This window comes from Candidatus Igneacidithiobacillus taiwanensis (assembly GCF_031962545.1).
GTDB classification, from domain to species: domain Bacteria; phylum Pseudomonadota; class Gammaproteobacteria; order Acidithiobacillales; family Acidithiobacillaceae; genus Igneacidithiobacillus; species Igneacidithiobacillus taiwanensis.
In genome coordinates this window covers 1-48,073 of sequence record NZ_JAVRKK010000009.1, presented here as the reverse complement: position 1 = coordinate 48,073, position 48,073 = coordinate 1, and the positions used below count along the sequence as shown (strand labels likewise).

Annotated in this window: 57 protein-coding genes; 18 read left to right on the top strand and 39 right to left on the bottom strand. The window is 60.6% G+C overall.

What is annotated here, in order from left to right; translation table 11 throughout:
• Window positions 1-356: 356 nt before the first annotated feature.
• Entirely contained in the window at window positions 357-821 is a 465-nt protein-coding gene (locus RTI30_RS02790; protein ID WP_312261421.1) for a group 1 truncated hemoglobin, read from the bottom strand.
• 20 nt (window positions 822-841) lie between these two features.
• The gene (locus RTI30_RS02785; protein ID WP_312261420.1) at window positions 842-1,942 is read right to left on the bottom strand and encodes a DUF3034 family protein; all 1,101 of its coding nucleotides are present in this window, start codon (window positions 1,940-1,942) and stop codon (window positions 842-844) included.
• A gap of 395 nt (window positions 1,943-2,337) precedes the next feature.
• Between RTI30_RS02785 and RTI30_RS02780 the strand changes: the two genes are divergently transcribed.
• The 4 genes from RTI30_RS02780 to RTI30_RS02765 all read left to right on the top strand — a co-directional run bounded on the left by RTI30_RS02780 (window position 2,338) and on the right by RTI30_RS02765 (window position 4,999).
• The gene (locus tag RTI30_RS02780; RefSeq protein WP_312274881.1) at window positions 2,338-2,724 is read left to right on the top strand and encodes a DsrE/DsrF/DrsH-like family protein; all 387 of its coding nucleotides are present in this window, start codon (window positions 2,338-2,340) and stop codon (window positions 2,722-2,724) included.
• Window positions 2,725-2,790: 66 nt separating this feature from the next.
• The gene (locus RTI30_RS02775) at window positions 2,791-3,021 is read left to right on the top strand and encodes a sulfurtransferase TusA family protein (protein ID WP_312261418.1); all 231 of its coding nucleotides are present in this window, start codon (window positions 2,791-2,793) and stop codon (window positions 3,019-3,021) included.
• 23 nt (window positions 3,022-3,044) lie between these two features.
• Window positions 3,045-4,184: an FAD/NAD(P)-binding oxidoreductase gene (locus RTI30_RS02770; protein WP_312261417.1), complete on the top strand. Its 1,140-nt coding sequence runs from the start codon at window positions 3,045-3,047 to the stop codon at window positions 4,182-4,184.
• Window positions 4,185-4,195: 11 nt separating this feature from the next.
• A complete protein-coding gene (locus RTI30_RS02765; protein ID WP_312261415.1) occupies window positions 4,196-4,999 on the top strand; it encodes a hypothetical protein in 804 nt (267 codons plus the stop codon).
• 54 nt (window positions 5,000-5,053) lie between these two features.
• On the opposite strand, the gene RTI30_RS02760 is transcribed toward RTI30_RS02765, so the two are convergent.
• Entirely contained in the window at window positions 5,054-6,022 is a 969-nt protein-coding gene (locus RTI30_RS02760) for an N-6 DNA methylase (RefSeq protein WP_312261414.1), read from the bottom strand.
• 164 nt (window positions 6,023-6,186) lie between these two features.
• Here RTI30_RS02760 and RTI30_RS02755 point away from each other — a divergent pair, with 164 nt between their 5' ends.
• Window positions 6,187-6,432 carry a type II toxin-antitoxin system ParD family antitoxin gene (locus RTI30_RS02755; protein WP_312261413.1) on the top strand — a complete coding sequence of 82 codons (246 nt, stop codon included), beginning with the start codon at window positions 6,187-6,189 and terminating at the stop codon, window positions 6,430-6,432.
• Window positions 6,425-6,715 (top strand): type II toxin-antitoxin system RelE/ParE family toxin, encoded by a 291-nt coding sequence (locus RTI30_RS02750; RefSeq protein ID WP_312261411.1) that lies wholly within the window; start codon window positions 6,425-6,427, stop codon window positions 6,713-6,715. The genes RTI30_RS02755 and RTI30_RS02750 overlap by 8 nt, the downstream gene beginning before the upstream one ends.
• Window positions 6,716-6,731: 16 nt before the next feature.
• Here RTI30_RS02750 and RTI30_RS02745 read toward each other — a convergent pair whose 3' ends face one another.
• The 3 genes from RTI30_RS02745 to RTI30_RS02735 form a co-directional block, all read right to left on the bottom strand.
• Window positions 6,732-6,905: a hypothetical protein gene (locus RTI30_RS02745; protein WP_312261409.1), complete on the bottom strand. Its 174-nt coding sequence runs from the start codon at window positions 6,903-6,905 to the stop codon at window positions 6,732-6,734.
• Between the two features lie 76 nt (window positions 6,906-6,981).
• Entirely contained in the window at window positions 6,982-7,716 is a 735-nt protein-coding gene (gene nfsA, locus RTI30_RS02740; RefSeq protein WP_312274612.1) for an oxygen-insensitive NADPH nitroreductase, read from the bottom strand.
• 26 nt (window positions 7,717-7,742) lie between these two features.
• Window positions 7,743-7,955 carry a type II toxin-antitoxin system HicB family antitoxin gene (locus tag RTI30_RS02735; protein ID WP_312261406.1) on the bottom strand — a complete coding sequence of 71 codons (213 nt, stop codon included), beginning with the start codon at window positions 7,953-7,955 and terminating at the stop codon, window positions 7,743-7,745.
• Between the two features lie 453 nt (window positions 7,956-8,408).
• Here RTI30_RS02735 and RTI30_RS02730 point away from each other — a divergent pair, with 453 nt between their 5' ends.
• Window positions 8,409-8,945, top strand: a complete 537-nt coding sequence (locus tag RTI30_RS02730) for a hypothetical protein (protein ID WP_312261405.1) — start codon at window positions 8,409-8,411, stop codon at window positions 8,943-8,945.
• A gap of 445 nt (window positions 8,946-9,390) precedes the next feature.
• On the opposite strand, the gene RTI30_RS02725 is transcribed toward RTI30_RS02730, so the two are convergent.
• The 10 genes from RTI30_RS02725 to rluD all read right to left on the bottom strand — a co-directional run bounded on the left by RTI30_RS02725 (window position 9,391) and on the right by rluD (window position 15,874).
• A complete protein-coding gene (locus RTI30_RS02725) occupies window positions 9,391-9,780 on the bottom strand; it encodes a type II toxin-antitoxin system VapC family toxin (protein WP_312261404.1) in 390 nt (129 codons plus the stop codon).
• Complete coding sequence (locus RTI30_RS02720) at window positions 9,780-10,016, bottom strand: hypothetical protein (RefSeq protein ID WP_312261403.1); 237 nt, start codon at window positions 10,014-10,016, stop codon at window positions 9,780-9,782. The genes RTI30_RS02725 and RTI30_RS02720 overlap by 1 nt, the downstream gene beginning before the upstream one ends.
• A gap of 170 nt (window positions 10,017-10,186) precedes the next feature.
• The gene (gene def, locus RTI30_RS02715) at window positions 10,187-10,699 is read right to left on the bottom strand and encodes a peptide deformylase (RefSeq protein ID WP_312261402.1); all 513 of its coding nucleotides are present in this window, start codon (window positions 10,697-10,699) and stop codon (window positions 10,187-10,189) included.
• Window positions 10,699-11,220 (bottom strand): ACT domain-containing protein, encoded by a 522-nt coding sequence (locus RTI30_RS02710; RefSeq protein ID WP_312261401.1) that lies wholly within the window; start codon window positions 11,218-11,220, stop codon window positions 10,699-10,701. Before RTI30_RS02710 ends, def begins: the two co-directional genes overlap by 1 nt.
• On the bottom strand, window positions 11,217-11,837 hold the full coding sequence (gene mtnB, locus RTI30_RS02705; RefSeq protein WP_312261400.1) for a methylthioribulose 1-phosphate dehydratase: 621 nt from the start codon (window positions 11,835-11,837) through the stop codon (window positions 11,217-11,219). Before mtnB ends, RTI30_RS02710 begins: the two co-directional genes overlap by 4 nt.
• Window positions 11,834-12,466: a haloacid dehalogenase-like hydrolase gene (locus RTI30_RS02700; protein WP_312261399.1), complete on the bottom strand. Its 633-nt coding sequence runs from the start codon at window positions 12,464-12,466 to the stop codon at window positions 11,834-11,836. The genes mtnB and RTI30_RS02700 overlap by 4 nt, the downstream gene beginning before the upstream one ends.
• Window positions 12,459-13,637 carry a RuBisCO large subunit C-terminal-like domain-containing protein gene (locus tag RTI30_RS02695; protein ID WP_312261398.1) on the bottom strand — a complete coding sequence of 393 codons (1,179 nt, stop codon included), beginning with the start codon at window positions 13,635-13,637 and terminating at the stop codon, window positions 12,459-12,461. Before RTI30_RS02695 ends, RTI30_RS02700 begins: the two co-directional genes overlap by 8 nt.
• Window positions 13,634-14,179, bottom strand: a complete 546-nt coding sequence (locus RTI30_RS02690; protein WP_312261397.1) for a cupin domain-containing protein — start codon at window positions 14,177-14,179, stop codon at window positions 13,634-13,636. Before RTI30_RS02690 ends, RTI30_RS02695 begins: the two co-directional genes overlap by 4 nt.
• Window positions 14,179-14,907, bottom strand: a complete 729-nt coding sequence (pgeF, locus tag RTI30_RS02685; RefSeq protein ID WP_312261396.1) for a peptidoglycan editing factor PgeF — start codon at window positions 14,905-14,907, stop codon at window positions 14,179-14,181. The genes RTI30_RS02690 and pgeF overlap by 1 nt, the downstream gene beginning before the upstream one ends.
• Before the next feature lie 13 nt (window positions 14,908-14,920).
• Window positions 14,921-15,874 (bottom strand): 23S rRNA pseudouridine(1911/1915/1917) synthase RluD, encoded by a 954-nt coding sequence (gene rluD, locus RTI30_RS02680; RefSeq protein WP_312261395.1) that lies wholly within the window; start codon window positions 15,872-15,874, stop codon window positions 14,921-14,923.
• Between the two features lie 28 nt (window positions 15,875-15,902).
• On the opposite strand from rluD, the gene RTI30_RS02675 reads away from it, so the two are divergent.
• A complete protein-coding gene (locus RTI30_RS02675; RefSeq protein ID WP_312261394.1) occupies window positions 15,903-16,640 on the top strand; it encodes an outer membrane protein assembly factor BamD in 738 nt (245 codons plus the stop codon).
• 6 nt (window positions 16,641-16,646) lie between these two features.
• Here RTI30_RS02675 and RTI30_RS02670 read toward each other — a convergent pair whose 3' ends face one another.
• The 7 genes from RTI30_RS02670 to gltX all read right to left on the bottom strand — a co-directional run bounded on the left by RTI30_RS02670 (window position 16,647) and on the right by gltX (window position 25,383).
• Window positions 16,647-16,985 (bottom strand): P-II family nitrogen regulator, encoded by a 339-nt coding sequence (locus tag RTI30_RS02670; RefSeq protein WP_312261392.1) that lies wholly within the window; start codon window positions 16,983-16,985, stop codon window positions 16,647-16,649.
• Window positions 16,982-18,619 (bottom strand): NAD+ synthase, encoded by a 1,638-nt coding sequence (locus tag RTI30_RS02665; protein ID WP_312261390.1) that lies wholly within the window; start codon window positions 18,617-18,619, stop codon window positions 16,982-16,984. The genes RTI30_RS02670 and RTI30_RS02665 overlap by 4 nt, the downstream gene beginning before the upstream one ends.
• 3 nt (window positions 18,620-18,622) lie before the next feature.
• A complete protein-coding gene (gene sucD / locus RTI30_RS02660; RefSeq protein WP_312261388.1) occupies window positions 18,623-19,498 on the bottom strand; it encodes a succinate--CoA ligase subunit alpha in 876 nt (291 codons plus the stop codon).
• Window positions 19,499-19,535: 37 nt separating this feature from the next.
• The gene (sucC, locus tag RTI30_RS02655) at window positions 19,536-20,699 is read right to left on the bottom strand and encodes an ADP-forming succinate--CoA ligase subunit beta (protein ID WP_312261386.1); all 1,164 of its coding nucleotides are present in this window, start codon (window positions 20,697-20,699) and stop codon (window positions 19,536-19,538) included.
• Window positions 20,700-20,703: 4 nt separating this feature from the next.
• Entirely contained in the window at window positions 20,704-21,972 is a 1,269-nt protein-coding gene (gene icd / locus RTI30_RS02650; protein ID WP_312261384.1) for an NADP-dependent isocitrate dehydrogenase, read from the bottom strand.
• The gene (locus RTI30_RS02645) at window positions 21,969-23,906 is read right to left on the bottom strand and encodes an aconitate hydratase (protein WP_312261382.1); all 1,938 of its coding nucleotides are present in this window, start codon (window positions 23,904-23,906) and stop codon (window positions 21,969-21,971) included. Before RTI30_RS02645 ends, icd begins: the two co-directional genes overlap by 4 nt.
• Before the next feature lie 76 nt (window positions 23,907-23,982).
• Window positions 23,983-25,383 carry a glutamate--tRNA ligase gene (gene gltX, locus RTI30_RS02640; protein ID WP_312261380.1) on the bottom strand — a complete coding sequence of 467 codons (1,401 nt, stop codon included), beginning with the start codon at window positions 25,381-25,383 and terminating at the stop codon, window positions 23,983-23,985.
• A 260-nt stretch (window positions 25,384-25,643) separates the two neighbouring features.
• On the opposite strand from gltX, the gene RTI30_RS02635 reads away from it, so the two are divergent.
• Together RTI30_RS02635 and RTI30_RS02630 are read left to right on the top strand one after the other, a co-directional pair.
• Window positions 25,644-27,536, top strand: a complete 1,893-nt coding sequence (locus tag RTI30_RS02635) for a LysM peptidoglycan-binding domain-containing protein (protein WP_312283321.1) — start codon at window positions 25,644-25,646, stop codon at window positions 27,534-27,536.
• A 27-nt stretch (window positions 27,537-27,563) separates the two neighbouring features.
• Window positions 27,564-28,337, top strand: a complete 774-nt coding sequence (locus tag RTI30_RS02630) for an enoyl-ACP reductase (RefSeq protein ID WP_312261376.1) — start codon at window positions 27,564-27,566, stop codon at window positions 28,335-28,337.
• Here RTI30_RS02630 and tal read toward each other — a convergent pair.
• From tal to RTI30_RS02550, 16 genes are all read right to left on the bottom strand, one after another.
• Complete coding sequence (gene tal, locus RTI30_RS02625) at window positions 28,334-29,422, bottom strand: transaldolase (RefSeq protein ID WP_312261374.1); 1,089 nt, start codon at window positions 29,420-29,422, stop codon at window positions 28,334-28,336. The genes RTI30_RS02630 and tal overlap by 4 nt on opposite strands.
• A 63-nt stretch (window positions 29,423-29,485) precedes the next feature.
• Entirely contained in the window at window positions 29,486-29,869 is a 384-nt protein-coding gene (locus RTI30_RS02620; RefSeq protein ID WP_312261372.1) for a PTS fructose transporter subunit IIA, read from the bottom strand.
• The gene (gene rapZ, locus RTI30_RS02615) at window positions 29,866-30,762 is read right to left on the bottom strand and encodes an RNase adapter RapZ (protein WP_312261370.1); all 897 of its coding nucleotides are present in this window, start codon (window positions 30,760-30,762) and stop codon (window positions 29,866-29,868) included. Before rapZ ends, RTI30_RS02620 begins: the two co-directional genes overlap by 4 nt.
• A complete protein-coding gene (gene hprK, locus RTI30_RS02610; protein ID WP_312261368.1) occupies window positions 30,759-31,679 on the bottom strand; it encodes an HPr(Ser) kinase/phosphatase in 921 nt (306 codons plus the stop codon). The genes rapZ and hprK overlap by 4 nt, the downstream gene beginning before the upstream one ends.
• Before the next feature lie 40 nt (window positions 31,680-31,719).
• Entirely contained in the window at window positions 31,720-32,172 is a 453-nt protein-coding gene (locus tag RTI30_RS02605) for a PTS sugar transporter subunit IIA (RefSeq protein WP_312261367.1), read from the bottom strand.
• Window positions 32,169-32,507, bottom strand: a complete 339-nt coding sequence (gene hpf, locus RTI30_RS02600) for a ribosome hibernation-promoting factor, HPF/YfiA family (RefSeq protein ID WP_312261365.1) — start codon at window positions 32,505-32,507, stop codon at window positions 32,169-32,171. The genes RTI30_RS02605 and hpf overlap by 4 nt, the downstream gene beginning before the upstream one ends.
• 105 nt (window positions 32,508-32,612) lie before the next feature.
• Window positions 32,613-34,034, bottom strand: a complete 1,422-nt coding sequence (locus RTI30_RS02595; RefSeq protein WP_312261363.1) for an RNA polymerase factor sigma-54 — start codon at window positions 34,032-34,034, stop codon at window positions 32,613-32,615.
• Window positions 34,035-34,037: 3 nt separating this feature from the next.
• Window positions 34,038-34,763, bottom strand: a complete 726-nt coding sequence (gene lptB / locus RTI30_RS02590; protein ID WP_312261361.1) for an LPS export ABC transporter ATP-binding protein — start codon at window positions 34,761-34,763, stop codon at window positions 34,038-34,040.
• Window positions 34,760-35,263 (bottom strand): lipopolysaccharide transport periplasmic protein LptA, encoded by a 504-nt coding sequence (lptA, locus tag RTI30_RS02585; protein ID WP_312261360.1) that lies wholly within the window; start codon window positions 35,261-35,263, stop codon window positions 34,760-34,762. Before lptA ends, lptB begins: the two co-directional genes overlap by 4 nt.
• Window positions 35,253-35,798 carry an LPS export ABC transporter periplasmic protein LptC gene (lptC, locus tag RTI30_RS02580; protein WP_312261358.1) on the bottom strand — a complete coding sequence of 182 codons (546 nt, stop codon included), beginning with the start codon at window positions 35,796-35,798 and terminating at the stop codon, window positions 35,253-35,255. The genes lptA and lptC overlap by 11 nt, the downstream gene beginning before the upstream one ends.
• Window positions 35,795-36,325 (bottom strand): HAD hydrolase family protein, encoded by a 531-nt coding sequence (locus RTI30_RS02575; protein ID WP_312261357.1) that lies wholly within the window; start codon window positions 36,323-36,325, stop codon window positions 35,795-35,797. The genes lptC and RTI30_RS02575 overlap by 4 nt, the downstream gene beginning before the upstream one ends.
• Window positions 36,322-37,302 (bottom strand): KpsF/GutQ family sugar-phosphate isomerase, encoded by a 981-nt coding sequence (locus tag RTI30_RS02570; protein ID WP_312261355.1) that lies wholly within the window; start codon window positions 37,300-37,302, stop codon window positions 36,322-36,324. Before RTI30_RS02570 ends, RTI30_RS02575 begins: the two co-directional genes overlap by 4 nt.
• Window positions 37,295-37,558, bottom strand: coding sequence for a hypothetical protein (locus RTI30_RS02565; RefSeq protein WP_312261352.1), 264 nt, complete (start codon window positions 37,556-37,558; stop codon window positions 37,295-37,297). Before RTI30_RS02565 ends, RTI30_RS02570 begins: the two co-directional genes overlap by 8 nt.
• A gap of 28 nt (window positions 37,559-37,586) precedes the next feature.
• A complete protein-coding gene (locus RTI30_RS02560; protein ID WP_312261351.1) occupies window positions 37,587-38,024 on the bottom strand; it encodes a hypothetical protein in 438 nt (145 codons plus the stop codon).
• Window positions 38,014-38,685, bottom strand: a complete 672-nt coding sequence (locus tag RTI30_RS02555) for a nucleotidyltransferase family protein (protein ID WP_312261349.1) — start codon at window positions 38,683-38,685, stop codon at window positions 38,014-38,016. Before RTI30_RS02555 ends, RTI30_RS02560 begins: the two co-directional genes overlap by 11 nt.
• On the bottom strand, window positions 38,670-39,665 hold the full coding sequence (locus RTI30_RS02550; protein ID WP_312261348.1) for a phosphotransferase: 996 nt from the start codon (window positions 39,663-39,665) through the stop codon (window positions 38,670-38,672). Before RTI30_RS02550 ends, RTI30_RS02555 begins: the two co-directional genes overlap by 16 nt.
• A gap of 50 nt (window positions 39,666-39,715) precedes the next feature.
• On the opposite strand from RTI30_RS02550, the gene RTI30_RS02545 reads away from it, so the two are divergent.
• Genes RTI30_RS02545 through hisD form a run of 8 tightly spaced genes read left to right on the top strand, consistent with a single transcriptional unit; the run spans window position 39,716 to window position 47,960 of the window.
• A complete protein-coding gene (locus RTI30_RS02545; protein ID WP_312274609.1) occupies window positions 39,716-41,860 on the top strand; it encodes an LPS assembly protein LptD in 2,145 nt (714 codons plus the stop codon).
• On the top strand, window positions 41,860-43,272 hold the full coding sequence (locus tag RTI30_RS02540) for a peptidylprolyl isomerase (RefSeq protein ID WP_312261345.1): 1,413 nt from the start codon (window positions 41,860-41,862) through the stop codon (window positions 43,270-43,272). Before RTI30_RS02545 ends, RTI30_RS02540 begins: the two co-directional genes overlap by 1 nt.
• Window positions 43,265-44,107, top strand: a complete 843-nt coding sequence (locus RTI30_RS02535; RefSeq protein WP_312261343.1) for an ABC transporter permease — start codon at window positions 43,265-43,267, stop codon at window positions 44,105-44,107. The genes RTI30_RS02540 and RTI30_RS02535 overlap by 8 nt, the downstream gene beginning before the upstream one ends.
• Before the next feature lie 41 nt (window positions 44,108-44,148).
• Window positions 44,149-44,385 (top strand): BolA/IbaG family iron-sulfur metabolism protein, encoded by a 237-nt coding sequence (locus RTI30_RS02530; protein ID WP_312261341.1) that lies wholly within the window; start codon window positions 44,149-44,151, stop codon window positions 44,383-44,385.
• 31 nt (window positions 44,386-44,416) lie between these two features.
• Window positions 44,417-44,737, top strand: coding sequence for a Grx4 family monothiol glutaredoxin (grxD, locus tag RTI30_RS02525; protein ID WP_312261340.1), 321 nt, complete (start codon window positions 44,417-44,419; stop codon window positions 44,735-44,737).
• Window positions 44,738-44,746: 9 nt separating this feature from the next.
• A complete protein-coding gene (murA, locus tag RTI30_RS02520; RefSeq protein WP_312261338.1) occupies window positions 44,747-46,021 on the top strand; it encodes a UDP-N-acetylglucosamine 1-carboxyvinyltransferase in 1,275 nt (424 codons plus the stop codon).
• Window positions 46,018-46,665 carry an ATP phosphoribosyltransferase gene (gene hisG / locus RTI30_RS02515; protein ID WP_312261336.1) on the top strand — a complete coding sequence of 216 codons (648 nt, stop codon included), beginning with the start codon at window positions 46,018-46,020 and terminating at the stop codon, window positions 46,663-46,665. The genes murA and hisG overlap by 4 nt, the downstream gene beginning before the upstream one ends.
• The gene (gene hisD / locus RTI30_RS02510) at window positions 46,662-47,960 is read left to right on the top strand and encodes a histidinol dehydrogenase (protein WP_312261334.1); all 1,299 of its coding nucleotides are present in this window, start codon (window positions 46,662-46,664) and stop codon (window positions 47,958-47,960) included. The genes hisG and hisD overlap by 4 nt, the downstream gene beginning before the upstream one ends.
• Window positions 47,961-48,073 lie beyond the last annotated feature (113 nt).

Sequence of the window (48,073 nt, the reverse complement as noted above, 5' to 3'; positions counted from 1 at the left end):
CCAAAATTCCTGATGAGGGAGAAAAACGGACAAATTTCATTTATGGAACGATAACCATTTTCCCTATTATGCCGATTCTGGCACAAAGACCAAACCGTAACCACTACGCTATTGCTCCACGGTCATGATTACGCTGACACGAACAATCTGGATGCAGAGAAAGTAGAAGAAAGGACACCGAATGCAATAACTATTACATTATTATATTATTTTTTTCTGATATTTTTGAGAAAAACATGGCAGGCGTGTTGGAGAGAAAAATGGCTGCACCCTCAGCAAAAGCGACCTGCCGAGGCAGGTCGAAGACTCATGATTGCGGTCATGAGGAGGAGGTACAGCCAAAAAGCTTTTATCTTTTACCCCAATGGGCCATTGGCGGTAACAATTTCCGGCTCCATGGGCGCCAGCAAGGAAAGCAAGTAGTTTTGTGCGCCGATGGGAATGCGATGGGCATCCATGGCGTCGATCATGTCCTGAGCCAGATAATTGAAGGCTGCCGTGGTGATCTGCAAACCGCGGTGGGCATCGGTCATGCTCGGGCCAGTGTACTTGCAAGGGCCACCCACCGCCATGCAGACCTGCTGCACGAGGTTATACTTCAGCGCCTTGATATTGGTGTGAGCAAAGTAGTAGTTGATGTGGGGGTCGTTGGCAACATTGCCCACAAAGGTATTGATAAGGGCCGTGATGCCGGCCTTGCCACCAAATTGGTCGTAATAGTCGCTGGCATTGGCCGTACCCCAAGTGCAGAGCGTGAGGGCGCAAACACTCGCACCTAGAATGGCACCCTTGCGCAAAGCTGCCAATAGTTTGCTGCTCATAAGATCCTCCTAAAATATTTTCAGAAGCTGGTGGTCAGGGAAAGATAGAGACCGCTCTGGCTCTTTTCGGTGGCGATGGTCCCTAGGTCGACATAGGCGGCAGTCAAAGACAACTGCTTGTAGGGGAACCAAGCCACATAGACATCTTTCCAGGCGCTAGTTTTCGAGACGGCATCTCCCACAGCACCTAAATGCAAGGGCACGCCCCCGGAAGGCGTCACCACGGTGCCCGATGCGGCAATGAGTTGGTTTTGCGGCATGGCACGGTATTCACCGCCGAGCACTACATGGCGATTGAGGAAGACCCCCACCGAGGCCGCCGGCAAAACCTTGTAGCCCATGCCATTCACACCACCAAAGCCGAGCAAGCCCTGCTGGTTGGCATTGGTTACTTGAATATTCACGTCGGCCAAAGTGGTTAGACCAAAGATACCGTGCAGCCAGACCTTGGTGGCCGACAAGTAATACGACATGGCATTACGGGTGACATGTAGGGTGTCGGCAAAATCCTTAGGCATTTCGTTGTGATGGAAATCTACCCCAACCGATACCTGCGGCTCCCACCAGTTCTGATCGTAGATAATGTCGCCAAATAATCGAACTTTGAGGCCCACAATGTCCTGACTGAGATCGTAGTTACTACCCAAAAAAGCAGGGCCACCACCGAAGGCTCCATCGGCGGCTAAAGCAGCACTTGTCGTGGTACCATAGCCGAAAGGATTTTTTGGCTGTATGGCGGCGTTCAAAATCCGGTTATCCAGCACCTGCCCGGTATTCCCCAGGCTGAAACTTTGGCGTGCAAAAGAAAGCTCAATACGATTGAAGATACCGACCGAGGCGCCATAGGCGTCCATGTTGTAGTTATTGAGCAGCACATGCGAGTAAAACGCGGTACCACCAATCTGCTGGTTGGTACCATACCCAGAGATTACCGCCCAGGGGTTGATGCCGCCACCAGCAGCCCCATCTACAGCCGTCACTGCACCCGTACCCAACAAGCGACCCATACCAAACAAAGAGGCCTGACCAATGGCAGCAGAGGCGACCAAAGGACTGGCGGCCAGCGCCATACCGAAGGCGCAGGCGACCCAGCGTTTACGACAACGTAGCGTGTTTTTCATTGTGTAATACTCCTCCGAGTTGCAGACAATAAACCGCGCTAACTGAGAAGCAGGATACGTGCCAACATAAAAAATTTAGAGGCAAGCGTTTTACTATTTGATTTACATAAATAAATGATGATTTTTGACGAAAACATAGCCATGACATACGCCTAATGTCATGACAATCACTAATGACAAATGTCAGTCCTCGAACGAGCATTCGTTGGCATGACAGCGTCATGACAATGTCATGTCGCTGTCTGCCTAAGAGATATTTCCTAGAGGGTTTTTTCGTTCGGAAAAATTCTTCATCAAACTGATCACTAGAGTAAATAATTTTTTCCGAATATTACGTATCGATAATGGAACAAGAAATGCTTCATTCAGCCAGACTAACTACGGCGAGGGTATGTATGGCAGGCATGTTCATCATTTGTCTCAACGGCGACCGCGAACATCTACAGTTTGCGGCCATGGCGGCTTCGGTGGCGGCGGTATCGGGCAGCGATGTGCAGGTATTTCTATCCATGAACGCTTTCCCCCACTTCATCAAGGGGCACAGCAAACAAGCGCCGGCCAGCGGCGTGCTCGGCAAAAAGATGGAAGAGCACAAGGTGCCGGAGTTTTTCCAGATTTTTGAGCAGGCGGTGGAATTGGGGGACGCCAAGATCTGGGCCTGCTCCATGGCCATGGATGTGATGGGGGTCAAAGAGGACGATCTCGAGCCCATCGTTGCTGGCGCCATGGGACTGACCAAGTTTTTTAGCGATGCCGAAGGTTGTCAGGTCCTGACCTTCTGAGGCAGCAACAAGGATGGGCGGTTTTCCCAGCCCAGCGGTGACGAGAGAAGCTAAAAGGAGTGTGTGATGGCAGAACGTGTGGTCGATGCTCGCGGCAGCTTTTGCCCGGGCCCGTTGATGGAACTCATCTCCAACATGAAGAGCATGCAGGTGGGTGACACGCTGGAGTTGCTCTCCACCGACGCCGGCTCCGCCAAGGATGTGCCGGAGTGGGTACACAAGGTGGGTCATGAGATGGTCGACACCAATCAAGACAGTGAAGGCACCTTCCACATTCGGGTGCGGAAGGCCAAGTAAGCACAGGTACGAGGAGTAATACCATGAGAATTCTAGTCGTTGGTGGTGGTATGGGGGGTACGATCTTTGCCAATCATCTGGCGCGGCGTATCCATCACGAAATGAAGACCGGCAAGGCGCGCATTACCATGCTGTCGGCAACCCACGAGCACGTTTATCAGCCCGGTTGGCTGTACGTGGCCATGGGCCGGGCAACGCCCGACGAATTGGTGCGCGAGCAGCAGAGCCTCCTCGAGCCGGGCATCGATTTTCATGTCGATCCGGTCGAGGAGTTCCATCTCGCGCACAACCACGTCAAGTGCAAGAGCGGCAAGGTGCACGAGTATGACCTCATCGTCATCTCCACGGGTTCCCGTCCCCTGCCCGAGAACATTCCCGGTCTCAAGGAGAACTCCGTCAACTGCTACTCGGCCGAGAATGCGGTGGAGTTTTACAAGCAGCTTTCGGACTTCAAGGGCGGTCGCATCGTGGTTACCGTGGGTCTACCCCACAAGTGCCCGATGATCCCCCTAGAAGTCACTTTTGCTATGTACGACTTCATCAAGGATCGCGGCCTGCTCGACAAAACCGAGTTCTACTACACCTACCCCATCGGCCGGGTACATAGCCTGGAGAATGTGGCCAAGTGGGCGGCGCCGGAGTTCGACGCCAAGGGCATCAAGTACGAGACCCTCTTCAATATGAAGGAAGTGGACGGCAAGAATGCCAAGGTGCTGAGCGAAGAAGGCGGCGAGGTGGCTTACGATCTGTTGGTGGCTGTGCCTCCGCATAAGGGGCAAGAAGTCATCGAAAAGAACGGTCTGGGGGAAAATGGCTGGATCCCCACCAATCGCCACTCCCTGCACATGGAAGGCGAGCATGGCAAGAATGTCATCGTCTTGGGCGATACCACCAATCTGCCGATTTCCAAGGCCGGTTCCACCGCTCACTTCGAGGCCGAGACGGCAGCGGAAAATGTGGCAGCGGTGGTGAAGATGGGCCGTCCGGTAAAGAGCTACGACGGCAAGGTCTTCTGCTTTATTGAGGCCGGTAAGGATCGGGCGACCTACGCCATGTTCAACTACCAGAACCCGCCGCAGCCCAAGGCCCCCACGGGTGCGGTGCATGCCTTCAAGATGGCGTACAACAAGCTCTATTGGGCGACCGCGCGCGGCTTGCTCTGAGGAGGTGACCCATGGCAGCTGTATTGGATACCCATCAGGAGGAGGAACTGCAACAGGCGCAGACCGCCCTGCTGCACCTCGTCCGCAATGGGGACTTGGAGCGCATCGTCCACCTCGCCCGCCTACTGGGTGCCGCGGGGGATTCGATGAGCGATGAAATGGTAGGACGGCTGGCAGAAATCGGTACCAGCGGGTTGGACCTCTTGGATCGAGTGGAGCGAGCCGACCTCACCCGCGCCATCCCGGCCATTTCTGCCCTGGTCCACAATGGCGATCTCGATCGCATCGTCCACCTTGCCCGCATGTTGGGCGCCGCGGGCGACTCCATGAGCGATGAAATGGTCGGCCGGCTGGCAGAAATCGCCACCGGTGGGCTGGATCTCCTGGACCGCGTCAACCGGGCTGAGCTCGCTAACGCCCTGCCCGCCATCTCGGCCCTGGTGCACAACGGCGACTTGGATCGCATCGTCCACATTGCCCGCATGTTGGGTGCTGCAGGCGACTCCATGAGCGACGAGATGGTCACCCGTCTCGCCACCCTGGCCACCGATGCCATGTGTCTGCTCGACCGGGCAGTACGCACCGGGGTCATGGACCGCGTACTGAGTGTGGTGGAAAAGATGGATGAGCAACACATCCTTACCGATTTTCTCCACTGCCTGGCGGGCGCTACCGAGGAGGCGGCAAAGGAACCCGCTCCCAAAGGTGGCATTTTCGGCCTGCTCGACATTATGAAGAAACCGGAAACCCAAGAAACCATCCAGTTCCTGATGTTGGTCGGCAAGCACTTCCGCTCCTGCCGGCTGAAACACTAAGAGTTCACTCGCCCCGCTTGAGGCCCCTCGGGGCCTTTTTTGTTGCCAGTAACTCTAGGTAGAACGCCCCAGCCCTGCCGCTACATCCCGAAACGCCGCGAGTGCCGCCTCCAGGTGGTCGATGATTTCCTGCTGCAGCACGTCCGGCGGCGGCAAGTCGGCGAGATTGTCCAGGCTGTCGTCCTTGAGCCAGAAAATATCGAGGCTGGCCTTGTCGCGGGCGATCAGCTCTTCATAGGGGTAGTAGCGAAAGCGCTCGGTTTCCTGGCGTTGGTGGCGGTTTTCCGGGTGGTAGCAGCCGATGAAATCCTGCAGGTCGTCGAGCTTCAGCGGCCGGGTCTTGAGGGTGAAGTGTTTGTTGGTGCGCAGGTCGTAGAACCACACGCCCTGGGTGTGCACGCGCCCATCCTTTGGCGCGTTGTCGAAAAACACCACGTTGGCTTTCACACCCTGCGCGTAAAAGATGCCGGTGGGCAGGCGCAAAATGGTGTGCACGTCACAGTTTTCCAGCAGCTTGCGGCGGATTTTCTCGCCCGCGCCGCCCTCGAACAGCACGTTGTCGGGCAGCACCACGGCGGCCTTGCTGTCCACCTTCAGCATACTGACGATGTGCTGCAAAAAGTTGAGTTGCTTGTTCGAGGTGGTCTCCCAGAAGTCCTGGCGCTGGTAGGTCAGCGTCTCGCGGTCTTCCTCGCCCTCTTCGTTGGTGATGGTCATGCTGCTCTTCTTGCCGAAGGGCGGATTGGCCAGCACATAGTCCACCTTGTGCCGGGGCTCCGCGATCAGCGCATCCGAGCGTTCCACCGAGGGCTCGCCACTGAGCTCGCCGATGTTGTGCAAAAACAGGTTCATCAGGCATAGGCGCCGGGTGTTGGGGACGATCTCATTGCCGGAGAAGGTCTGGTCACGCAGAAACTTCTTTTGCGCCGCGTTCAGTTGCGCGCCGGGGCGGGTCAGCCAGTGGTAGGCGCCCAGAAAGAATCCACCGGTACCGCAAGCCGGGTCGGCAATCGTCTTCAACACTACGTCTTTTCCTGCCGCCAAGTGCACCACTGAATCGCGGTGGGCGCAACACCGGCCCGGCTCGATGGATTGCCAATCGAGCGGCGCCCTCTCCAGCACCAGAGACATTTTGACGCAAATACGCACCAATATTATGATGAAAGCCTCGTTCTTAGGAGCATGCCATGCCCACCGTGCGCAAAACCATTACGCTCACCGATCAGCAAGACAGTTGGATCAAAGCCCAGATTCAAGCGGGGCACTACACCAATGACAGCGAATACATCCGCGACCTCATTCGCCGAGAGCAGGAACGCATGGCCCAGCTAGAAGCTCTGCGCGCGGCGCTCATCGAGGGCGAGAACAGCGGCACACCGCAACCTTTTGATCTATCGGCGTTCAAGGCGCGGATGATGGCCGGCCATGGCTGAATTCCGGCTTACCCCGGCGGCTTTACAGGATTTGGAAGACATCTGGCGCTACTCAGTGCAGCAATGGGGTATCGCACAGGCGGAGCGATATGTAGACGCTTTGCATGCCCGCCTCAGCGATCTTGCCGCTGCCCCCTTCTCGGCGCCGAGTTGCGACAGCATTCGGCCGGGCTATCGGCAGCTTCGGGCCGAACACCATGTTGCTTATTACATGATTCAAAGTGAAACGGTAGTGGTAATCCGCATCCTGCACGAACGGATGGACGTGCACCGCCATCTCTGACGGCTGCGAGCACTACTCACCCCACCAACTCCCGATTCACTTCGTCCATCAACCCATCGAGTTCATTCCCAAACACCTCTGCCACACCCAGGCTCGCAGCGAGGTTGAGCGCGCGCATGTCTTGCACCACCCAGCCCGCCTGCTCGAGCTTTTGGTCGATTTGCTGACGGACTTTGGTCTCTGGGCTCATCTGCGGCTATCCGAGGCTTTAGCGCAGAATAGCAGAGAAAACAGCAAGCTGGCAGTTTAGCCGCAACCGACGCGACTCAGCGCTTGAGAAAACCGCGTTCCCGCAAAAAGCCTGCCATATGCGGCCGCGCTTCGCGTCCGGCCAGGGCTGCCACTTCCTGGCTCCAACTGCTGTCTTTGCGATGCTCCGAGCGCGAGGCGTAGTAGTCGTGCATGGCGGCATCGTATTGCGCGATGTATTCGGCATCATGACTGTCGTCGTAGCGGTTTTCCTGCAGCACCGCCGCCAAAGGCAGGCGCGGCTTCACTTCGACTTCCTGATCGGGATAGCCAAGGCAGAGGCCAAAGATGGGGTAGACCTGCTCCGGCAGGGCCAGAAGGGCGCTGATTTCCGCAGGATGATTGCGCACTGCGCCAATGTAGCAGGCACCCAATCCCTGGGATTCTGCGGCGACCACACAATTTTGCGCGCAGAGGGTGGCATCGGTGGTGGCGATAAGAAAGTGCTCCGTCATACCCGGCACAAAGGGCGGTCCCAAGCGATCGCAAACCCCCTGGGCACGGCGCAAATCGGCACAAAAGACCAAAAATTCCGGCGCCAGGCGCACATATTCCTGCTGGCCGGCGAGCTCCGCCAGTTGCGCCCGCAAGGACAGGTCGGTGATGCGTAGGATGCGATAGGCCTGCAGATTACTAGAACTTGCCGCCTGCTGTCCGCAACGAACGATCTCTGCCAAAAGCCCTTCGGGTAGAGGCTCGGGTCGAAAGCGTCGAATGGAGCGGTGGGATTGCAGCAACTGGAGAACGGTCATGGCATCTGTCGAAGATAGAGCGGGCTTCATGCGTACACCCGGCGCCCGCGCGGTGCTGGTATGGGACGGCCCATCTCCTTCGCTGTCTCGATCCACTCAGCAATCACTTGCTCCGCATTGGCTACCGCCTCCTGATAGGTGGCGCCATCGGCCATGCATCCCGGAAGTTCAGGGACCTCCACAAGAAATGCATCGTCTGCATCGCTCCAATAAATTATCAGTTCATACCTACTCATCATGATCAACTCCTAGGCGATATTTGCTGAGTATGCCGCGCACTTACTTGACTTGATAGGGCTTAGCCATGCGCCCCGTGGGTTGAAGATTTATGATCTCTATCATGCCATCTCTGGAGAGAATATGGTGGTCTCCCCTTACCCGAAGCGTGAACCCGAGGCGATCGAGCAGCGATAATAGGTCATCAAAGGCGATGTTAGCGTCACTCCGTCCGCCAAGAATGGCCATCTGGATTTTATTGTGCTTACACAGAAAGTTCACCGTGCTTGGATACTGCTACAAAATCGAGCAGCCACGTAGGCCTGAATACTAGCCTGGGGTGGTCTCGCGGGCAATCGTCGCGCTGCTTGGGCGACGCTCGATTGTTCCATACCGTTCGGAGCGGCGAATCATTGACATCATACCAATCGGTCGGTATGTTTTGATGCTCACGCACCGTCACCTAGGAGAATGTCATGGCCCTGCTGCAACTCACCCCTCCCCAAACTGCCCAAGGCGAACTGGCGGAATTGTACGAGCAAATCACCCAAGCCTTTGGCGGCGTGCCAGAGGGGCTACAGCTCTTTGGCGTCAGCCCCGCATTGCTGCGCAGCCAGTGGCAAAACCTACAATATTTTGGTCAGCATCCGCGTATCTCTGCCAATTTCTTTTCTCTGCTGCGCTATATTCTCTCAGAAGAAGGCCACTGTTCCTTCTGCATCGGTTTCAACGAGGCCCTGCTGCTGAATGCCGGTTTTAGCAAGGAAGTCATCAGCGCCGCGCGCACCAATCCTGCCCAGGGCCCGCTGTCGGCACCGGAAAACGCCCTGCTCGACTATGCCCTCAAGGCTATCCACAATCCGCACAGCGTTGGCGAAGCAGACATTACGGCGTTGCGGGCTCAGGGTTGGTCGGACCAGGATCTTTTCGATGCCGTTGCCCATGGCGCCCAGCATCAGGCCATCGATATCCTCTTCGAGACTTTCCGGGTAGCGCCCTTTCAGGCGGGCTAGGGCGCGCTTTACAGATTTTACCACTTTCACCCGAGCACACGGCAGGCAGGGCCATTGGGAGCCTCGATACCATCGCCTGTCGGCGCGTCGGCGTGTGGCCGATGCTTACGCATCTGTCAGAAAAGGATTGAGAACCGCGCGGGGGGCTTGTTCCAGAATATGACATTGGTGCGCAAGCAGCTCGTGCACGATAATTGCTGGATAAGCCCTACCGCAGCGCAATCGGAGCACGCCTTGCCTGTCTGCGGGATATGTGTCCAGTAGCGACGAGCTTTCTCGTCAGGGCAGTATCATGCTCCAATGTCAAGAGAGGGGCGGAGCGACCACGTGGATTGGTGCGCAAACCAGCAAGGGCCATGATCACTGAGGATCACCTGGATCTGCTGACGCATGGCCGCGACAAACGCTCCCTTTTTGTGGCACCCAGTATGCCTCTACATCACCATCATGCCGCCCAGTTCTCGACGACTAGACCTGCGCCAACATAGAGATCGAAATCGGCCGTGTTGTTGGTCACCAGGGTCACTCCCAGTGATAAAGCATGTGCGGCGATCATGCGGTCGAAGCTGCTCCTTCTGGCCGGAAATTGCTGGGAGAGCTTTCCGAAGATGGCTGCCGCGTCCATGTCGAAGTCTTTGGCGGTTAGCCTACTCAAGAGCGCGGCCATTTCGGTCTGGCTGTTATGCACGTCAAGACCGCAACATAATTCAGCCCAGGTAATCGAACTCAGTCCGATCTCACCGGGTTTACAGGCCGAGAATCGCTGGGTGACTGACTCCGGCTGCTCCTTCATAAGGTAGATGCAGATATTGGTGTCCAGCAAGTAACGCAGCATCACCAAGATCTTTCTGTCTCGACAAACTCCGGACGCTCGGTTGTGTGGTGTGAACGCAGCGCGGCAAACAGCGCTGGAAGTGATTCGAGCGAATTCTCCTCAGGTTCTACGATGAGCCTATTACCCTCTCGAATCACCACCAATTTGGTTTGCTTTGGAAACGCCATGCTCATGGGGATGCGCACAGCGGGTGAGTTCCCCGCCATGAATTGGCGAGTGCGAAAGATCTTTTGCATAATTGCCTCCTCATGTATCAACGTCACGTTATCACTACTACTCAGCCCGAGCAATGGGCACCGCCTGCGGAGGCTAGCCGACGAGCCCTCCTGCCGGGCAAACCAAGGAGCACTACAAAAGTCACTCGCGATCATGCCCATGAGCAAACTCTGCTACCCGCGAATAGCGGTCACTTTTTCTTGGGCTGGTATTGCTTGCGGCGGAAGAGGTCGGTTTTGCGGGAGACCAGCCGATCGAGGAAAAGCAGGCCGTCGAGGTGATCCATCTCGTGCTGCACCGCCCGCGCCTCGAAGCCTTCGCACTCGTAAAAGCGGTCGCGGCCTTCGCCGTCTTGCGCCTGCACCTGGATGCGCTCGGCGCGGATGACGTTGCCGGTAAAGTCCGGCACCGACATACAGCCCTCGCGCCCCACCGCCATGCCCTCCCAAGCGATCAATTCGGGGTTGATGAGTACCATCAGGCCATGGCAGGCATCGCCGAGCTTTGGGCGAACATCGACGATGACGATACGCTGTAAACGATCGACCTGGGGCGCGGCAATGCCTACCCCACCAGGGCCGGCATACATGGTTTCGGTGAGATCGGCAATGAATTGTCGCAGTTCGTCATCAAAGTGCTGCACCGGCTCCGCAGCACGCGCCAAGCGTGGATCGGGGTAGGTGAGGATCGGCAACACCGCCATCAGAGCAGCACCGTATCGACAGGGTGTACGGTGATTTCGATCCCCTGACTGGCCTTGAGCGGCTCGAGGATGCTACGAATCTGCTCCAGCCCACCGGGCGCCGAGCCCTGAATGACCATCACGTAGATGGGGCGATCGGGGTTACCGGAACGTTCGCTCTCGAGATCGATGATGTTGAAGCCAACGCTGGCGAGCTTTTCGGTGACTCCGGCAACGATGCCCGGATGGTCGGCGCCGTAGACGGTAACGCGCACATCGGCGGCGTCTTGCTGGCGCGGGAGACTTGGGATGGGGTCGAGATGGACGCGCAGATTCAGGCGCTTGACTGCGGGGTCGAGGGCTGACTCGACGGCGCCGAAGTCGCGCTGGTAGTCGATCACCTGCATGATGGTGAAGTACCCCCCCAGGCGCATCATCGAGGCGTCGCCAATGGCACAGTCGGCGGCGTAAAGGGCTTGGGTTACGGCAGCAACGATTCCCGGTCGATCTTCACCGATGACCGTCAGTAGGGCTTGACTCATGACTCTCCTCCCAGGCCGTGCAGACGGGCCAATGATAGATAACGAAAGCAGTATTCGAAAAGTTCGAGATGGTGGCGCGCTTCGTCAAAATCCCTACCCCAGGCGGTCATGCCGTGGAGGTGAATGAGGGCACCCGGCACGGCGGGCTTCTCGCGGGCAAAGGCGGTGTCCATGTCGGCAGCAATGCGCGCCACTTCCACATGGTTGGCAAAGACCGGCAAGTCCACCTGCGGCTCGGCATCGGGAATGCCCAAGCCTTTGAGCATCTCGAGCGGCGGCAGACGCAGACGGCCATCGCGGGCAAAATGACCGCAAAGATTGGCCTCGATGGAATGCACATGAAAAATCACCCGCGCCTCGGGAAAGTGGCGATAGATGACCCGATGAATGCTACTTTCCGCCGAGGGTCGGCGATCCGCCGCGGCTTCGAGCACCCGACCATCGTGGTCGAGGGCGACAAAATCCTCTGGCGCCAAGCGGTCCTTGGGACGACCGCTGGCGGTAATCCAGAGCCCATCGTCACGACGCGCCGAGAGGTTGCCCGCGGTGCCGAGCATCCAGCCGCGGCCATAGAAGTCTCGAGCCGCCGCCGCCAAGTTTTCGCGCACGTCCTTCATTTGTCCGCCTCCAGGGCACGCAGCACATCGTAAAAATCCTCGAAGGGGGTGCAGGCCCGCCCTTCCGCCGCCAGGTAATCGATGAGGCCGTTGCGGGCGAATACCCGCGGACACACCCGCGCCAAGCGCAAATCGGTCACCGAATCGCCAATGCAGAGGGCTTCGGTGGGCGCATAGTGGGCGTAGATGGCCTTCTTGACGACGAGCTCTTCCGCGTCTTGCCAAGGCGAAAAGACGCGCAAGGTTGGCCCGGAAAGGTCCACCTCCATACCGTGAATGGCGCGAATACGGTCGCGAAGGGGAGCCAAGACGAGCTCTGCCATGCGGGTAAAGCCCCCGGTCACCACCAGCAGTTCCCACCGCAAACTCGGCAACGCGTCGAGAAACTCCGTAAAGCCTGCCCGCAGATGGCTGTGTTCGACCACAAAGGCTTCCATCTCTGGCCATTGCTGACTGGGGATACTGGCGAGAATCTCACTGAGCCCGTCGCACAGGCTGGTGCGCAGGGCGAGGATCTCGGGCAGGATACGCGCGGTGACCGCCGGGGCGAATTCCCGCAACAGATCGCGGAAAATTTCCTCCACCAGAATGGTGCCGTCAAAATCACAAAAGATCAGGCGCTCAGCCACTGGCCCTTCCCCATTTGGCCAAGGCGGCCTGCAGGGGCCCCGGGGGTACGGCGTCGAGAGTAAAGGGTTCCCCCGCCTGCACGCGCTCCCAGGCCTCGTAGAAGGCGCGCACCCCGCTCGCCGCACCATCGGGGTGGTCCATGATGCCAGTGCCGGCGTTGAGGATGACCTCGGTCCCATAATCCTGGAGCAGATCCGGCAGGATGCCGGGCTGGATTCCCGCCGAGGGCACCGGCGCCAGGCCCCGCTGACGCAGGGCGTCGCGAATGGCGAATTCCTCGGCGGCGGGAAAAGGCAGGCTGCCGTAGTGCGCTGGGTACAGCACGGCGTCGGCCCCGGCATGGGCCATGAGGGTACCAAGGACGATGGCGTAGCGCAGGCCATGCTCCGGGGCCGCCGCCAAGGCGCCGGCAAGGGCCGGATGGGCAAAGATCGGGACGCTGATTTCCGGGTCCTTGACCAGGGCTTCGAGCACGGGGAAACCGTAGGCAAGGACATTGAGCAGCAGGGCATTGGCGCCCTCGGCCACCAGCTGCCGCGCCAGTCGTTGCAGGCTCGCGGCATCACCGGAGAGATTGACGGCGTAGAGTAGATCGCGCCCAAAGCGATCGCGCCGCGCCTCGACGATGGGGGCACAGGCACGCCAACGCTCCAGGGTCGGTGCGGCGGCGAGGTTGGGAAGAATTTCGTCGTCTTTTATGATGTCGAGCCCAGCCCAGGCAACCTCGGCGAGGATGGCGGCATGATCCTCGGCGCTGAGCCCGAGAGCGGGTTTGAAAATCGCCATGAAGAGGGGACGATCGAAAACATCCACCCGTTGGCGAATGCCCGCCAGCCCAAAACGCGGCCGCAATCCGTAGTCTTCCGGCAGGCGCAGATCCCAAACCTTGGCGGTGCCGCCAAGGGAGTACTTGCCGAAGATCATGGTCAGCAAACTGCCCATTCCCCCGTCCACATTGGCCAGAGGAAAGGCAATGGTGGCCAGGCTGCTGCCATCCTCCAGCGCCTGCAGGGCACGAATCTCGCCGAGATGCCCGCGCAGCTCTGCCTCGCGGTGGGCATGGCGCGCGTCCCAGGAGCCTGCCGTCTGGCCAATGGCCAATGCCTGGGCCTGCTTTTCGGCATGGGCCCCCGGGGGAAAGCGATAATCGACTTCGAGAAAGGCACTCATGGCCGCGGGAATCGTTGCAGGGCGCGCTCGCTGTACACCGGGGTCCAACCACCGCGGGCACTGAAGTAGCGCACCGCCTTGATGCGGCGCTGGGCGTTGAGGCGAAACCAGTGCTCGACCTGGGCCGGGATGTGGATGTAATCGCCGGCGGTCACCGTCACTTCGAGTTGCCGTCCATCGGCAAGCACAAAACCGAAGACCCCCTCGCCATCGACGATATAGCGCACTTCCTCGTCTTCGTGGATGTGGATGCGTGAGAAGCGCTCATCCAGCGCCGCAAGCTGCGGATGTTCGGGGTAGAGAACCACCAAGTCGCGCTCCTGATAGCCCTTTTCTTGCTGTAGCTCACGGAAGACGCCGTCGAGGGCTTCCAGTAACTGCTCCTGACCTGCTGCATCGAGTTGTGCCGGGGCAAGCCAAGGCGCTGCGGCCGCAGCCACCGGATAGCCGCGCAGACTTACCCCCAGAGGGGCCAAATACGTTGCCAAGACCTGCGCATCAGTGCCCTGCTCCCCACCATCCCCAAACTGCCAGCTTTTCATCACCCCTCCCGCCAGATCAAGGATGCCATGCGCCCGGTGCAACCGTCGCGCCGATAGGAGAAAAACCGATTCGCCTCAGTCACGGTACAGTGCTCGCCGCCGTGGACGGCGCCAACACCCAAGCGCTGCAAACGCAGTCGCGCCAAAGCATAGATGTCGGCCCAGTAGCGATCCCCTGTCCCGGGCCGAAATGCCTCCTGCGCACCAACGTCCTGCGCAACAAAACATTCACGCACCTCCGGCCCTACCTCGAAGGCCGCAGGGCCAATGGCTGGGCCCAAGTATACCAGAATTTGCGTGGGCTCCACCTGCATGGCGGCAATTCCGGCTTCGAGAATACCCCCGACAAGACCACGCCAACCGGCATGCAAGGCAGCAATCACTTGGCCATCTCGGGAGCAGGCCAGCACCGGTAAACAGTCGGCGGTGAGCACGGCGAGGACCGCCCCCGCCGTGTGCGCCACCGCCCCGTCTGCCGCGGGCGGCGTGTCCCTGCCCCGGCAGGATTCCCAGGCGGCTACCTGGGTGCCGTGCACCTGTTGCAGCCATAGCGGCTCCGCTGGCAAGTGCAGGGCTGCCTGCAGTCGTTGCCGATTGGCGGCCACGGCCGCGGGCTGGTCGCCCACATGATCACCCAGGTTCAGGCTCTGCCAGGGTGCCTGGCTGACGCCCCCCTGGCGGGTGCTGATGGCCATGTGCACGCCCTTGGGCAGTGCCAAATCCGGCATCAGGATAGGCAACTCAGGAAGCACGGCGGCGCAGCAGGGTGAGTAAGGCCTCCATATCGGCGGGGAGGGGGCTCTCCCAGGCGCAGAGTTCGCCATTTCCCGGGTGCTCCAACTCCAGACGCCAAGCGTGCAGGGCTTGGCGGTGGAAGCCCCGCCAAAGGGTCATGGCCTCCGAATCCAGCCCCGCCGGCAAAACGGCGCGGCCGCCATAGACTGGGTCGCCCACCAAAGGGTGACCAATGTGGCGCATATGCACTCGAATCTGGTGCGTGCGCCCCGTCGCTAGCCGCAGGCGCAGCAGGGTGTGGCGGGGGAAGCGCTCGGCCAGACGATAATCCGTCCGCGCCGGCCTGCCATCATCACGCACCGTCATGCGCAGGCGATCTTGCGGGTGGCGCCCGATGGGGGCTTCGACTTTGCCGCCACCGGTCATCGCCCCCAGCACCAGGGCTAGATATTCTCGATGCATGCTGCGCTCTGCCAGTTGTTCGGTGAGGTCTTGGCGAGCGTGCTCGGTTTTGGCCACCACCAGTAAGCCGCTGGTATCCTTGTCGAGCCGATGCACGATACCGGCCCGCGGCAGATGCTTGCTGGCTGGATAATGGGCGAGCACGGCATTGGCAAGGGTACCGCCGGGATGCCCAGCACCGGGGTGGGTCAGCATGCCCGCCGGCTTATCGATGACCAGTATTTCCTCGTCTTCGTGCACGATACGCAGGGGAATCGGCTCGGCCCGCCAATGCTCCGGCTCCCGCGGCGGTAGGCGCAAATGCACCGTCTCGCCCCCTTGTATCCGCTGGCTGGGCCGCGCCGGGCGTTCGTCGACGAGGATTTCCTCGGCACCCAGGAGCTCCTGAATGCGGCTGCGGCTTAGCTCCGCTACCAACTCTGCCAAAACGAGATCGAGGCGTTCGCCTGCCCGTTCCTCTGGCAAAATCAATGTGATTTCCGTAGTATCGCTGCTCATGGCCCGACACTATAGATCATTGCCCCGTATGCGCAAACGCTCTCTTGCCCTGATTGCCGTTCTTGTGCTGAGCGCCGCTGGCTGCGCTTCAGACAATCACAAAAAAGACCTGATGGACTCCCATGAGGCCGCGGCAACCATGTACAGCCACGCCAAACAGGCCGAAGACCGCGGCGACTACGGCACCGCCATTCGCGAATACCAAGACCTCGAGGCCATGTATCCCTACGGCCCCTATGCGGAGCAGGCGCAGTTGAATACCGCCTATAGCTACTATCGCCAGGGCGACTCCAAGGCGGCGGCTGCGGCGGCAGAGCGCTTCATCAAGCTGCACCCGGTCAATCCCTACGTGGACTACGCTTGGTACTTGAAAGGTATTTCTCAGTACCAAGAAATCGAAGGCGCCGACTGGAATCCCGTGCCCCTGCATGAGGCCTTCGATACCTTCGAAACCCTGGTCAAACGCTGGCCCAAGAGCGCCTATGCCGCCGATGCTCGGCTACGCATGGAGAAGATCATCGACCTCTTAGGCAAACGCAATCTCGATATCTGCAAGTTTTATTATGTGCGCCATGCTTATGTGGCCTCGGCCAACCGCTGTAGCGATGTGGTCACCAAGTACCAACTCAGCCCGGCGCGGGAAGAAGCCCTGTATTATCTGTATCTGTCGTACCAGCATCTGGACCTCAAGGGGCTGGCGCAGGATACGGCGAGCATCCTGCGCTACAACTATCCCGGCGGAAAATATACACGCAAGCTCGGCTAAAACGGCTCAGACCGCTTCGTCGCCCTCTTCGCCGGTGCGGATACGGATGATCCGCGTGATCTCGCTCACAAATACTTTGCCGTCGCCAATCTTGCCGGTGCGCGATGCCTCGACGATGGCATCCACGGCGCGATCGACCAGGGCATCGGGAAGCACTACCTCGATCTTCAACTTGGGCAAAAAGTCGACCACATATTCGGCGCCACGGTAGAGCTCCGTGTGGCCCTTCTGGCGTCCGAAGCCCTTCACTTCCGTCACCGTCATCCCGGCAATACCGATCTCCTGCAGGGCATCGCGCACATCATCGAGTTTGAACGGCTTCACAATCGCTTCGATCTTCTTCATGACTTCTCCTGCAAACAGTGCGGATTCCAGGCGTGGAACCCATTGCTGATAGGGTAGCGGCGGTCCTTGCCAAAGGCCAGAGGGCTGATACGCACCCCCGGCGCCGCTTGGCGCCGCTTGTACTCGGCGCGGTCGACGAGGCGCAGGGTCTGTTCGACGAGGGCGGCAGGGAAACCCTGCGCCAGCAAGTCCTCGCGCCCGGCGCCCTCCTCCACGTAGGCCTGGATGATAGCATCGAGCAGCTCGTAGGGCGGTAGACTGTCCTGATCGGTCTGGCCGGGGGCCAATTCGGCGGAGGGTGCGCGCTCGAGAACGCGCTGCGGAATTACCGCGCCCAGGCGATTGCGATAGCGGGCCAGCGCGTAGACCAGCATCTTTGGGCAGTCTTTGATCAGGGCAAAGCCGCCAGCCATATCGCCGTAGAGGGTGGCATAGCCCACCGCCATCTCGCTCTTGTTGCCGGTGCTGATGAGAAGATGGCCGAATTTATTGGAGTACGCCATGAGCAGGCTACCGCGAATCCGCGCCTGTAAATTTTCTTCGGTGACGTCGGCGGCGCGCCCGGCAAAGAGGGGTGCCAGGGTTTGCAAGTAATTCTGGAAGAGTCCATCGATGGGGACGATGTCGTAACCTACCCCCAAGGCTTCGGCCTCGGCGCGAGCATCCTCAATGCTCATGGCGGCGGTGTAACGCGACGGCAAAATGAGGGCATGGACCCGCTCCGCGCCGAGGGCGTCGGCGGCAATGGCCAGGGTCAGGGCGCTGTCGATACCGCCCGAGAGACCAAGCACGGCACCACAAAAACCATTCTTTTGCACATAGTCGCGCAGGCCAAGCTCAAGGGCTGCGTAAGTCTCGGCAACGGGCTCCGGTTCTGGGATCAGGGTCGGACTGCGCCAGCGGATTGTGCCAGCTTCCGTCTCGGCGTCGAGGTAGAGCAGAGTCTCTGCAAAGGCAGGCGCCCGGGCAAAAATCCTGCCTTGGGCGTCGACGGCGCAGGAGCGGCCATCAAAAACCAGCTCATCCTGCCCACCTACGAGGTTCGCATAGAAAATCGCCACCCCGGAGGCCTCGGCCCGCTGCCGCAGGAGCGCCTCGCGCTCCGCCTGTTTGCCACGATGAAAGGGCGAGGCATTGAGGACCAAGACCGCATCGGCACTGGCGGCAGAGGCCAAGAGGGGTAGCTCTGCACACCAGAGATCCTCGCAAATGCGCAGGGCCAAGCGCAGGCCAGAAACATCGATGACCACATCGCTGCTGCCCGGATGAAAGTAGCGCTTCTCGTCAAAGACCCGGTAGTTGGGCAAGCAGTGCTTGGCATAGCTCGCCTCGACTCGACCATTGCGCAGCAAACTTGCCGCATTGAAGAGGAAACCATCGTCTCGCCGGGGATGACCGAGCACGAGCGGCAGCGGGGTTTGCTGAGCCAAATCGGCAAGGGCCTGATCGACGCAATCGAGAAAATCCCGCCGCAACAGAAGGTCTTCCGGTGGATAGCCGGTGAGGACCAATTCTGGTGCCGCCAATAAGTCTGCCCCTGCCGCCTCGGCCGCCCGCGCCGCAGCAAGAATCTTGGCCGCATTGCCGGCAATGTCCCCAACCCGCGGGTTGCTTTGGGCAAGGGCGATGCGCACGGCTCAGTTACCGAGCAGGGCGGCGGCCTGACTGCCCAGCTCCGCGGGCGAAGACACGCAATGCACCCCGGCAGCGCGCAAGACCTCATACTTTGCCGCGGCCGTCCCGGCGCCGCCGTCGATGATCGCACCTGCATGGCCCATGCGCTTGCCCTTGGGCGCCGTCGAACCGGCAATGAAGGCCACCACCGGCTTATGGACGGAGCTGGCAATATACGCTGCCGCCTCTTCTTCGAGGCGACCGCCGATCTCCCCGACCATGATGATCAACTCCGTCTGCGGGTCCTCCTCAAAGAGGCGCAGAATCGAAATGAAATCGAGACCGATGATGGGATCGCCGCCAATTCCCACACAACTGCTCTGCCCCAGGCCCAGGCGCGTGGTCTGCTCGACGGCCTCATAGGTCAGGGTGCCGGAGCGGGAAACGATGCCGACGCGCCCAGGTAAATGGATCTTGCCGGGCATGATGCCGATCTTGGCCTGCCCGGGGGTGATGATGCCCGGACAGTTGGGGCCGATGAGGCGCACCTGCGGACGGGTGGCGAGGTATTGCTTGACGAGGAGCATGTCGTAGACCGGAATGCCCTCGGTGATGCAGACGATGAGCTCGATGCCCGCCGCTGCCGCCTCGATGATGGCGTCGGCCGCAAAGGGGGAAGGCACATAGATGACGCTGGCCTCCGCCCCCGTCTTTGCCACCGCCTCGGCTACCGTGTCAAAAACCGGCAGGCCCAGATGCTCGCTACCGCCCTTTCCGGGAGTGACTCCACCCACCATGCGCGTGCCGTAGGCGATTGCCTGCTCGGAATGGAAGGTACCTTGCTTGCCGGTAAAGCCTTGGCAGATGACCTTGGTGTCGCGGGAAAGAAGAATGCTCATGGCTCGATTCCGAATTCAGTAGGGGATAACGGCAGGCTCAAGCCTGGGCCGCCTGGACCGCCTTGCGCGCCGCGTCGGTAAGGCCTTCGGCGGTGATCATGCGCAGGCCGCTTTGCGCCAGCATGGCCATACCCTCCTCGCGTTTGGTACCTTCCAGGCGCACCACCACCGGCAAGTGGATACCGACCTCGTTGGCCGCCTGGATGATGCCTTGGGCAAGCAGATCGCAGCGAGTGATGCCGCCAAAGATATTGACCAGAATCGCCTTTACCCGCTGATCCGAGAGGATGAGTTTGAAGGCCTGGGTGACCTTGTCGGCCGCCGCGCCACCGCCCACATCGAGAAAATTGGCGGGTTCGCCACCGTGCAGTTTGATCAGATCCATGGTCGCCATGGCCAAACCAGCGCCATTGACCATGCAGCCAATATTACCGTCGAGGGAGATGTAATTGAGCCCGAATTGTCGCGCCGTGATTTCCCGCGGGTCCTGCTGGGTGGAATCAAAAAGTTCATCCGACTCGGGATGGCGGTAGAGGGCGTTGTCGTCCATGACCACCTTGGCATCGAGGGCAAGCAACTGGCCGCCGGCGGTCAGTACCAGGGGGTTGATCTCGACCATCTGTGCATCGAGCCGCAAGGCCAGTCGGTGCATCCCCTGCATGACTTTGACTAGCTGCTGCACCGCCGCCGCCCCAAGACCCCAGGCAAAACCGAGGTCGCGGGCATGGTAGGGCAAAAACCCTATGCCGGGGTCGAGGACGATGCGCTGAATGGCCTCCGGCCGCTCGGCAGCGAGGGTCTCGATCTCCATACCCCCCTCTGCCGAAGCGATGTAGGTGAGGCGTGCCGCCGAGCGATCGACAAGCAGGGCAAGGTAGAATTCCTTGGCAATCTCACTCGGCTCCTCGATCAAGAGAGCCGCCACATGCTGCCCCTCGGGCCCCGTCTGCGCCGTCACCAAGCGCTTGCCCAGCAAAGACTGCGCCGCCGCCTCGACAGCGGCCATACTCTGCACCCGCAGTACCCCGCCGGCCTTGCCCCGACCACCGGCATGCACCTGAGCCTTGATTACCCAATCCCGCCCGCCGAGGGCGCGGGCCTGGTTGATGGCTTCTTTGACGGAAAAGGCCGGGATCCCTCGCGGTACCGGCACCCCCTCCTCGGCGAGCAGGCGCTTGGCCTGGTATTCATGTAAATTCAACGTGCTATGCCTCTATGCGGCGCAAGAGCGCGGCGGTGAAATCGCGGGTGGAAAGCCCTTCGCGGCCCAGCAAACTGGCAAGGTCGCCGGTAACCTCACCAGCGGCAATACAGGCGTCCATCGCGGCGGTGACCGCCGCTGCCGCCTCCTGCCAACCAATATGCTCGAGTAACATGACTCCCGAGAGGATGAGGGAGCTCGGGTTCGCCTTGCCCTGCCCGGCGATGTCGGGCGCCGTGCCATGGGTGGCCTCGAAGATAGCATGGGTATCGGAAAGGTTGGCCCCCGGCGCCATACCAATACCTCCCACCTCCGCCGCCAAGGCGTCGGAAATGTAGTCGCCGTTGAGGTTGAGGGTGGCAACGACGTCATAGTCCTGGGGCCGCAAGAGGATCTGCTGCAGAAAATTATCGGCGATGACATCCTTGATGATGAGCTTGCCGCTCTCGACTGCCGCCTTTTCTGCCGCGGCCGCTGCGGCCTTACCCTCGGCCTTGGCAATGGCCACTTTCTGCCGCCAAGTAAAAACCTGCTCGGCAAATTCCTGCTCCGCCAAGGCATAGCCCCAATCGCGAAAGCCCCCCTCGGTAAACTTCATGATGTTGCCCTTGTGCACCAGGGTCACCGAGCGGCGTCCCTGCGCCAGGGCATAGGCAATGGCGCGTCGGATCAGGCGTTCGGAGCCCTCCCGGGACACGGGCTTGATGCCGATGGCAGAACTCGCCGGGAAACGGATCTTCTTGACCCCCATTTCGTTCTGCAAAAAGGCGATCAGACGCTCCACTTCTGGGCTACCCGCGGGCCATTCGATGCCGGCGTAGATGTCTTCCGAATTCTCGCGAAAGATGACCATATCGACATCCTCCGGCCGCTTCATCGGGCTCGGGGTGCCGGGAAAATAACGCACCGGCCGCTGGCAGACATAGAGATCGAGATCCTGACGCAGAGCGACATTGAGGCTGCGGATACCGCCACCCACCGGGGTTTCCAGCGGCCCCTTGATAGCGACATGGTAGTGCTGAATGGCGGCCATGGTCTCCTCCGGCAGGTAGACGCCGGCGCCAAACTTGGCCACCGCCTTCTGCCCGGCATAGAGCTCCTGCCAAACGATTTGCCGCTCACCGCCATAGGCCTTGGCGACGGCAGCATCGAGGACCGCCTGCATGGCCGGGGTAACGTCAACACCAATCCCGTCCCCTTCGATGAAAGGAATGACCGGCCGCTTAGGAACGACGATCTTACCGTTTTCGTACTGAATCGCGCTGCCACTCATGCCGTCTTCTCCAATTGCTCGCTGGCCCAAGACAGGGCACCGCCCTTGCGGATGAGTTCCAGATCGCGCTCGCTGGCCAGTTGCGCCTGCACGGCAATCTCGAGATTCTGGCTCAAATCGCGCAAGGTAAGGGTCTTACCGAGGGCAAGGGTACTGATGTCGAGAAGCAGCTCATCCCCGGCCTGGATCTTTTCGTAATCCGCCGGATCGACAAAGGTCAGAGGCAGAATACCGAAATTGATCAGGTTGGCGAGGTGAATACGCGCAAAGGACTGGACCAGCACCGCCTTGACCCCCAGATAGCGCGGCGCCAGGGCGGCATGTTCGCGGCTCGAGCCCTGTCCGTAATTTTTACCCGCCACAATGAAGCCGCCGCCGGCACTCTTGGCCCGACTGGGGAAGCTTTCATCGACCACGTGGAAGACGTATTCGGAGATCGCCGGTAGATTGGAGCGCAAAGGGAGGACCTTGGCGCCGGCGGGCATGATGTGGTCGGTGGTGATGTCGTCGCCCAGGCGGATGAGCACTGAACCACGAATTTCTGCCGGCGCAGCACTATTGACGGGCAGTTTGGCGATGTTGGGGCCGCGTAGCACCTCCACCTTTTCCGGTGCCGCTGCCGGGGCGATGATCATGCGGTCATCAACCAGGAACTGCGGCGGTAGATCGACCTGAATCGGTGCCAAGCCGAGATCACGCGGGTCGGTGATGACCCCGGTCAGGGCACAGGCAGCACAGGTTTCTGGGCTCGCGAGGTAGACCGCCGCCGTCTTGGTGCCGGAGCGGCCGTAGAAATTGCGGTTGAAGGAGCGGATGGACACCCCCTCACTCGGCGGCGCAAAGCCCATTCCAATGCACGGGCCACAAGCGGACTCGAGGATGCGGGCACCAGCGGCAATGAAGTTCAGCAGTCCCCCATCCCGGGTAACCATCTCCATTACCTGTCGCGAGCCCGGGGAGATTCCCAGGCTGACTCCCTCCGCGACCACCCGCCCCTCGAGCATCATCGCCACCGTCATCAAATCGGTGTAGGAGGAATTGGTGCAGGAACCGATGGCGACTTGCGCCACCGGCGTGCCGGCTACCTCGCGCACGGTTTTGACGTTGTCTGGACTATGCGGACAGGCGATCAAGGGTTCGAGGCGGTCGAGATCGATTTCGAGCACTTCGTCATAGCTGGCATCGGGATCGGCCACCCACTCCGACCAGTCCGTCTCTCGCCCTTGCGCCGCCAAATAGGCGCGGGTGACGGCATCGCTCGGGAAAACGCTGGTGGTGGCACCTAGCTCTGCGCCCATATTGGTGATGGTCGAGCGGGCGGGCACCGAGAGGCCGGCAACACCGGGGCCAAAATATTCAAAGACCTTACCAACACCGCCTTTGACCGTCTTACGCCGCAGGACTTCGAGAATGATGTCCTTGGCGCTGACGAAGGGCTGCAGTGTGCCGGTCAGCTTGACACCCACCACTTCCGGCATGTTCAGGTTGAAGGCCAGGCCACCCATGGCAAGGGCAATGTCGAGGCCACCGGCGCCAATGGCCAACATCCCTGCCCCGCCAGAGGTGGGGGTGTGGGAATCGGAACCCAGCAGGGTACGGCCGGGCTTGGAGAAGCGCTCGAGATGGACTTGGTGGCAGATGCCGTTGCCGGGACGGGAAAAATGGATCCCGTACTTGGCGGCGAAGGTCTGCAAAAAACGATGATCGTCGGCATTCTCAAAGCCCGACTGCAGCATATTGTGGTCGACGTACGATACCGAGAGTTCGGTGCGCACCTTGGGGATGCCGAGGGCCTCGAACTGCAGATAGGCCATGGTACCCGTGGCATCCTGGGTCAGGGTCTGGTCGATTCGGATGGAGATGGGGCTGCCGGCGCGTAGCTCGCCACTCACGAGATGAGCGGCGATGATCTTTTGCGTGACATTCTGGGCCATGATGATTCTCCTATGCGCGGCAGCGATCCATAAGAAAGGATAATGACAAAAGCCGCCGCGTACGCCAAGGGGTAGCCTAGAGCCAAGACTGGGCGTACTGCAGACGCTGCAGGGTTTCTGTCCGTCCGAGCACCGCCAGGGTCTGGTCGAGGGGGGGCGAAACGGCGCAACCGGCCACCGCCACCCGCAACGGCTGCGCGACCTTACCCAGCTTGCCCTCGGCATGCGCCTGCGCCAGCGTCTGCAGGGCTTGATGCAGGTCGGCCACGGTCCAATCGGTCAAAGCGGCGAAGGCCGCCGCCGCCGCCGCGAGCAGGGGTCCATTGCCGCGCAGGTGTTTGTCGAGATCCTTCTCCTCAGCCTGCTGTGGTGCCCGATAAAACATTTTTGCGGCCGCTGCCATTTCGACCAGGGTCTTGGCCCGTTCGCGCAGGAGCGGTACCACTGCTGCCAGGGCCGGACCAGCCTCAATAGCCGTCGCGTCGACCCCCGCCGCAAGGAGATAGGGATGCAGCCGTTGCGCCAAGTCCTCCGTCGACAATACCTGCAAATGCTGGGCATTGAGCCAAAGCAATTTGTCGGGATTGAAAGCCGAGGCCGCCCTATGTACCTCCTCGATACGAAAGTACGACAGCATCTCTGCCCGGCTGAAGACCTCTTGATCGCCATGGGACCACCCCAGGCGTACCAGAAAATTGAGCAGGGCCTCGGGTAGAAAGCCTTCCTCGCGATACTCGAGCACGCTCACCGCACCATGGCGCTTGGAGAGCTTTTGCTTGTCGGGCCCGAGAATCATCGGCACGTGGGCGTACTGCGGCGGGGTGGCACCCAGGGCGCGGAGGATCTGCATCTGCCGCGGTGTGTTGTTGAGATGGTCATCACCGCGAATGACTTGGGTGATACCCATATCCCAGTCGTCGACGACGACACAGAAATTATAGGTGGGCGTCCCATCGGAACGGGCAATGATGAGGTCGTCGAGCTCCTGATTTTGAAAGCGCACCGTACCATGCACGAGGTCTTCGACCACTGTTTCGCCCTCGTCGGGGCTGCGGAAACGAATCACCGGCTGGATGCCCGGCCGAGGCTCGTGGCGATGGCGACAGCGGCCATCGTAGCGCGGCTTTTCGCCGCGCGCGCGCTGCTCCTCGCGCATCTGCTCGACTTCTTCCTTACTGCAATAGCAGTGGTACGCCGTTCCCGCTGCCAGCATCTGCTGCAAGACCTCGGCATAGCGGTCCATGCGTTGGGTCTGGTAGAAAGGGCCCTCGTCCCAATCGAGCCCGAGCCATTGCATGCCCTCGATGATTGCCGCCGTCGCCTCGGGGGTGGAGCGTTCGAGGTCGGTATCTTCGATGCGCAAAACGAACTGCCCTTGGTGCTGGCGGGCATGCAGCCAGGAAAAGAGCGCGGTACGCACACCGCCAATATGCAAATAACCCGTGGGGCTGGGGGCAAATCGGGTACGAACGGTCATCGACAGCAAATCCTATCTGATAGTCGGGTAGAAGGGTCGATCATAGCAGGCGAGCGCCACACCTCACCAACCCGGCAAGCCTCGTCAGCCATAGGAATTTTTGATAGTGCATAATTTGCATTGACGAGGACGCTGGTTGCCCCTAGTATCAGCCCACGGTACCTCCTAACAAGAGAGCCAGCGTTCTGTTTATACACGGTAAAATCTGCAGATTTGGTCAGGGTGCTCGTTTTCGGCCTCCTCACCAAAGAAGGAGTCACATGCGAAAGTCGGCCATCGCCTTCTCATCGATTTGCGTTCTCTGTGCTGCGCCTGCAGTTTGGGCGCACAATGGCGCCAGCGGTACCCCGGAAGATGCGGGTAGCCAGGAAACCCTCTCTCAACTGATCGCCCGTTTGCAGCCCACGGCCACGCCAAGTGCCGACGATACGGTCGCAACGACGCCGGAAAGCGGTGGGCTGTTGCAGGATTTTCATCAGCTGCAGCAGCAAGATCAGGCCCTGACGGATTCCCAGGAGACGATCTGGACGGCGCTCGTACAGGGATTCCGCATCAGCGACGTGTCCCGGCCCCGGGTTGCCAAATGGCGGAGTTGGTTTCTGCAGCACCAGGGCAAGCTCGAAGAGATTCTCCACAACTCTCGGCCTTTCCTGTACTACGTGGCGAACGCCGTGCAAGAACGCGGCATGCCGATGGAGCTCGCCTTGTTGCCGGCCATCGAGAGCGGCTATAACCCGAAGGCCTTCTCGCCCGCAGCGGCTGCCGGTTTATGGCAATTCGTGCCCGGCACGGCAAGAAATTTCGGGCTGCAAAATACCCGCTGGGGTGATCCACGCCTCAGTCTCACGGCCTCCACCAACGCCGCCCTCGACTACCTCTCTTATCTGTACAATTACTTCGGCGGCAACTGGCTCCTTGCCATTGCTGCCTACAACGCCGGGCAGGGAACCGTCTCGGCGGCCATCCAACAGAATGTTGCGGCCGGACAGCCCACGGATTTTTGGGACTTGAATCTGCCCAGCCAAACCGAAAACTACGTCGCCGAGCTCCTCGGTCTGGCACAGATCATCGAAAACGCCAAGGCCTACCACGTCGATCTGCCTAGCATTCCCAATAGCGCCCACATTGCCCTCGTGCACACGCCGCGGCGGGTCAACCTGCAGGTGGCAGCACAGCTCATGAACGTTTCGGAGTCTGAGCTCAAGCGCCTCAATGCCGGCCTCAGTCACGGTGTTGCTCCCGCTGGCTACTCCTTGGTGGTGCCCAAAGACAAGGCGGAGGCCCTGCGCACCGCACTCCTGCAGATGCCGAGCGAGGAGCAGGATAGTATCCCGGCAGCACCGAGCAGCCAAACCCCCGCGCCGGAGCAAGCCGTAGCAGCCCCGGCAGCACCAAAGCCCATGCCGGTGGCGGCGGTAGCCACCCAGGCAGTATCGGTAGTGCGTTATACTTCCGTGCGGCCGGGGGAGACCCTCTCCGAACTCGCCCTGCGCACCGGAACCTCCGTGCGTGACCTGGAGCGCTGGAATCATTTACGCTCTGCCCGCAGCCTGCAAGTGGGGCAGCGTCTTGTCATTTACGGCGGTAAGGCCGCAGCCGTGCAAACCGCCTATCGACCACAGCAGATCACCGTACAACCCGGCGATTCTCTCACGCAACTCGCCCAACAAGCTGGCGTGAGTGTGGCGTCTCTGGCCGCTGCCAACGGCCTGCGCGAGACGAGCATGATCCACCCGGGTGAACGATTACGGTTGCCCGGTGCCCATCTGCAGACTGCCGTCTATGCCGCCAAGCGCAGCGGCGGCAGTATCCGGGTACGTCCCGGTGAATCCCTGTGGCAGCTCGCCCAGCGTGCTGGGACGAGCGTTGCGGCATTGGCGGCGGCCAACGACATGAGTACCCACAGCGTCATCCACCCTGGCCAGGTCCTGCGCCTGCCAGCCCGCGGCAGCGTCGTGGCCTCCCTGAATCCGCAGCAGGAACGGCTAGCCACGGCACCACGCGCGACGACCTATGTGGTTCGTCCTGGTGATTCGGTCTGGCAGATTGCCCAGCAGTTTCATGTCTCCCCCCACGCCTTGGTGCAGTGGAATCGCCTCGCCTCGGCAGCGGATCTGCAACCGGGTAAACATTTGACCATCTTCTTGCGCTAAATCAAAAGACTGGAGCTTTTACCGACGATGGGATTCTTGCAGAACAAACAGGCTTTGGTGGTTGGCGTTGCCAATGAGCGCTCCATTTGCTGGGGCATTGCCCAAGCGATGGCGCGGGAGGGTGCGAGCGTGCTGCTCACCTATCAAAGCGAGCGCACCAAGAGCCGCGTCGAAGAGTTAGCCGCGCAGATCAATGCACCCACCCCCCTGCCCCTAGATCTCCTCGATGCCGACCAGGTAGCGGCGGTGGTTGCCGATCTGAGAGCACGCTGGGGAGGGGTCGACATCGCCATTCATGGCGCCGCTTTTGCACCCAAGAATGAGCTTTCTGGAAACTATGCCGACGTCACCACTCAAGAAGGCTTCCGCATTGCCCACGAGGTTTCCTCCTACAGCTTTACGGCCCTTGCGCAGGCTCTGCGTCCGCTGATGCAGGGGCGTCAGGGAGCTCTGCTCAGCCTCAGCTACTTGGGCGCCGAGCGGGCGATGGCCAACTACAACGTCATGGGATTGGCCAAGGCCAGCCTCGAGGCGGGAGTGCGTTACCTTGCCTATGCCTTGGGGCCGGAGGGGATCCGCGTCAATGCCATTTCGGCGGGGCCGATCCGTACCCTGGCGGCCAGCGGCATCAGCGAGTTTCGCAGCATTCTCGATCATTATGCCCAGCATGCGCCGCTGCGGCGCAATGTTACCCAAGAAGAGGTCGGCAATGTTGCCGCCTTCCTCTGCTCCGACCTCGCCTCCGGCATCACTGGTGAAATCACCTACGTCGACGCCGGATATAACACGGTCGGCTTTTAGCCGCGGCGCTTCTCGACCTCCGCCAGCATGGCGGTAAAGGCCTGCGAAAAAGCGTCGAGCCCCTCTTTTTGCAGCTGCGGGGCGATTTCACCATCGAGGTCGATGCCCAATTCCGCCAGCTGGGCGAGGGTCGCTTCCGCCTCTTTCATGCCCTCCTCCAGGCGATTGCCAAGTCGCCCATGCTCACGCAGCTTGCTCAGGGTTGCGTCGGGCAGGGTGTTGATCGTCTCTGGCCCCATCAGCGGCTCCACATAGAGCAAATCGGGATAAGCGGGATTCTTGGTGCTGGTACTGGCCCAAAGTAGGTACTGCGGGCGTCCGCCCTGGGCGCGCAAGGGCGCAAAACCGCTGCCGTGGAACTCGTCGCGGTAGATGGCATAGGCCTTCTTGGCCATGGCGACTGCTACCTTGCCGCGCAAAGCCAGCGCTTCGGCACTGCCGATCTGCTCCAATCGTTGGTCGACCAGGGTATCCACCCGCGACAGAAACAAACTGGCGACGGCCTTGACCTGCTCTGCCTTGCCGCCGGCAGCGATCCAGTCGGCAAGACCCTGTCGATACGCGGCAAAAACCGCGCGAACATGGTGCAGACCAAACATCAGCGTCACGTTGACCGAGATGCCACGCCCAATCAGTCGGCGCAGGGCGGCAATGCCCGCCGCCGTGGCGGGAACCTTGATCAGCAGATTATCACGCTGCACGATGCTGCGCAGACGCTCCGCCTCGGTCACGGTTGCGTCTTCGTCCATGGCTAGGCGGGGCGACTCCTCCCAACTCACCCAGCCGTCGTCACCGTTGGTAGCGCTATGGATGGGCTGCAAAAGGTCACAAGCCATTTGCAGGTCCTTCTGCACCATCTGCTCGTAGAGGCGCTCTGCCGACTCCGCTGGCAAAGCGAGATCCTCTTGATAGTACGGGCTTTCATGAATGGCTTTCTGGAAAATACTGGGGTTGGAGGTAACCCCAGAAATCCCGTCCGCTTCGATGTAGCGCGCCAGAATACCGTCGTGAATCAGGGTACGAGAGAGATTGTCGAGCCACAGACTTTGGCCCCAGTGGGACCGCACTTCGCGTAAATCGACCATGCGCTTTTCCTCGGCAAGTTTCCTGCTCTAGAGTCTAGTGCAGAATCGCGCCGGGCGGCGGATTCATGAGGCGGTATGGATACCGGCATGGGCACCCTCGAGGACCTCGGCACAGAGATCCTGCCAGTTTCCGCGGCGACCCAGGGCACGCAGCAGCATCGGCAAATTCAGTCCATAGACGACGGCGACCCAAGGATTGTCGTTATGCGCGGGCAAGGCGTTGGCGGGGCTGGCGCCGCGAATGTCGCAAAGAATCAGAAGCGGGCTCTGGGCATTGGCATTGGTAATGCGCTCCACCAGCCCTTGGCGGAGGGGCGCAAGATCGTCTCCTTCGGGAGCCAAGGCCTCGAGATCATCGGGAAGCGCACCGTAAATATGCGTACAGACCTCCAGAAAGGCCGCCCCCAAGCCGCGATGAGTGAGTAGTAGAAGGCGTGCCTGGCTCAAGAGAAACGTTCCCGTAAATCGAGTTCGCGGTGCTCCACCAAGACCTCCTGGCCATTCCCGGCCAAGGCCCGGGCCAGCACCTCGACCATGTATACGCTGCGATGCTTACCACCGGTGCAACCGAGAGAAACCGTGACATAGTTGCGGTGGTCTTCGGCAAAGGGCGGCAGCCATTGGCGCAAAAAGAGCTCCAGGCTCTGGCGCGCCGTCTGCACCAGCTCCTGCGCCGCGAGAAAGTCCTGCACCGCCGCATCCCGACCGGTAAGCAGGCGTAGTTCTGGTTCGTAGTGGGGGTTCGGCAGCGCGCGCAGGTCAAAGACAAAATCCGAATCGGCCGGTACCCCGTGCGAAAAGGCAAAGGACTGCAGCAGGAGAACCAAGCCGCGCGCGCGCGCCACCTGCGCCCACGCCTGCACCCGCAGATGCAGAGCGTGGCTACGCACCTGGGAGGTATCGAGAACCCGATCGGCGAGTCGCGACAGAGGCGTGAGAAGAATCCGCTCGCGCAAAAGCACCTGGCGCAGGGCCGCCCCCGGCTCGGTCGCCTGATCGCTCAGGGGGTGGCGTCGCCGGGTTTCGCTGTAACGCCGCAGCAGGGTTTCTTCGTCGGCATCGAGAAAGAGGATACGCGGTTGCAGGCCATAGTCCCGATGCAAACTATCGAGCGCCGTTGGTAAGGCATCCAGAAAAACACGATTGCGCACATCGATGCTAACGGCAACGCGCAGCAAATCGCGCTGGTGATGGGCAATCTCTTCGAGCAGGGACTGCAAAAGAGTGGCGGGGAGATTATCGACGCAAAAGTAGCCCAGGTCTTCCAAGGCCTGCAAGGCGGTCGTCTTGCCGGAACCAGAAAGGCCGGTAATGAGGACGAAGTCACTGAGATTTTTCATGGCGCGCTCGGTCCCCCGCGGGTTTGTCGATCGAAAATTGCCAGCATGTCGATGCCCGACTCGCGTACATAGTGGGCACGTGCCGCCGCCTCTACCAATACCGCCAGGTTGCGTGCGGCACTCACCGGCAGGCGCAGGCGGGGAAAGGGCACTCCCAAGATCTCCCAATTATCGACCTGGCCCTGCAGGCGGTCGATATCTGCCAGCTGCATTTCCGCCATATCGCGAATTTCCACCACTAGGCGCAATCGCTTGGAATCGATCACCGAAGCGGCGCCAAAGAGCTGGCGAATATTGACGATCCCGAGGCCGCGCACCTCCATGAAATCTTGTAGGGCCGGGGGGCAGTGCCCGGTCACCACCCCTGGCGCCTCGAGGATACAGAGGACGCTATCGTCGGCAATGAGACGATGGTTACGGCTGACCAACTCGAGGGCCAATTCGGACTTGCCGATACCGGCCTCGCCCTGGATCAGAATTCCTACCCCAAGAACATCGACGAGCACGCCATGCAAATGACAACGCGGCGCCAGTTCCCGTTGTAGATACTGTTGCAGCCGCACCAGTATCTTACGCGCCGGCAACGGACAGGCGAGGACGCTGACGCCCTCGGCAAGGACTACCGCCAACCAATCGGCAGGGGGCGAAACGCCCTCGGCCAGAACCAATACCCGCAGCCGCTTGACCTGATACCTTTGGGCCGGATGGCTGAGAAGGTAATCCAACTCCGCTTGCCCAAGTACCTGCACCGGGTGCGAACGGATAAAGCTGAGAAAACCCACCAGCGCCGCACCATCGCTCACATGTTGCGGATCGGCGCTGAGGGCATTATCGGCACGCCCCGGATGTAATAGGCTCCAGCCCAGCTCGCGCTGGAGATCGGCTACCAACCGTACTACGGCAACGCTTCGATCCATGGCTCCTCAGCACCACCGGCGGTGGCAAGGCAACTGGTTTCTAGGCTTCCTCGACAAGGAGGGACCGGAAATCCGCAGGCTTCGTCACCTGCAGCAGTTGCTGGCGTAGCTCTGGCCGCGCCAAACGGGTAGCCAGCTGCGATAGTATCTCTAGGTGCTCCAGGGTAGCGGAGGCAGGCACGAGCACGCCCAAGAAAAGGCGTATCGGCTCGCCATCGGGCGCCGAGAAATCTACCGGACTGCGGGTGCGCAGGGCGGCAACGGCGGTTTGCCCGATACCCGCGAGACGAGCGTGGGGAACCGCGACGCCTCCACCCAGGGCAGTGGAACCCTGTGCTTCCCTGTTTTGCAGTGCTTGCAGAATGTCTTCTGCCGGCATGGCGGCAGCGACGCCAAATAAGGTAGCCAACCGTCCCAGAACACTCATGGCATCCTGGTCTGGTGTATCGAGGAGAATGGCTTCTGCGCGGAGCGGCAAAGCAGCCATGGTCATTCGGTTTCGCTGGCAAGCACAGCGGCTACTGGAGCGCCCCGGTGGCGCTGCAGTTTTTCCTTGTATTGCCGCACCTGCCCATCGATCTTTTCCGCGAGTTGGTCGATGGCTACGTACATATCCGCTGCACGCGCTTCGGCATGGAAATCGTGGCCGGGGGCGCTGACGCTGATTTCGGCTACATTGGAGAGTTTTTCGTGCCCCAGATATTTGAGTACGACCCGCCCGACAATCACCCGATCGAAATAGTGATCGAGGCGACCGAGCTTTTCTGTGACATGATTTTTGATGGCCTCGGTGAGGTCCAGGTGTTGCCCACTAATGTGTAGTTGCATGGCAAGCTCCTAGCTTTCGTTGCAATTATGGGAGTCCGTCACTGCTCTACCGCTCCATATTCAGTGTAGCGCCTTGGTCACGATTGCAAAAGCGGCGAGGTCGACTCAAAAACCGCGACGCTGGCTCGCCGGGGGAATGTTGGCGGCCTCGCGATATTTGGCAACCGTGCGGCGTGCAATCTGTATGCCCTGCTCGCCCAAAATCTTTGCGATCTCGGCGTCACTCAAGGGGTGCAGATGGTCCTCAGCCTGGATGATCTTGGCAATGACGGCACGAATCGCCGTCGCCGAGGCAGCGCCGCCCTGCTCGGTACCCACATGGCTCGAAAAGAAATATTTGAATTCGAAGAGTCCGCGCGGGGTGGCCATGAATTTTTGGTTGGTAACCCGGGAAATCGTCGACTCGTGCATCTCCACCGCCTCGGCAATGTCGCGCAAGACCATCGGTCGCATCGCTTCGGGGCCGCTACGGAAAAACTCGATCTGACGCTCGACGATGGCGCTGGCAACTTTGAGAATGGTTTCTTGCCGACTCTGTAAGCTTTTGATGAACCAGCGCGCCTCGTTGAGCTGTTCCTGGATGTAGCGGTGCGCGGCATCCTTGCCGGAGGAAAGATCGGCATAATGTCGGTTGATCCGCAGCCGCGGCATCGCCTCGGCGTTGAGTTCGACCCGCAGGCGCTTGCCCACCCAGCGGACGATCACATCCGGAATCACATACTCGGATCCGCCACCGCCAATCTCCGCCCCGGGCTTGGGATTGAGTGCGGAGATGAGGGCAACGGCAGCGCGCAGTTCTTCCTCGCGCACATCGAGGACCTGCGCCAAACGGGCATAATCGTGCTTGGCCAACAGTTCGAGCTGTGTTTCGACGATGCGCCGAGCCAGGGGCAGCGCAGGATCTTCATCAGCAAATTGCTGCAACTGCAGAGACAAGCATTCCGCCAGCGTGCGAGCTCCTACCCCCGGCGGATCGAAGTCCTGCACCTGGGCAAGGACTGCTGCCAAAGCCTCGGGACTTTGCCCGGCGGTCTCCGCCAGCTCTTCTACACTTGCTTGTAGATAGCCGTTGTCGTCAATGGCATCGATGATCAGCTCGGCAAGACTGCGCTCTTCCGTGCTGAAGGAGGTGAGATCCGCCTGCCAACGCAGGTAGTCCTGCAAACTCTGGGCGCGACTGTTACGCGCCTCGTAGTCCGGCAGGTCGTCCTCGCTGCCGGCCGTGCTCGGCCCAACGCTGCCAAGGTCGAAAACGTCTTCCCACTGGCTGTCGACCGGCAATTCATCGGGCAGATTCTCGCTGGCCGCAAGATCCAATTGGCGATCTTCCGCCACTGGGCTGCTTTCTTGCGGCTCAGACACTAACTCGGGGCCTTCCTCCTCGTCGAGCAGGGGATTGTTGTCGAGCATCATCTGCACTTCTTGCTGCAGATCGAGGGTCGACAGCTGCAGCAGACGAATGGCCTGCTGCAGTTGCGGCGTCATGGCCAAGTGCTGGCCGAGTTTGAGTTCGAGTCCTTGTTTCATGGTTCAGATCTTGAACTGCTCTCCCAAGTACACCTCGCGTACGGCGGGGTGGGCAATGATCTCCTGCGGACTGCCGGCGCTGAGCACCTGCCCATCGTGCAGAATATAGGCGCGCTGGCAAATTCCCAAGGTCTCTCGCACATTGTGGTCGGTAATGAGAACGCCAATGCCACGCTCACTCAGACCTTGCACCAACTGCTGAATTTCGATGACCGAGATGGGATCGATACCGGCGAAGGGCTCATCGAGGAGCACAAAGCGCGGGTTCATGGCCAGGGTGCGAGCGATCTCTACCCGCCGCCGCTCGCCGCCCGATAAACTCTGACCGCGACTATTGCGCAGACTCTGCAAATGCAGCTCCGACAGTAGCTGTTCGAGGCGCTCACTACGTTCTTCGGCACTAAGAGGAAGTTGTTCGAGAACCGCCAGGATGTTGTCCGCGGCACTCAGCTGTCGAAACACCGAAGGCTCCTGGGGCAAATAGCCCAGTCCCAAGCGCGCCCGCCGGTGCATGGGCAGGGTGCTGATATCCTCGCCATTGAGCAGGATACGGCCGCTATCGGGGCGTACCAGGCCCACCATCATGTAGAAGGTCGTGGTCTTGCCGGCACCATTTGGTCCCAAAAGACCCACCACCTCGCCCGCCTGCACCTCCACCGACACCCCGCGCACGACGGTACGCCGGCGAAAACGCTTGACCAGGGATTCGGCGCGCAGCTCTGCGGTCATGGCTTCGACTTGTCGTCCTTGGCCGGATAGAAGACCGAGCGCACCCGCCCCCCTGGGCTTGCCGTGACTTCGGTCTGCTGACTCTGCAGCAGGTAGATCACCTGATTGCCGGTGACCTCATTTTTGCCCTGCCAGAGATGCGCATCACCGGTGAGCACGATGCGCCCGCTACCCGGCTCGTAGCTCAACTCCTGGCCGTAGCCATGACGTTGGGCGCTCGACATGGTGAAGCTGACCGGATTACCCGTGGCGACCGCCTTCTCGACCTTGCCGGCGTTGGCGTGGATAGTGAGTTGCGCGGCATGAATGATGAGATCGCCTTGCTGCATGACGACGTTACCGCTGTATATGGCCTCTTGTACTGGCTTGTTCTGGCCGCGGAGCTGATCGGCGGCAATATGGATGGGGCCCTTGCCCAGTTCGGCATCAGAGGCCGTGGCAGCGAGCACGGAAAGGGGTAGCAAGGCCAGAACGAGGACTGGCCAGAAATTACGGTTCATAGACACCCTGCACCCCGCTTAGCAACTGAAACTGCTCCTGTTTGATGGAGGCCCATAGGCCGGTTCCCTGCAACCTGCTGCGGCCGTGGGTTAGATAGACCGGCGACGACGTACGCAAAATTCCGGTCTTTGGATCGTAGTGCAGCTCGTCCGTGCGCAGGGTGTTGTCTGGCGCCAAGGTGGCAAGGACCTGCCCCCAGACCGTGAGCTCCTGATCGCCGTTTTGCAACAGGCCATGCGCTGCCTGCAAAGAAAAATTTCCCTGGGCGCGAAAGCGTTGCACCGAGAGGTCGCTGAGATAGGTCCGATTGCCTGCTGGCAGATGGTAGGCAGTTTGCGCCCGCGCAAGCAAGCGTAAGGCGCCCGCGGCGTCGTACTCACGCAGCACCACATCGCTGGCTGCCTGATCGCCGCGCTGAATACCGCTTTTCCAATCGATGGCGGGATAAGGTAAGGCGTGGCGCGGCCAGGTCCACCAGAGGAGCGCCGCGCCCAACGCCGCCAGCAGCAAAAGCCAAGGGAAACGCAGAGTCATACCGTCCCCAAAGCCCGCGCCAGGACCCCATCCCACTTACCTTGGGCGCGAAGGATGAACTCACTGAGTTCCCGCACCGCCCCCATGCCGCCGTTGTTTTGCGCTACCCAGTGTACCCGCGTCAAAACTTCGGGGTGGGCGTCCGCCGGCGCTGCAGCCAGCCCGACCCGCCGCAATACGGCTAGGTCGATGAGATCGTCGCCCATGTAGGCGAGCTCTGCATCATCGTAACCCGTGGCCAAGAGTAGTTCGGTGTAGGCGACCACTTTATCGAGACTACCCTGATATACCCGGCTGATTCCCAGATCGCGGGCACGATGGGCCAGGGCGGGGGAAAAGCGGGCCGTGATCAACGCGACCTCGACGCCGCAATCCTGCAGCAGGCGAATTCCATGGCCGTCGCGTACATGAAAGATCTTGCTTTCCTGGCCAGTGGCATCGAAGAGGAGACGGCCGTCGGTGAGCACCCCGTCGACATCGAGAACGAGCATGCGTAGGCCTTGGCAGCGACGGATGAGATCGCTCATGCCACCCCCGCGCGCAACAGGTCGTGCATGCTGATGACGCCATCGAGACGTCCGTCGGCATCCACCACCAGCAACACCGAGACCCGCTCTGCCTCCATACGCGCCATGGCCTCGGCGGCCAGGGCATCGGCAGCGATGCACAGGGGGTGGGGTCGGTAAAAGTCGACCATCGAGCGTCCCCAGAGATCTTGTTGCTCGGCAAAGGCCCGACGCAGATCGCCATCGGTAAAGATGCCGAGGAGGCGGTCTTGTTCATCGACCACTGTCGTCATCCCCATGCCTTTGCTACTGATTTCCAAAATCGCTTCGTGCAGCGGGGTATGCAAGCCGACCCGCGGCAGCTGTTCGCCCCGGCGCATCAGGTCTTCGACTCGAAGCAACAGGCGGCGACCGAGGGCACCACCGGGATGCGAGAGGGCGAAATCATCGGCAGAGAAGCCTCGCGCGGTGAGCAAGGCCATGGCGAGGGCATCGCCCATGGCAAGGGCGGCAGTGGTCGAGGCCGTGGGTGCGAGATTGAGGGGGCAGGCCTCGCGGGCCACCGCACAGTCGAGGTGCACCTCGGCGCGACGGGCAAGGGTGGAGTCCGCATTACCGGTGAGGGCAATCAAGGGCACCCCGAGGCGCTTGACTACCGGCAGAATGGCCAGGAGCTCCACCGTTTCCCCGGAGTTGGAAAGGGCGAGGAGGAGATCGTCGCGGGTGAGCATACCGAGATCGCCATGGCTTCCCTCCGCCGGGTGCAGAAAAAGCGCCGGGCTACCGGTGCTGGCCAAGGTTGCCGCAATCTTCTTGCCAATGATGCCAGATTTGCCCATACCGCTGACGACGATACGCCCGCGACAAGCAAGGAGCAGCCGACAAGCCTCGACAAAAGGTTCATCGAGGCGGGCCTCGAGGGCTTCCAAGGCCTCACGCTCGAGGCGCAGGGTTTCGCGCCCGGTCTGCAGCAGGGCCTCACGGTCAATTTTAATCACTGCTTCGGCTTGCCTCATAGGCAATATGGCACTCCGGATGCGCGGCCATAACCCGGTCGATGTCTGCAAAAGAGGTTTGCTGCAGGAGCTTCCAGCATTTTACATTGACCTCGGCCAATTGCCGCGGGTGCTGGCGGTACCATTCCACCGACCCTTGCGGCGGGCTACCCGCTAGGATCTGCGGATGATCTACCCAGAACAATAAAAAAAACAAGGCAATGGCGCCTATGAAAATTAGGGCATAAATGATCTTCATCGCCCCTCAGCACCCCAAACGGCATACTTCACTCGATTTCTTCCCCATATTGCGAATTCAGGAGGGCCACCAGCCGCTCCTCGCGTTGGGCGAGGTCGGCAAGCAAATTCTTGGCCAGATTATCCCACAAGCCGCGCAAAGGCACGAGTGCCGCGCCCGCCTCCAAATCCACCAGAAGTTCGGCAACCTTATCGAGGCTTTCGCGCAGCTGCAGCCCGCTGCTCAGGCAGTTTTTGATCTGTTCACGCGGATGCGGAATCCAGGAACGGTCGGCAGTATAGGAGCGCAATCGCTCGCCCGCATCGAGGAGACGCCGCCGCAACTTGCCCAGGGCGCCGATTTTGCTGCTCTTGAGTTCTCCCCACACGGCAAGATCCAGGAGCTGCAGCCACTCTGCCCGCCAACGCTCCACCTGCGCTGGCGGTACTTGCACGGCGCCGCGCACGTCTTCTGCATCAAATCCCATGTTTTCCTCCACAGTGGCTACGCGCAAAGCACAGTCGTTCGGGACTACCAACGTCGCACCAAAATCCTTGCTGGTGATAGGCACGCAATCGTCTCGCGGCGATCCATTCGCGCAGCCAAGGCGCAAGCGGTGCCGGACCTGGCGGGTAGGCGTGCAGCCAAGCAGCGTTCAAGACGGCCAAACCGCTATAGGTATAACTGGGGCGCGACGGATCGGGCAGGGTAAGCCAACCCTCCGCCTCGCCAAAATCGCCCGCGGGATGATGCGCGGGATTATCCACCAAAACCAGGCCCGGCGCGCTGGCAAGCAGCTCCGGCAAGGGGTGTGCCGTACAGATGTCGCCGTTTAGGAGCAAAAAGGGCTGACCCTCTAAGCGCTCGCGCAAGGCGACCAGGGCACCGCCGGTTTCGAGGCGATGTGGTCCCTCATCGCTGTACTCGAGCACCATTCCCTGCCATTGGCCACCGAGAAAACGCGGCAATAGGGCGCCCAGATGGGAGAGATTGATGAAAACCCGTTCGACACCAGCGGCGGCGAGGGCGTCGAGATGCCGAACGATGAGAGGTCGACCGCCCACACTGAGGAGGGGTTTAGGCAGATAGTCGGTACGCGGCCGCAGCCGCTCGCCGCGCCCGGCAGCCAAAATCACGGCTTGTTGCATGGCGACCAGGGCGAAAACAGCGGTAGATAGGATTGCCAGGCGGGGTTACCGGCGAGGAGGTCTTCCAGATACGCCCAAAAACGGGGCAGAAATTCGAGGTAGGCGGTCTTGCCATCGCGGTAGGCCAAGCGACAGAAAATCCCGAGTATTTTTACAGTACGCTGGAGCGCGAGCACCTCCACCTGGGCAGCAAAGTCCGCGGCATCCGGCACGGCCACCCCCTCGCGCTGCAGATGCTGGCGATAGCTCTCGATCCAGGCCCGGCGCTGCTCTCGGCCCCAGTCCCAGTAGCGGTCCCAGAGTAAAGAGGCGAGATCGTAGGTCCAGGGGCCCATAACGGCATCCTGAAAATCGATCATCACCACCTCGCCGGTCTCGCGCAGCAAGAGATTGCGGGCGTGAAAGTCGCGGTGTACCCAAACCTTGGGCTGGCGGGCCGCCGCTTGCAGGAGCTCGGCAAAGAGCGTCTGCAACCGCGCTTCCGCAGCGCTATCGAGGACGATCTGTAAATGCCGCCGCAGGTACCAGTGCGGGAACAGCGCCAGCTCCTCCCCGAGGCGAGCGTCATCGTAGGCGGGAAACATTGGCAGCGGGCGTAGATGCCGCGGTGCCTTGGCCAAACCCGAAAGCAGAGGAAAGGTGGCGGCAAAGAGTGCCGCCGGCGCCTCGCCAGCGTCGAGGGCCTCCTTGAGATCGCGGCTGCCCAAATCCTCCTGCAGTAAGAGCCCGAACTGCAGCGATACCGCATCGATCCGCGGCACCGGCAACCCCAGAGCGGCAAAACGCCGCTGCACCCGCAAAAAGGGCAAGAGCTCGGCCGGCTGCGGCACCTGGGCAAGGATCCGTTGCGTCCCTGTCCGCCAATACCGACGGGGGCTGGCATCACCAGGAATCGGCTCGAGGGCGGCCACGTCCACGCCCTGGGCGTGCAAAAAGGCCTGGGCAGCCGGAGAGAAGGTATGGGTAGATGATTGCGACATGCGCGCATTCTGTGCGATTTTACGCACCTATGCCTAGCCCTGGGACGCGCATGATGGCCGTAGGCCGGTATCGCCCGCGGCGCCGGTTGCTGACCTGCGCGGCCGCAGTTATCTCTATTTTGCCAGCACTGGCCTGTGGTCAGGATGGTCCGGTAACGCTCTATGCCGACCAGATCCACGGTCTCGGCAGTGGCCAATGGACCGCTTCGGGTAATGTCGAGGTGCTGTACGGCGATCGTCGCCTCTACGCCAACCAAGCGCACTACGACCAGAACAAAGACGAGATCATCGCCCAAGGTCAGGTGCGCATGGTCAGTCCGGGAATCGTGACCAACGCCCCCGAAGCCACCCTCAAAATCCACAGCAATCAGGGTATCGTTTTGCATCCCCGATTTCTGTTACCTAGCCAAGATGGTCACGGCCATGCCCGTACCGGCCAGGAACTGGGCAAGGATCGGTATCGCCTGAACGAGGCCTGCTACACCACCTGCCATGGGCGTGTTCCGGCCTGGCAAATTTATAGCCAGCAACTCGATCTCAATCAGAACGACCAGTACATCACCACCTACAACAGCACCCTCAATGTCTATGGCCTGCCGGTGCTATGGCTGCCATATTTGAGTTTTCCCTTGCAGCGGCATTCGGGAGTCCTGCCCCCGACCATCGGTAGCTCCACCATCAATGGCTTCACCTTGGGGGTTCCCTACTATTTCGATATCGCCAGCAATCTTGATGATACCCTGACGGTAGAGGGGCTAACCAAGCGCGGGGTGCTGCTGCAAAATCAATTCCGCTACCTCGAACCGAACTATAACGGCAAGCTGCTGCTCGATTTGCTACCCCACGATAAGCTCACCGGCAGCAATGTCTGGGCAATCTCCTGGCAGCATCAGCAAAATCTGGGTGACGGTTTTGGTCTGACGGTAAATTACAATCGCGTCAGCTACCGCAATTTTCTTGCCGATCTCGCCGGCGTAACCGGCTTCAATGGTGGCTACATTGGCGGCGTTGGCAATGCCCCCTACCTAACTTCCAATGCCGCGGTGAACTACGGCAGCCAACATCTACAGGCCGGGGTAGAGTTGCAAGGGTACCAGGAGCTCGCCCAAGGCAGCAGCGCTCCTTATGCGCAACTACCCTATGTTTACGCCAATGGGTATTGGCGCTTGGGCAAAACCGGATATTTCGACTGGCGGAGTAATTTCAATTACTTCTACGCCAGCACCGGGCCCATCGGCCAGCGCCTCGATCTCACCCCCACCCTGGGTTGGAAATGGAGCCGCGCCTGGGGCTTTCTGGAACCGCAAGCGCGGCTCTATTTCAGCCACTATCAGATTCAACGCAATGAACCCTATGCGCGCGTCAGCAATCGTAGTCTGCCGGCCCTCAGTCTACGTGGCGGCTTGAATTTTGTCCGCGATGGCAAGGATGGCAGCAGCATCGTCCTGCATCCCTTGTTCAAGTATCTGTATATTCCACTGCAGGCGCAGAATCAAATCCCCAATTTCGATGCCAGCCAACCGTACCAGAATTACGACTCGATCTTTACCGACAATTCCCTGTTTGATGGCAGTGACCGCATCAATGCCGCCAACCAACTCACCTATGGTCTGGAGGGAACCGGGTACGATCCCAGGGGACGGGAAATCTGGAGCGCAGCAATCGGACAGATCCGTTATTTCAATCGCCAGCAGATCGATCTCGATGGCAATATCATTCCGCAGGCGGCGCGCTCCAACTATTTTTGGCAGGCGCAGTATGCTCCGCTTCCGAATCTCAATTTCCTTGCCAGTTCGGAGACCAATGCCGATTGGAAACGCTTCGAACGCATGGACTTTCGCGCCCAGTGGCTGGCCCATAACGGTACCGTGCTCAATCTCGACTATCGCTACACACGCAACTTCGTAGATCAGGCCGGGGTGTCGGCGGCCCTGCCCATTGGCAAGCAGTGGCGACTACTCGGCAGTTATCGATACGACGTGCAGGATCGAAAGCCCTTGGAGCAGCTTGTCGGGATCGGCTATGATGGCGGCTGCTGGACGGCGCAACTCATGATGTTCCATCAGATTTTGCTGGGGGGACAAACGAACGATGCCGTCTATCTGGAAATCGTGTTGCGTGGCCTGACCAGTATCGGCAACAGCTCGAACGGCTTCCTTGACCAATATGTGCCCGGCGCCCGCATGGAGTTCTGATGTTTCGACTACGCCATACCCTGACCCTTGCCCTCTTGGCGAGCAGTTGTGCTGCTTACGCAGCCACCCCCTTCGTCAATCGCGACACCCTCCTCGCGGCCCCCGCCAGCAACTCCTCGCGGGTCTTTTCCGCGCGCTCCGAAGTGGCGCCCGAGAGCAGCAGTAGCCTGCCGGCAAACCTCGATTATCTCGACAAGGTGGTGGCCGTCGTCAACGATCAGATCATTACCTCGTTGCAGCTCGATCAACGCGTTGCCACCATCAAAGCGCAGTTGCAGCAGCAGGCACCCGGGCAATTGCCCCCCGATAGTGTCTTGCGTCGTCAGGTGCTGCAGCAGATGATTCTGCAAGACATCGAAGTGCAGATGGCCAAACGCATGGACATCAGCGTCGACCAGGCCACCCTCGACCAGGCCGTCGCCAATATCGCCCGCAGCAATAACCTGACCCCCGACCAACTGCGCCAAGCCCTGAGTGAGCAGGGGCTGTCTTGGTCCTCTTTTGAAGACAACTTGCGCGATCGCATTCTCGTCGATCGCCTGCAGCAGCAAGAGGTCGAGGCGCGGGTGCATTTGAGCGATGACGAGGTAAGAACCTTTGCCACACAGCTCAAGCAGTTGGCCGGAGTGAGCTTCGAGTTGCAGCAGATATTTCTTCCTTTGCCTGCCGACCCAAGCCCCGATGCCCTGAGCGCCGTGCGCCAAGACGCCGCCCGCGTGCACGAGGAGCTGGTGAATGGCGCCAGCTTCACCCGCTTGGCGACGGAAGTGAGCGCTGCCCACGACGCCTTGCAGGGCGGCCGCTTGGGCTGGGTCAAAGCGGCGGAACTCCCAAGCTCGGTGAGTCAGGCCTTGCTCAAACTCAAACCGGGCGATATCAGTTCGGTAATTTCCACCCCCACGGGTTACCGCATCTTCAAACTACTCGACATCAAGCACGAAGATCCCTCGGTTACCGAGGTCAAGGCGGCAATGATCGTCCTTCATGCGGGCAAGGGGATTCAGGAGCAGGAAGCCGAGGCCCAAGCCAAGGACATCGAGTCTTCGCTGCAGGCGGGCGCCAGTTTTGCCGAGCTCGCCAAGCGCTACAGCCAAGACAGCCGCACGGCGGCGCAAGGCGGCGATTTGGGCTGGGTCGCCCCTGGGCAGCTACCAGACGAGCTCGAGCGCGTGCTGGCGACACTGCCCACTGGCAATGTCAGCGCTCCCATACCGTTGAACGGTTCGATTTATATCCTCCAATCACTGGGACAACGTCAGACGCCCCTATCCGATGCCCAGCTCAATTCCGTGGCTCGTATGCAGCTCTTTCAGCGCACCGCACAGGAACGCCTGGAAGAGTGGCAGCGACGTATCCGCGACAGCGCCTATGTCGAGATCCTCGATCCCAGCCTGCGTACACAGAATGCTTGAGTCGGGAACCCCCTTTCTGCGGCAACAGCGCCCGAGTCCGGAGGCATTGCTCGGCCACCGCGCCTTGTCCGCTCTCGCCTGGACTCCCACCTGGACCCTGTATCGCAAAGAGGTGCTGCGCTTCGCCCGGGTCTGGCTGCAGACCGTCGCCGCCCCCCTGGTCACCACCCTGCTTTACCTGCTCGTCTTTGGTCACGCCTTGGGCGCGCACGTGCACATGCAGCATGGCGTGTCCTATATCGCCTTCATCGTGCCCGGTTTGATGATGATGTCGGTATTGCAAAATGCCTTTGCCAATAGCTCCTCTAGCCTGATCCAGGCCAAGGTCACCGGCAATATCATCTTTCTGCTACTGAGCCCCTTGCGCCCCACGGAAATCTTTGTGGCCATGACCGCTGCCTCGATCACCCGCGGCATCGTCGTTGGGTTGGCAATCCTTGTTCTTGCCTCTTTGTTTCTCCATCTGCCCTTGCAACATCCGCTTTGGATTCTCGTCTTCACCATGCTCGGCGCTGGCGGCATGGGTGCCCTGGGGATTGTTGCTGGGCTCTGGGCAGAAAAATTCGACCAGATTGCCGGCTTTCAGAATTTTTTGATCATGCCCCTGACTTTTTTGGCGGGCGTGTTCTACTCCGTGCAATCCCTGCCCGGCATTTGGCGCCAACTGTCGATGATCAACCCCTTCTTTTACACCGTCGATGGCTTCCGCTATGGGTTTTTTGGCGATACCGACGTGTCGATCTGGATTTGCTTGGCAGTGGCTTGTGCCTTTTTCTTACTGAGCTCGGCGGCGGCCTGGCGACTGCTCGAGCGTGGCTACAAATTACGGCCCTGAGATGGGCTCACAGGCGCGATCTTTTCGGGTACACTAGAACCATGATGCAAGCAGATACCATCCGTTCTCTCATCGAGGCTGGTCTTCCGGGCGCTCGGGTACAGGTTTTTGGCGATGACGGCGCGCATTTCGAGGCGGTGGTCGTCGCCGAACAATTCCGCGGTCAATCCCTTGTCAAGCGCCATCAGCAAGTCTATGCCTGCCTGGGCGAGCGCATGCGCGAGGAGATCCATGCCCTGCAACTGCGCACCCTGAGCCCCGACGAAGTCAAGGCATAATCCACTCTCCCCCATTTACGAGGTAGGTACCATGGCCGATATTCAAGACATCATTCGCGAACAGGTGCAGAAGCACCCCATCACCCTCTACATGAAAGGCAATCCGCGGGCACCACAGTGCGGCTTTTCGGCACGGGCGGTACAGCTGTTGCAACAGGCGGGGGTGAAGGAGCTCTTTACCGTCGACGTGCTGGCTGATCCGCAAATTCGCGACGGCATCAAGAAATTTTCCAACTGGCCGACCATTCCGCAGTTGTATATCGGCGGCGAATTCATTGGCGGTGCCGACATCATGGCCGACCTGTATCAGCAGGGCGAGCTGCAGAGCCTGGTGGCCAAGGCACAGGGCTGATTCCTTCCAGTGGATAAGCTGCTCCTGCGTGGTAATGGTCCCCTGCGCGGCGAGCTGCGAATTTCCGGGGCCAAGAATGCGGCCTTGCCTTGTCTCGCCGCCACGTTACTTGCGCAAGAACCCGTCACCTTGCGTAACGTGCCGCACCTGCGCGACGTTACTACCACCCTCGAGCTGCTGAGCTGCCTGGGGGCGCGGGTGATGGTGGACGAGCAGCTCGGGGTAGAGATCGACCCTCGCAGTGTGCACTCTCTGGTTGCCCCCTACGAGTTGGTCAAGACCATGCGCGCCTCCATCCTCGTACTGGGGCCGCTGCTGGCTCGGCATGGCGCGGCGGAGGTCAGCCTGCCCGGTGGCTGCGCCATCGGCAGTCGGCCAGTGAATGTGCATCTCACCGGGCTCGAGGCCCTGGGTGCTGAAATCCGCTTGGAAGACGGCTTCGTCAAGGCCAAGGCGGCGCGTTTGCGCGGCGCCTCCATTGTCATGGAGATGGTTTCCGTGACCGGGACCGAAAATCTGCTCATGGCCGCCACCCTCGCCAAGGGACACACCCGCATCGAGAACGCCGCACGCGAGCCCGAGGTGGTCGACTTGGCGCGCCTGCTCAATGCCATGGGTGCGCGCATCAGCGGTGCCGGTACTTCGGTCATCGAAATCGAGGGGGTCGATGCCCTGCATGGCTGCGAGCACCAGATACTCCCCGACCGCATCGAAACCGGCACCTACCTGGTCGCCGCGGCGATGACCGGTGGTGACGTCTTTTTACGCCGCACCGACCCCCGCCTTCTCGACGCCGTCCTCACCAAGCTGCGCGAGGCGGGTGCCGAAATTAGCGAGGACGGCGACGGCATCCGCCTGCGCATGGATCGGCGACCGCAGGCGGTGGACGTGCGTACGGCGCCTTACCCGGCCTTTCCCACCGACATGCAGGCGCAATTCATGGCCCTCGACTGCATTGCCGAGGGCAGCGCCATGATCAGCGAAACCATCTTCGAAAACCGCTTTATGCACGTTTCCGAACTGCAGCGCCTGGGGGCGCGGATCGACAGCGACGGCAAGACCGCCGTGGTGCGCGGCGTGCCCCGCCTGCAAGGGGCACCGGTCATGGCCACCGATTTGCGCGCCTCGGCCTGCCTGGTCTTGGCCGGCTTGGTGGCCGAGGGCGAAACGCTCATCGATCGCATCTACCATCTCGACCGTGGCTACGAAGTCATCGAGGAAAAATTGGGCGCCCTGGGCGCGGACATCCGACGCATTCGCAATCAGAGTGGAAAAGTGGCATGAACGAGAGCTTGACCATCGCCCTCTCCAAGGGGCGTATCCTGGAAGAAAGCATTCCCCTCTTTGCCGCCGCCGGCATCGAATTGGCCGAGGACCCCGAGAAATCGCGCAAGTTGATCCTGCCGAGTACCGATCCGCAGGTGCGGTTTTTGGTCATCCGCGCCAGCGACGTGCCCACCTATGTGAGTTGGGGTGCCGCCGATGTTGGTGTTGCTGGCAAGGATGTGCTCCTCGAACAGGAAAATCTCGCCCTCTACGAGCCCCTGGATCTGCGCATTGGCGTTTGCCGCATGTCGGTAGCCGAACCCGCCGCCCTCGCTGCCAACGACCGTCTGGAGAGCTGGGAGCGCGTCCGCATTGCGACCAAATATCCGCGCATCACCAAGCGCTTCTTCCAGGCGCGCGGCATCCAAACGGAAATCATCAAACTCTACGGTAGCATGGAACTCGCGCCCCTGGTGGGCTTGGCAGACCGCATCGTCGATTTGGTTTCCAGCGGACGCACCCTGCGCGAGAATGGCTTGGTCGAAGTCGAGGAGATCATGCCCATTTCCAGTCGGCTGGTGGTCAACCCGGCGGCCATGAAGCGGAAAGGTCGCGCCATCGAAAATCTGATTCGCAAACTGGAGGCGCAGCTAGAGCCATGAAACGTCTCGATACTCGGCAAGCCGATTTTACCGCCGCCTTTGCGGCCCTGCATGGCTGGGAGGCCAGTGGCGACCATAGCGTCGAGGAGCGGGTGCGGGAGATACTGCAAGCCGTGCGTCAGCATGGCGATGCCGCCCTGCTCGACTATACCGCGCGCTTCGATCGTCTGCGCTTGGCCGATGCCAGCGCCTTGGAAATCTCCCTCGACGACTGCCACGCGGCACTGGAAGCCTTGCCGGCGAGCGGCCGAGCAGCACTGGAAGCCGCGGCCGAGCGTATTCGTAGCTACCATCAACAGCAGCGCAGCGAAAGCTGGGAAATTACCGATGCTGCCGGTAATCGCCTCGGGCAGCGGATTTTGCCTCTACGTCGGGTGGGCATCTATGTGCCGGGCGGGAAGGCGGCTTACCCCAGTTCGGTGCTGATGAATGCCCTGCCAGCCAAGGTGGCGGGGGTGGAAGAAATCATCATGACCGTGCCTACCCCAGACGGAGAGATCAATCCCTGGGTGCTGGCGGCGGCAGCGGTGGCCGGGGTGCAGCGGGTCTTTCGCATCGGTGGGGCGCAGGCGGTTGCCGCCCTGGCCTACGGTACCGCGGCGGTGCCGGCAGTGGACAAGATCGTCGGGCCGGGAAATATCTATGTCGCCACTGCCAAGCGTATGGTCTTTGGCAAGGTCGGCATCGACATGATCGCCGGGCCAAGCGAGATTCTCGTCCTCAGCGATGGATCGGCACCGGCAGAATGGCTGGCCTGGGACCTGCTCTCCCAAGCGGAGCACGACGAAATCGCCCAGAGCATCTTCATTACCTGGGATGCGGCCCACCTCGAAGCCGTCGCTGCCGCCGTCGAACAGGCCCTGACGGAACTCGACCGCGCCCCCATCGCCCGTCAAAGCTGGGGCAATCGCGGCGCCTTGATCCTCGCTCGCGATGCTGCCGAGGCCTGTGCCCTGGCCAATCAGGTGGCACCGGAACACCTCGAGCTAGCCGTGCAGGAACCCCGCACCCTGCTACCGCAGATCGAAAATGCCGGCGCCATCTTTCTCGGTATCCATACTTGCGAGGCCCTCGGCGACTACGTCGCTGGCCCCAATCATGTGCTACCCACCGGCGGCAGCGCCCGCTTTTCCTCGCCCCTGGGCGTCTATGACTTCGTCAAGCGCAGTAGCCTGATCGAGGCTAGCGCTGCCGGCGCGCAAGAACTCGGACGTCTGGCCGAAACCCTGGCCACCGCCGAGGGTCTCAGCGCCCATGCCCGCTCGGCAGCCGCCCGCTGCAAGGACTCCCGGTGAGCGAACCGTCCCTGCAAGAACGCTTGCTGCGCCCGACGGTGCTCGCCAGCCGCGCCTATGCCGTGGCCCCCAGTGATGGATTCATCAAGCTCGATGCCATGGAGAATCCCTAT

Excerpts from the sequence above, each read along its gene's own strand:
- RTI30_RS02630 (WP_312261376.1), top strand. The coding sequence starts at position 27,564 with ATGGGATTCTTGCAGAACAAACAGGCTTTGGTGGTTGGCGTTGCCAAT.
- RTI30_RS02755 (WP_312261413.1), top strand. The coding sequence starts at position 6,187 with ATGCCCACCGTGCGCAAAACCATTACGCTCACCGATCAGCAAGACAGT.
- gltX (WP_312261380.1), bottom strand. The coding sequence starts at position 25,383 with ATGACCGTTCGTACCCGATTTGCCCCCAGCCCCACGGGTTATTTGCAT.
- RTI30_RS02545 (WP_312274609.1), top strand. The coding sequence starts at position 39,716 with ATGATGGCCGTAGGCCGGTATCGCCCGCGGCGCCGGTTGCTGACCTGC.
- sucD (WP_312261388.1), bottom strand. The coding sequence starts at position 19,498 with ATGAGCATTCTTCTTTCCCGCGACACCAAGGTCATCTGCCAAGGCTTT.
- RTI30_RS02675 (WP_312261394.1), top strand. The coding sequence starts at position 15,903 with ATGCGCAAACGCTCTCTTGCCCTGATTGCCGTTCTTGTGCTGAGCGCC.
- RTI30_RS02775 (WP_312261418.1), top strand. The coding sequence starts at position 2,791 with ATGGCAGAACGTGTGGTCGATGCTCGCGGCAGCTTTTGCCCGGGCCCG.
- hisG (WP_312261336.1), top strand. The coding sequence starts at position 46,018 with ATGAACGAGAGCTTGACCATCGCCCTCTCCAAGGGGCGTATCCTGGAA.
- nfsA (WP_312274612.1), bottom strand. The coding sequence starts at position 7,716 with ATGACCGTTCTCCAGTTGCTGCAATCCCACCGCTCCATTCGACGCTTT.
- RTI30_RS02530 (WP_312261341.1), top strand. The coding sequence starts at position 44,149 with ATGATGCAAGCAGATACCATCCGTTCTCTCATCGAGGCTGGTCTTCCG.
- RTI30_RS02695 (WP_312261398.1), bottom strand. The coding sequence starts at position 13,637 with ATGAGTGCCTTTCTCGAAGTCGATTATCGCTTTCCCCCGGGGGCCCAT.
- RTI30_RS02735 (WP_312261406.1), bottom strand. The coding sequence starts at position 7,955 with ATGATGAGTAGGTATGAACTGATAATTTATTGGAGCGATGCAGACGAT.
- RTI30_RS02750 (WP_312261411.1), top strand. The coding sequence starts at position 6,425 with ATGGCTGAATTCCGGCTTACCCCGGCGGCTTTACAGGATTTGGAAGAC.
- RTI30_RS02635 (WP_312283321.1), top strand. The coding sequence starts at position 25,644 with ATGCGAAAGTCGGCCATCGCCTTCTCATCGATTTGCGTTCTCTGTGCT.
- hisD (WP_312261334.1), top strand. The coding sequence starts at position 46,662 with ATGAAACGTCTCGATACTCGGCAAGCCGATTTTACCGCCGCCTTTGCG.
- RTI30_RS02725 (WP_312261404.1), bottom strand. The coding sequence starts at position 9,780 with ATGCTGCGTTACTTGCTGGACACCAATATCTGCATCTACCTTATGAAG.
- tal (WP_312261374.1), bottom strand. The coding sequence starts at position 29,422 with ATGGTCGATTTACGCGAAGTGCGGTCCCACTGGGGCCAAAGTCTGTGG.
- RTI30_RS02670 (WP_312261392.1), bottom strand. The coding sequence starts at position 16,985 with ATGAAGAAGATCGAAGCGATTGTGAAGCCGTTCAAACTCGATGATGTG.
- lptA (WP_312261360.1), bottom strand. The coding sequence starts at position 35,263 with ATGAACCGTAATTTCTGGCCAGTCCTCGTTCTGGCCTTGCTACCCCTT.
- RTI30_RS02720 (WP_312261403.1), bottom strand. The coding sequence starts at position 10,016 with ATGCAAAAGATCTTTCGCACTCGCCAATTCATGGCGGGGAACTCACCC.
- mtnB (WP_312261400.1), bottom strand. The coding sequence starts at position 11,837 with ATGAAGGACGTGCGCGAAAACTTGGCGGCGGCGGCTCGAGACTTCTAT.
- RTI30_RS02595 (WP_312261363.1), bottom strand. The coding sequence starts at position 34,034 with ATGAAACAAGGACTCGAACTCAAACTCGGCCAGCACTTGGCCATGACG.
- RTI30_RS02575 (WP_312261357.1), bottom strand. The coding sequence starts at position 36,325 with ATGAGCGATCTCATCCGTCGCTGCCAAGGCCTACGCATGCTCGTTCTC.
- icd (WP_312261384.1), bottom strand. The coding sequence starts at position 21,972 with ATGAGTGGCAGCGCGATTCAGTACGAAAACGGTAAGATCGTCGTTCCT.
- RTI30_RS02745 (WP_312261409.1), bottom strand. The coding sequence starts at position 6,905 with ATGAGCCCAGAGACCAAAGTCCGTCAGCAAATCGACCAAAAGCTCGAG.
- RTI30_RS02535 (WP_312261343.1), top strand. The coding sequence starts at position 43,265 with ATGCTTGAGTCGGGAACCCCCTTTCTGCGGCAACAGCGCCCGAGTCCG.
- RTI30_RS02540 (WP_312261345.1), top strand. The coding sequence starts at position 41,860 with ATGTTTCGACTACGCCATACCCTGACCCTTGCCCTCTTGGCGAGCAGT.
- RTI30_RS02770 (WP_312261417.1), top strand. The coding sequence starts at position 3,045 with ATGAGAATTCTAGTCGTTGGTGGTGGTATGGGGGGTACGATCTTTGCC.
- RTI30_RS02710 (WP_312261401.1), bottom strand. The coding sequence starts at position 11,220 with ATGAGTCAAGCCCTACTGACGGTCATCGGTGAAGATCGACCGGGAATC.
- rluD (WP_312261395.1), bottom strand. The coding sequence starts at position 15,874 with ATGAGCAGCGATACTACGGAAATCACATTGATTTTGCCAGAGGAACGG.
- def (WP_312261402.1), bottom strand. The coding sequence starts at position 10,699 with ATGGCGGTGTTGCCGATCCTCACCTACCCCGATCCACGCTTGGCGCGT.
- RTI30_RS02550 (WP_312261348.1), bottom strand. The coding sequence starts at position 39,665 with ATGTCGCAATCATCTACCCATACCTTCTCTCCGGCTGCCCAGGCCTTT.
- RTI30_RS02690 (WP_312261397.1), bottom strand. The coding sequence starts at position 14,179 with ATGAAAAGCTGGCAGTTTGGGGATGGTGGGGAGCAGGGCACTGATGCG.
- RTI30_RS02785 (WP_312261420.1), bottom strand. The coding sequence starts at position 1,942 with ATGAAAAACACGCTACGTTGTCGTAAACGCTGGGTCGCCTGCGCCTTC.
- RTI30_RS02645 (WP_312261382.1), bottom strand. The coding sequence starts at position 23,906 with ATGGCCCAGAATGTCACGCAAAAGATCATCGCCGCTCATCTCGTGAGT.
- RTI30_RS02765 (WP_312261415.1), top strand. The coding sequence starts at position 4,196 with ATGGCAGCTGTATTGGATACCCATCAGGAGGAGGAACTGCAACAGGCG.
- pgeF (WP_312261396.1), bottom strand. The coding sequence starts at position 14,907 with ATGCCGGATTTGGCACTGCCCAAGGGCGTGCACATGGCCATCAGCACC.
- lptC (WP_312261358.1), bottom strand. The coding sequence starts at position 35,798 with ATGACTCTGCGTTTCCCTTGGCTTTTGCTGCTGGCGGCGTTGGGCGCG.
- RTI30_RS02780 (WP_312274881.1), top strand. The coding sequence starts at position 2,338 with ATGGCAGGCATGTTCATCATTTGTCTCAACGGCGACCGCGAACATCTA.
- RTI30_RS02790 (WP_312261421.1), bottom strand. The coding sequence starts at position 821 with ATGAGCAGCAAACTATTGGCAGCTTTGCGCAAGGGTGCCATTCTAGGT.
- rapZ (WP_312261370.1), bottom strand. The coding sequence starts at position 30,762 with ATGAAAAATCTCAGTGACTTCGTCCTCATTACCGGCCTTTCTGGTTCC.
- RTI30_RS02730 (WP_312261405.1), top strand. The coding sequence starts at position 8,409 with ATGGCCCTGCTGCAACTCACCCCTCCCCAAACTGCCCAAGGCGAACTG.
- lptB (WP_312261361.1), bottom strand. The coding sequence starts at position 34,763 with ATGACCGCAGAGCTGCGCGCCGAATCCCTGGTCAAGCGTTTTCGCCGG.
- hpf (WP_312261365.1), bottom strand. The coding sequence starts at position 32,507 with ATGCAACTACACATTAGTGGGCAACACCTGGACCTCACCGAGGCCATC.
- RTI30_RS02555 (WP_312261349.1), bottom strand. The coding sequence starts at position 38,685 with ATGCAACAAGCCGTGATTTTGGCTGCCGGGCGCGGCGAGCGGCTGCGG.
- RTI30_RS02565 (WP_312261352.1), bottom strand. The coding sequence starts at position 37,558 with ATGAAGATCATTTATGCCCTAATTTTCATAGGCGCCATTGCCTTGTTT.
- RTI30_RS02605 (WP_312261367.1), bottom strand. The coding sequence starts at position 32,172 with ATGACCATGGCTGCTTTGCCGCTCCGCGCAGAAGCCATTCTCCTCGAT.
- grxD (WP_312261340.1), top strand. The coding sequence starts at position 44,417 with ATGGCCGATATTCAAGACATCATTCGCGAACAGGTGCAGAAGCACCCC.
- hprK (WP_312261368.1), bottom strand. The coding sequence starts at position 31,679 with ATGGATCGAAGCGTTGCCGTAGTACGGTTGGTAGCCGATCTCCAGCGC.
- RTI30_RS02560 (WP_312261351.1), bottom strand. The coding sequence starts at position 38,024 with ATGGGATTTGATGCAGAAGACGTGCGCGGCGCCGTGCAAGTACCGCCA.